General features: G+C 63.2%; 44 protein-coding genes and 1 pseudogene. 19 read left to right on the top strand and 26 right to left on the bottom strand.

Annotated elements, in window-relative coordinates:
• The 4 genes from ACLL97_RS13270 to ACLL97_RS13255 all read right to left on the bottom strand — a co-directional run.
• Window positions 1-669, bottom strand: a 669-nt coding sequence (locus ACLL97_RS13270) for a Gfo/Idh/MocA family protein (protein ID WP_411280952.1), incomplete at its 3' end; no start/stop codon positions are given.
• A gap of 46 nt (window positions 670-715) precedes the next feature.
• Window positions 716-1,330: a hypothetical protein gene (locus ACLL97_RS13265; RefSeq protein ID WP_411280951.1), complete on the bottom strand. Its 615-nt coding sequence runs from the start codon at window positions 1,328-1,330 to the stop codon at window positions 716-718.
• Window positions 1,331-1,461: 131 nt separating this feature from the next.
• The gene (locus ACLL97_RS13260; protein WP_411280950.1) at window positions 1,462-2,880 is read right to left on the bottom strand and encodes a M16 family metallopeptidase; all 1,419 of its coding nucleotides are present in this window, start codon (window positions 2,878-2,880) and stop codon (window positions 1,462-1,464) included.
• On the bottom strand, window positions 2,877-4,313 hold the full coding sequence (locus ACLL97_RS13255; RefSeq protein WP_411280949.1) for a M16 family metallopeptidase: 1,437 nt from the start codon (window positions 4,311-4,313) through the stop codon (window positions 2,877-2,879). Before ACLL97_RS13255 ends, ACLL97_RS13260 begins: the two co-directional genes overlap by 4 nt.
• A gap of 132 nt (window positions 4,314-4,445) precedes the next feature.
• Here ACLL97_RS13255 and murB point away from each other — a divergent pair, with 132 nt between their 5' ends.
• The 3 genes from murB (at window position 4,446) to ACLL97_RS13240 (ending at window position 10,745) form a co-directional block, all read left to right on the top strand.
• Window positions 4,446-5,405, top strand: coding sequence for a UDP-N-acetylmuramate dehydrogenase (gene murB / locus ACLL97_RS13250; protein ID WP_411280948.1), 960 nt, complete (start codon window positions 4,446-4,448; stop codon window positions 5,403-5,405).
• Between the two features lie 209 nt (window positions 5,406-5,614).
• Window positions 5,615-9,373, top strand: a complete 3,759-nt coding sequence (locus tag ACLL97_RS13245; RefSeq protein WP_411280947.1) for a carboxypeptidase regulatory-like domain-containing protein — start codon at window positions 5,615-5,617, stop codon at window positions 9,371-9,373.
• Between the two features lie 28 nt (window positions 9,374-9,401).
• Window positions 9,402-10,745: a hypothetical protein gene (locus ACLL97_RS13240; RefSeq protein ID WP_411280946.1), complete on the top strand. Its 1,344-nt coding sequence runs from the start codon at window positions 9,402-9,404 to the stop codon at window positions 10,743-10,745.
• Window positions 10,746-11,239: 494 nt separating this feature from the next.
• Here ACLL97_RS13240 and ACLL97_RS13235 read toward each other — a convergent pair whose 3' ends face one another.
• Together ACLL97_RS13235 and ACLL97_RS13230 are read right to left on the bottom strand one after the other, a co-directional pair.
• Window positions 11,240-11,719 (bottom strand): hypothetical protein, encoded by a 480-nt coding sequence (locus tag ACLL97_RS13235; protein WP_411280945.1) that lies wholly within the window; start codon window positions 11,717-11,719, stop codon window positions 11,240-11,242.
• Window positions 11,720-11,738: 19 nt separating this feature from the next.
• Window positions 11,739-12,719, bottom strand: a complete 981-nt coding sequence (locus ACLL97_RS13230) for a creatininase family protein (RefSeq protein ID WP_411280944.1) — start codon at window positions 12,717-12,719, stop codon at window positions 11,739-11,741.
• A 174-nt stretch (window positions 12,720-12,893) separates the two neighbouring features.
• Here ACLL97_RS13230 and ACLL97_RS13225 point away from each other — a divergent pair, with 174 nt between their 5' ends.
• Window positions 12,894-13,925 carry a hypothetical protein gene (locus ACLL97_RS13225; RefSeq protein ID WP_411280943.1) on the top strand — a complete coding sequence of 344 codons (1,032 nt, stop codon included), beginning with the start codon at window positions 12,894-12,896 and terminating at the stop codon, window positions 13,923-13,925.
• A gap of 16 nt (window positions 13,926-13,941) precedes the next feature.
• On the opposite strand, the gene ACLL97_RS13220 is transcribed toward ACLL97_RS13225, so the two are convergent.
• The 8 genes from ACLL97_RS13220 to argG all read right to left on the bottom strand — a co-directional run bounded on the left by ACLL97_RS13220 (window position 13,942) and on the right by argG (window position 24,576).
• Window positions 13,942-16,104 (bottom strand): ankyrin repeat domain-containing protein, encoded by a 2,163-nt coding sequence (locus ACLL97_RS13220; protein ID WP_411280942.1) that lies wholly within the window; start codon window positions 16,102-16,104, stop codon window positions 13,942-13,944.
• A gap of 8 nt (window positions 16,105-16,112) precedes the next feature.
• A complete protein-coding gene (locus ACLL97_RS13215) occupies window positions 16,113-17,513 on the bottom strand; it encodes a DUF1552 domain-containing protein (protein ID WP_411280941.1) in 1,401 nt (466 codons plus the stop codon).
• 25 nt (window positions 17,514-17,538) lie between these two features.
• Complete coding sequence (locus ACLL97_RS13210) at window positions 17,539-20,124, bottom strand: DUF1592 domain-containing protein (protein WP_411280940.1); 2,586 nt, start codon at window positions 20,122-20,124, stop codon at window positions 17,539-17,541.
• 273 nt (window positions 20,125-20,397) lie between these two features.
• On the bottom strand, window positions 20,398-21,375 hold the full coding sequence (locus ACLL97_RS13205) for a 2-dehydropantoate 2-reductase (protein ID WP_411280939.1): 978 nt from the start codon (window positions 21,373-21,375) through the stop codon (window positions 20,398-20,400).
• On the bottom strand, window positions 21,372-22,073 hold the full coding sequence (locus ACLL97_RS13200; protein WP_411280938.1) for a hypothetical protein: 702 nt from the start codon (window positions 22,071-22,073) through the stop codon (window positions 21,372-21,374). Before ACLL97_RS13200 ends, ACLL97_RS13205 begins: the two co-directional genes overlap by 4 nt.
• 435 nt (window positions 22,074-22,508) lie before the next feature.
• Entirely contained in the window at window positions 22,509-22,640 is a 132-nt protein-coding gene (locus tag ACLL97_RS13195; RefSeq protein WP_411280937.1) for a hypothetical protein, read from the bottom strand.
• Window positions 22,641-22,747: 107 nt separating this feature from the next.
• Entirely contained in the window at window positions 22,748-23,149 is a 402-nt protein-coding gene (locus ACLL97_RS13190; RefSeq protein WP_411280936.1) for a GxxExxY protein, read from the bottom strand.
• A gap of 89 nt (window positions 23,150-23,238) precedes the next feature.
• Complete coding sequence (gene argG / locus ACLL97_RS13185) at window positions 23,239-24,576, bottom strand: argininosuccinate synthase (protein WP_411280935.1); 1,338 nt, start codon at window positions 24,574-24,576, stop codon at window positions 23,239-23,241.
• A gap of 120 nt (window positions 24,577-24,696) precedes the next feature.
• Between argG and ACLL97_RS13180 the strand changes: the two genes are divergently transcribed.
• From ACLL97_RS13180 to ACLL97_RS13140, 9 genes and pseudogenes are all read left to right on the top strand, one after another.
• Entirely contained in the window at window positions 24,697-25,197 is a 501-nt protein-coding gene (locus ACLL97_RS13180) for a hypothetical protein (protein ID WP_411280934.1), read from the top strand.
• Window positions 25,198-25,205: 8 nt separating this feature from the next.
• A complete protein-coding gene (locus ACLL97_RS13175; protein WP_411280933.1) occupies window positions 25,206-26,363 on the top strand; it encodes an asparaginase in 1,158 nt (385 codons plus the stop codon).
• 120 nt (window positions 26,364-26,483) lie between these two features.
• Window positions 26,484-26,684 carry a choice-of-anchor Q domain-containing protein gene (locus ACLL97_RS13170; RefSeq protein WP_411280932.1) on the top strand — a complete coding sequence of 67 codons (201 nt, stop codon included), beginning with the start codon at window positions 26,484-26,486 and terminating at the stop codon, window positions 26,682-26,684.
• Between the two features lie 438 nt (window positions 26,685-27,122).
• Complete coding sequence (locus ACLL97_RS13165; protein WP_411280931.1) at window positions 27,123-28,820, top strand: S8 family peptidase; 1,698 nt, start codon at window positions 27,123-27,125, stop codon at window positions 28,818-28,820.
• A 20-nt stretch (window positions 28,821-28,840) separates the two neighbouring features.
• A complete protein-coding gene (locus tag ACLL97_RS13160) occupies window positions 28,841-30,196 on the top strand; it encodes a hypothetical protein (protein WP_411280930.1) in 1,356 nt (451 codons plus the stop codon).
• An 895-nt stretch (window positions 30,197-31,091) separates the two neighbouring features.
• On the top strand, window positions 31,092-32,549 hold the full coding sequence (locus ACLL97_RS13155; protein WP_411280929.1) for an ATP-binding protein: 1,458 nt from the start codon (window positions 31,092-31,094) through the stop codon (window positions 32,547-32,549).
• Between the two features lie 329 nt (window positions 32,550-32,878).
• Window positions 32,879-33,403: pseudogene (locus tag ACLL97_RS13150) on the top strand (ATP-binding cassette domain-containing protein); the annotation flags it as partial.
• Between the two features lie 427 nt (window positions 33,404-33,830).
• Complete coding sequence (locus ACLL97_RS13145) at window positions 33,831-34,823, top strand: hypothetical protein (RefSeq protein WP_411280928.1); 993 nt, start codon at window positions 33,831-33,833, stop codon at window positions 34,821-34,823.
• A gap of 55 nt (window positions 34,824-34,878) precedes the next feature.
• Window positions 34,879-35,406, top strand: coding sequence for a hypothetical protein (locus ACLL97_RS13140; RefSeq protein ID WP_411280927.1), 528 nt, complete (start codon window positions 34,879-34,881; stop codon window positions 35,404-35,406).
• A gap of 51 nt (window positions 35,407-35,457) precedes the next feature.
• Here ACLL97_RS13140 and ACLL97_RS13135 read toward each other — a convergent pair whose 3' ends face one another.
• The 3 genes from ACLL97_RS13135 to ACLL97_RS13125 form a co-directional block, all read right to left on the bottom strand.
• Complete coding sequence (locus tag ACLL97_RS13135) at window positions 35,458-35,682, bottom strand: hypothetical protein (protein ID WP_411280926.1); 225 nt, start codon at window positions 35,680-35,682, stop codon at window positions 35,458-35,460.
• A gap of 431 nt (window positions 35,683-36,113) precedes the next feature.
• The gene (locus ACLL97_RS13130) at window positions 36,114-38,522 is read right to left on the bottom strand and encodes an ABC transporter permease (RefSeq protein WP_411280925.1); all 2,409 of its coding nucleotides are present in this window, start codon (window positions 38,520-38,522) and stop codon (window positions 36,114-36,116) included.
• Window positions 38,519-39,286, bottom strand: a complete 768-nt coding sequence (locus ACLL97_RS13125; protein ID WP_411280924.1) for an ABC transporter ATP-binding protein — start codon at window positions 39,284-39,286, stop codon at window positions 38,519-38,521. The genes ACLL97_RS13130 and ACLL97_RS13125 overlap by 4 nt, the downstream gene beginning before the upstream one ends.
• A gap of 96 nt (window positions 39,287-39,382) precedes the next feature.
• Between ACLL97_RS13125 and ACLL97_RS13120 the strand changes: the two genes are divergently transcribed.
• Both ACLL97_RS13120 and ACLL97_RS13115 read left to right on the top strand, forming a co-directional pair.
• On the top strand, window positions 39,383-39,952 hold the full coding sequence (locus ACLL97_RS13120; RefSeq protein ID WP_411280923.1) for a TetR/AcrR family transcriptional regulator: 570 nt from the start codon (window positions 39,383-39,385) through the stop codon (window positions 39,950-39,952).
• 136 nt (window positions 39,953-40,088) lie between these two features.
• The gene (locus ACLL97_RS13115; RefSeq protein ID WP_411280922.1) at window positions 40,089-41,189 is read left to right on the top strand and encodes a hypothetical protein; all 1,101 of its coding nucleotides are present in this window, start codon (window positions 40,089-40,091) and stop codon (window positions 41,187-41,189) included.
• A 266-nt stretch (window positions 41,190-41,455) separates the two neighbouring features.
• Here ACLL97_RS13115 and ACLL97_RS13110 read toward each other — a convergent pair whose 3' ends face one another.
• From ACLL97_RS13110 to ACLL97_RS13090, 5 genes are all read right to left on the bottom strand, one after another.
• Window positions 41,456-42,601: a Kelch repeat-containing protein gene (locus ACLL97_RS13110; RefSeq protein ID WP_411280921.1), complete on the bottom strand. Its 1,146-nt coding sequence runs from the start codon at window positions 42,599-42,601 to the stop codon at window positions 41,456-41,458.
• A gap of 75 nt (window positions 42,602-42,676) precedes the next feature.
• On the bottom strand, window positions 42,677-42,883 hold the full coding sequence (locus ACLL97_RS13105) for a dodecin family protein (protein WP_411280920.1): 207 nt from the start codon (window positions 42,881-42,883) through the stop codon (window positions 42,677-42,679).
• A gap of 125 nt (window positions 42,884-43,008) precedes the next feature.
• On the bottom strand, window positions 43,009-43,407 hold the full coding sequence (locus ACLL97_RS13100; RefSeq protein WP_411280919.1) for a hypothetical protein: 399 nt from the start codon (window positions 43,405-43,407) through the stop codon (window positions 43,009-43,011).
• The gene (locus ACLL97_RS13095; RefSeq protein ID WP_411280918.1) at window positions 43,404-43,787 is read right to left on the bottom strand and encodes a hypothetical protein; all 384 of its coding nucleotides are present in this window, start codon (window positions 43,785-43,787) and stop codon (window positions 43,404-43,406) included. Before ACLL97_RS13095 ends, ACLL97_RS13100 begins: the two co-directional genes overlap by 4 nt.
• Window positions 43,788-45,512 carry an amidase gene (locus ACLL97_RS13090; RefSeq protein ID WP_411280917.1) on the bottom strand — a complete coding sequence of 575 codons (1,725 nt, stop codon included), beginning with the start codon at window positions 45,510-45,512 and terminating at the stop codon, window positions 43,788-43,790.
• Window positions 45,513-45,850: 338 nt separating this feature from the next.
• On the opposite strand from ACLL97_RS13090, the gene ACLL97_RS13085 reads away from it, so the two are divergent.
• On the top strand, window positions 45,851-47,530 hold the full coding sequence (locus ACLL97_RS13085) for a M28 family peptidase (protein ID WP_411280916.1): 1,680 nt from the start codon (window positions 45,851-45,853) through the stop codon (window positions 47,528-47,530).
• 28 nt (window positions 47,531-47,558) lie between these two features.
• Here the strand turns inward: ACLL97_RS13085 and ACLL97_RS13080 are convergent, their stop codons facing one another.
• Window positions 47,559-47,879, bottom strand: coding sequence for a hypothetical protein (locus ACLL97_RS13080; protein ID WP_411280915.1), 321 nt, complete (start codon window positions 47,877-47,879; stop codon window positions 47,559-47,561).
• 193 nt (window positions 47,880-48,072) lie between these two features.
• Between ACLL97_RS13080 and ACLL97_RS13075 the strand changes: the two genes are divergently transcribed.
• Window positions 48,073-48,441 (top strand): GIY-YIG nuclease family protein, encoded by a 369-nt coding sequence (locus ACLL97_RS13075; RefSeq protein ID WP_411280914.1) that lies wholly within the window; start codon window positions 48,073-48,075, stop codon window positions 48,439-48,441.
• On the top strand, window positions 48,438-49,058 hold the full coding sequence (locus ACLL97_RS13070) for a DUF2239 family protein (protein ID WP_411280913.1): 621 nt from the start codon (window positions 48,438-48,440) through the stop codon (window positions 49,056-49,058). Before ACLL97_RS13075 ends, ACLL97_RS13070 begins: the two co-directional genes overlap by 4 nt.
• A gap of 370 nt (window positions 49,059-49,428) precedes the next feature.
• On the opposite strand, the gene ACLL97_RS13065 is transcribed toward ACLL97_RS13070, so the two are convergent.
• The 3 genes from ACLL97_RS13065 to ACLL97_RS13055 form a co-directional block, all read right to left on the bottom strand.
• Window positions 49,429-50,571 carry an ATP-binding protein gene (locus tag ACLL97_RS13065; RefSeq protein WP_411280912.1) on the bottom strand — a complete coding sequence of 381 codons (1,143 nt, stop codon included), beginning with the start codon at window positions 50,569-50,571 and terminating at the stop codon, window positions 49,429-49,431.
• Between the two features lie 199 nt (window positions 50,572-50,770).
• Window positions 50,771-51,280, bottom strand: a complete 510-nt coding sequence (locus ACLL97_RS13060) for a GAF domain-containing protein (RefSeq protein ID WP_411280911.1) — start codon at window positions 51,278-51,280, stop codon at window positions 50,771-50,773.
• A complete protein-coding gene (locus ACLL97_RS13055; RefSeq protein ID WP_411280910.1) occupies window positions 51,277-51,558 on the bottom strand; it encodes a hypothetical protein in 282 nt (93 codons plus the stop codon). The genes ACLL97_RS13060 and ACLL97_RS13055 overlap by 4 nt, the downstream gene beginning before the upstream one ends.
• 332 nt (window positions 51,559-51,890) lie before the next feature.
• Between ACLL97_RS13055 and bla the strand changes: the two genes are divergently transcribed.
• Window positions 51,891-52,775, top strand: a complete 885-nt coding sequence (gene bla / locus ACLL97_RS13050) for a subclass B3 metallo-beta-lactamase (RefSeq protein WP_411280909.1) — start codon at window positions 51,891-51,893, stop codon at window positions 52,773-52,775.
• The last annotated feature ends 32 nt before the right edge of the window (window positions 52,776-52,807 follow it).

The following is a 52,807-nucleotide window of genomic DNA, read 5'->3' as shown; positions in this document are numbered from 1 at the left end:
GCGCGGACGCGGAATACCCTGCGCCCTATAGCGCACCGGGCGATCGGTCCACACGTGCACTTCACGGATCTTGCCGAGCACGCCCGAGGCGATGATCTCGTTGATGCGGTGCGAGCCCTCCATCGAGTGACCCTGATTCCCCATCTGCGTGGCCAGCTTTGGATTGGCCGCGGCCGCCTTCTGCAGCAATCGCACCTCGTGTACGGAGTACGCGAGTGGCTTCTGTACGTACACATGCTTGCCCAAGGACATCGCGGCCAGCGCGATGGTGGCATGCAGGTGATCGGGCGTCGCGATCAGCACGGCGTCGATGTCCTTCTGCTTGTCGAGCATCTCACGGAAGTCCGTGTACTGCTTGGCGTTCTTGTACGCTTCACCCAGCTGCACGTTCAGCGGCGTCGGCTCCCCCGTGCGTGGCTTGAGTCGTCCCTCCAGTGAACGCTCGACATACGCGAAGTCCACGTCGCAGACCGCCACGATGTTCTCCGTGAGCATCTGCGACATGTTGCTCATGCCCATGCCACCGATACCAACGCAGGCGATGTTGAGCTTGGCGCTGGGCGCACGATAGCCGGGGCCACCGAGCACCGCACGCGGCACGATCATCGCGCCGAAGGCGAGCGTGGCGCTGTCGGACACGAAGTCACGACGGGAGTATGGATTCGACATAGGAGGCGGCGGGAAGTCGTACGAAGGGGAGATGCACCGAGATCGATCAGGTCGTGACAGCTGGAATCATGATATATCCCTCGCGCCAGCTTCCGTCGAGGCGGATCGGCGGGGCACCCGCCAATTGCACACGGTCAGTGCGACCGGCGGCCCACCAGGCACCGGCGATTCCACCTACGACGGCCTGCAACTGATCGTGCGTGCGCACCTGCTCGAGGGAGATTCCGGTGCGTACCTGCAGCCGCGCTCCGGCGTCCTGCACGTCAGCGACCGAGGCACGCCCCTTGGCCATCAGCGGTGACAGGCCCAGCGCGCGCCACCCGGCCGTGGGAAAGCATTCAGTGAGCACGCGGGCGGGCGATGGCGCGGCGGGATCACCGGGTAGCGCCCAGTCAGCGGACTCCAGAAACGCCGCGAACAGGGCGATCGAAAAGGTCGTGAACCCCAGATACGTGCGTGGCTTTACGCCATCGGGGGGGAGACCGGTCTTGCCGGGGGCGCGCACAGTACGTTCACTGAGTCGGCAGTGCGGCGAATCGGTGTTGGGCGATCGCCAGCCCAATGGGCCATCGATGCAGAGACAGCGAACGTCGTGGGCCTCGACCATTTCCCGCAGCCAGGCGGTCAGCGGTGCGACCGAGGGGCGCCCGCTGAGCGGCACTTCGAACGCTCGCGCCGACAGCGATTCCTGCGCGCCGGCGCGGTCGTAGGTGACCAGCGCAACCCCGATATCGCGGTAGTCGACGTACGCGAGATCGACCGAGAGCGCGACCCCGCGACAGGGTGTGTCGTTCAGAAGCGCAGCATCCGCGCCGGCGTCACCTTGGACGGGTCACCGACGTAGGCCCATCGCACCTTGCCCATGTAGGTGCGAGCCGCTTGCTGAATCTGCTCGGGCGTGACGGCGCGCAGTTCTTCCACAAACTGCGCGGCGAGACGGAAATCGCCCTGATACAACTCGGCACGCGCCAGCATGTTCGCTTGGTCGGCGTTCGTTTCGTTGTCGAGGAAATATGTCACGATGAACTGCTGCACCAGCCGCTCGAGTCCGTCGTTGGTGATCGTGCCCTCGCGCAACGATGTGATCTGCTCTTGCATGATATTGAGCACTTCATCGGGCTGCGTCGTGGTGACATACAGGCCGCCGAGCGAGAAGGCGCGTTCTACGAACGGCGCATTCACGGAGTAGGTGAGATTGCGACGACCGCGTACTTCCGCGAACAATCGGCCACTCAGCACGGCGCAGGCCAGCCGCAGCGCCGGATAGTCCTTGCTCGTGGCCTTGGGACCGTGGAAGTATCCCTGCAAATAATTCGTAGGCAGCGTGCGCTTCTCCAACACATACGCACTCGGCAACTCCGCTGGCGGATCGGGCAGCGTCCACGCGTAATTACCCTTCGGCATGCGGCCCAGCGTCTCGCGCACCAGCTTCTCCACCCTGGTGCGCGACACGTTGCCTACCACGACCAGCATCATGCGCGACGTCACGAACTGCGACGCGTGATACGCCTTGAGGTCGGCGGTCGTGATCGACGGCAACGACTGTTCGGTACCGGTGGGCTCGAGGGCGTATGGATGGCCCGAGAACGCGATGCTGTCGGCGAGGTAGTCGAGCAACGCATCGGGGCTATCCTTGCGTTGACGTGTGGCGGTCACGAATTGCTCGCGTACCAATTCCACTTCCGCCGGATCGAGACGTGGCGCCATGACACGATCGGCGAGAATCGACCATGTGCTGTCGAGGCCCGTGGTGGTAGCACGCAGACTGATCGTGGTCCAGTCGGCATTCGCACCGACCCCGATCGCGCTCCCCAATCGCGCCATCTTCGCGCGCAGTACGTCGCGCGGATACTTCGCGGTTCCGCGTTCACTCGCCTCGAGCAGCAGTGCTTCGATGCCTTGGTTCGTCGCCGTGAGCTGACGCGTACCACCCAACAGATACAGGTTGGCCGCCACCACGTTGTTCGCACTCACGCGACGCAAAATGACCGGGATGCCCGCCACTTCGAACTTCGACGTGAGCGTGTCGGTAGGCGACGTAACCGCCGGCGAGAGTTCCACGGGTTTCGCCGTCGCCGCCTTGGTTGCAGTCTTTGCCACGGTCTTCTTCGCGGTTGCCTGCCCCGACAACGACGTCGCCGCCACTACTACGAATCCCACCACCCACAGCACCCCATACCCCATACTCCCGACTCCATACTGTCTGTTCATGGCCTCACCACCGGACGCGACGCAGGCGTCAGCAATTCTTTCTCCGTGAGCCCGATCGAGCGGCGCGCCTCACTGGAAAGCAGCACACTCGTGACGCGCGGCTTTCCGGCGATGTACGTGCTGGTGTACCGCAGGAGATCGGTGATGCGTTGCTGGGCCATGGTATCCGTGTAGCCGATGAAGTAATCGAGGTTGGAGACGCTCCACCAGAAGCCGATGGTGTGCGCGATCTCCGAGGCCTTCTCGATCCCGAAGGCGCTCGAGACGGTGCGCTGCGCCTTCACCGCTTCGAGTTCGCGCGTGGTCACGTACGTGGGATCGGTGAAGCGCGCGATCTCACGCTCCAACGCCGCCATCGCGGCGCGGTACTTGTCGGGGGTGGTTTGTCCGCTAATCGAGATCGGGCCGGTCTGATTCAGCGTGTAGTAATTCACGCCGACACCCTGCCACAATCCGGTGTCCACCAGATTCTTCTGAAACGTCGAACCGGGCGTGTTGAGCACGTCACTGAACACGTCGGCGGCAAACGTCGCGCCCGGATCCTTGCCGACGCTCGGGCCCTGCCACTGTATCAGCACCGCCACCGCATTGATCGGCTCTTCGCTGATGTGCGACTTGTTGCCGTCGAGTGCGGGAATGGGTGGAATAGGATCCGCCTTGAACGGATCCTCCCCACGCGGCCAGGCACCGAACACTTGCGCCGCCAGCGCGAACACCTTCTCCGGATTCACGTCACCGGTCACGATCAGTGCGCTGTTGTTCGGCACGTAGTATTTGCGCTGAATCTCTCGCATCTGCGCCGGCGTCACGTTGGCGATCACGGTGCGATCACCGATCGTATTCTTGCGACTGAACTGCCCAGGATACAGCAGCTCCGTGGCCTTCTGCTGAAACGCAAAGCCCGGCTGCGCTTCATTGCGATCGTATTCTCCGAGCACGACTTCTTTCTCGCGCTTCAACTCATCGTCGCGGAACGTCGGATTGATCAGCGCACTGGCCAGAAAGCGCAGTCCGCCGGCCACCGAATCGGCCGGCAACGTGAGGAAGTAATTCACACGCTCTTCCTGCGTCGTCCCGTTGAACACCGCGCCCAACTCGGCCGCGCGATCGTTGAACGACTCGGCGTCTGGCAGATCCTTGTTGGCCTTGAAGAACATGTGTTCATACATGTGCGCCAAACCGGCGTACTCGGGACTCTGTGTGAACGCGCCGTTCCGCACATCGATTTCGAGGGTCGCGATCGGCACCCCGTGATTCTCCACGACAATCACCTCCATGCCGTTCGCGAGCACCGTCCGGCGCACCACCTTGGCCAGCTCGACGCGGGACTGCGCCGGCAGCTGCTGCGGCGTGGCCGCGGGAAGGGCCACCGCGAGCAGGGCGGCCGTGAAAAAGTGCCCGAGGAACGGCCGGGCGCCGAAAGGTGCGGGCATGCGACGTGAGCAAAGGGAGGGACTCGCCGAATCGAACGGCTCCGTACCCCGCGCCGAATGGCCGAGGTCCCGGAAGGCGAGCGGTATCACCGGAACGATGGCGTACGACCCCGCTGCGGGGAATCTTTCGGTATGACTCCCGCCCAGATCGCCGACGCACTCGCAGCGGCCGCCGCGTCCTCACTGCCGCTGGAACGCCGTCGCCTGTTGCTCAGCGCACCACTCGCGCCGTTCACGACGTTTCGGATCGGCGGACCGGCCGACGTGCTCTTCGAGGCGCACACGGCCGATGAACTGGCCACGGCGATCACGGCCGCGAAACAGGCGGGGATCCCGTGGTTTGTGTTAGGACTGGGCGCGAATGTCCTGATCGGCGATCGCGGCATGCGCGGCCTCGTGATCCGGAACGCGGCCTCCGGTCACACGATGTCGCCAAGCGGGATGCTGTGGACTGAAAGCGGCGCCATCATGCAGGACGTGGTCCTCGACACCGTGCGTGCCGGCTGGTCGGGACTCGAGCACTACATCGGCATCCCGAGCACCGTGGGCGGAGCGCTGTGGCAGAACCTGCATTTTCTCTCGCCCGCCCCAGAGCGTGAGCGGACGATGTTCATCGCCGAAGTGTTCGAACAGTGCGAGATCCTGACCGAGGAGGGCGAGCGACGCGTGGTTGACGCCGATTACATCCAGTTTGGTTACGACGACACGGTCTTTCACCATCGCCGGGACGTGGTGCTGAGCGCCACGTTTCGGCTCACCAAGGCCGATCCCGCGCGCCTCCACCAGATCCTGCAGGAGAATCTCGCCTGGCGCGGGTCGCGACACCCGTGGCTGCAGGTGCATCCCAGCGCTGGCTCCATCTTCAAGAAGATCGAAGGGGTCGGCGCTGGTCGATTGATCGACCAGTGCGGCCTCAAGGGTTTCCGGGTAGGTGACGCGCAGATCTCTCACATTCACGCCAATATTCTGGTCAACCTGGGTCATGCCACGGCGGCCGATGTGAGGACACTAGTGGCGCACGCGCAGGCGGCGGTCAAGGAACGATTCGGTTACGAACTACACCCAGAAGTCGGCTTTATCGGGGAGTTCTAGGCCGGTTTCGTAGCATTGCACTGTGCGTTGTCTGCTCCTCTGCCTCCTCCGCCTGATCAGTTCTGAGGAGGCCGTCGAGAACCGATCAGGCAGAGGACGCAGAGTGCGCAGAGGAAACGAATGTCGGGTGTCCTGTGTCGAAACGGAGATGCGATGCGATCCGTAGCGTTAGCACCCGCCCTGCTCGTTTCCTCCGATCCCTTCCCGACGTGCTCCGTCGTTTCGTCCTGCTCGCCGCCCTGCTGTGTTCGGCGTTATCCGCGTCTCCGCGGTCCGCTGCCGCTCAACTGGTGGATGTCATCCGTGGCCGGATCACCGGCACCGAGAATGAACCGCTCGACAATGTGGTCGTGGTGGTCACCTCGATCTCCGGCAACGTCAATCGCACCGCCCGCACCGATCGAGCCGGCCGCTTCACGGTCACCTTTCCGGGCGGCGACGGCGACTACATGGTTACCGTAAACGCGCTTGGCTACAGCGTGAAGCGCTTCGAAGTAAAGCGGGGCGCCGACGAAGACATTCTGATTGCGGACGCCAAGCTGACGAGGGTAGGTGCGGTCCTCGATGCGGTCAAAGTCACGGCCGCGCGCCAGAAGGTGTCACGCAACGAGGTGCAACAAGACGTCGGCGGTACGGAGCGTGTCATTCAGAACACCAGCGCGTTGCCGCCGGACCAGATGGGCGATCTCGCTGCGATGGCGGCAACGCTACCCGGCGTGCAGCTGGTACCGGGGCAAGACGGCGGCGCGAATGGCTTCTCCGTGCTCGGACTCGGCGCCGATCAGAATACCACGACGCTGAACGGCATGATGTTCGGCGGCGCGGGACTTCCGCGCGATGCGAGTGTGCTGAGCGCCCTCACCACGTCACCGTATGACGTCTCGCGTGGTGGCTTTTCGGGTGGGCAGTTCAGTCTGCGTACGCGGCCCGGCTCGAACTTTATGAGTCGAGGACTGAGTTTCGTGGGTGATGCTCCCTCGCTGCAGTGGACCGATGCGGCGGCGCGCGCAAATGGGCAGGAGTACACCAACGGCTCACTGGGCGGCACGGTGTCGGGCCCACTCATTGTCGACAAGACATTTTACAACGTGTCGTTCCAGCTTGGCCGTCGCAGTAACGACTTGCAGACACTGCTGAACACCTCGAGTACTGGCCTGCAGGCATCGGGTGTCGCCGCCGATTCCGTGCAGCGTCTCGTAGGCATTCTACAGAACGCGCGTGTACCCATCGATTACAGCGGACTTCCGTCCACTCGTCTGGGCGATCAGGGCTCCGTATTCGGTGCGATCGACTTCACACCGCCGTCGAGCACCAGCGGCTCGGCGTACAACCTCACGTTCAACGGCAACTGGAACACGCAGAATCCAGCGTCGCCGTTGACCACGGGACTGCCCACCACGAGCGGTGAGCGAACGTCGGTGGGTGGTGGCATTCAAGGACGGCACAGCGGCTACTTCACGCTGCGCGGTATCGGCATGCTCACCGAGACATCTGGCGGTATGAGCGCCTCGAGCAACGACGGCTCGCCGTATATGAATCTGCCCGGTGGACGCGTGCGCGTGAACTCGAATTTCGTCGACGGCACGAACGGCGTGCAGAATCTGGCGTTCGGCGGCAATCAGTTCCTCGGTACGTCACAGACGTCGAACAGCATGTCGGCGATGAACACGTTGTCGTGGTTCAGCGCCAACAACAAGCATCGCCTCAAGCTGGCCACTGAAGTGCGGAGCGATGGCTCGTCGCAGGATCAAACGGTGAACCGGCTTGGCACGTTTGCCTACAACTCGCTCGCCGATCTGCAGGCCGGCATTCCCATTTCATTCACGCGCACCCTCGCACCGCGTGAACGCAATTCCCGCATGATGGTGGGTGCGATCTCCCTCGGCGATTCGTATCGCCGCACCAATCGGCTGCAGTTTCAATATGGCGTGCGCGTGGATGCCAACCAGTATCTCGATGCACCGGCGCGCAACACCGAGGTGGAACGACTGCTTGGTGTTCGCAACGATCTTGTGCCCGACGGCGTGTTCGTGAGCCCGCGGGTGGGCTTCTCCTGGCAGTACGGCACAGGTCCGCAGATTGGCGCCTTCGATGGTGCGTTCCGTGGTCCGCGCGCGGTAGTGCGCGGCGGCATCGGCGTGTTTCAGAACACGCCCCAGTCCACTTTAGTGGGTTCGGCAATCGACAATACTGGCCTAGCCAGTGCCATTCAGCAACTCGCCTGCGTTGGACCGGCCACACCGATGCCAGACTGGAATACCTACGGCAATCCGGCGCTCATTCCCACGCGCTGCGCTGACGGCAGCACCGGCACGGTCTTCTCGAACCGCGCACCCAACGTGACTCTCTTCGCGAAGGACTACGCCGCCCCCAGCAGTCTGCGCTCGAACCTGAGCTGGTCGGGGCCGATTCTCCGGACCCGCTTCAATGCCAGCTTCGACGCCACCTACTCGCTGAACACGCGGCAGTCGAGCTTCGTCGATCGTAACTTTGCCGGCGTACAGCGCTTTGCCGTCGACAACGAAGACGGTCGACCGGTGTATGTCCTGCCCACCAGTATCATTCCACTCACCGGAGCGATCGCGGCGGGCGATGGCCGCGTGGCCACGGCGTTTCAGCGCGTCACCGAGCAGCGCAGCGATCTCACATCGCGCAGCGCGCAAGGCAGCGTGCGACTCTCGCCGACGAACTTCAGCACGAACTTCAGCTGGAGTATGAGCTACACCTACTCGAGCGTACGCGAGCAGTTCCGCGGATTCACCAGCACGGCCGGCGATCCGCTGGCGGTAAACTGGTCGCGCGCGTCGTTCGATTCGCGGCACCAGATCACGTACAACCTGAGCTACAACGCGTTCGACTTGATTCGCCTTGGTTGGTTCGGGCAGTTCCGGTCGGGTACACCCTTCACGCCCACGATCGGCGGCGACGTGAACGGCGACGGTCTCGGCAACGATCGCGCCTTCGTGTTCAATCCGTCCTTGAGCAATACATCGAGCGATGCGGCCACTGCGGCCGACATGCGGGCGCTGTTGACCACCGGGTCCCGGGTCGCCCGCGAGTGCCTGTCGTCGCAGCTCGGGAACCTGGCCGCCCGCAATAGCTGTCAGGGCCCGTGGGTGAGCTCGGCCAACCTGTCGATCTCATTCAACCCCATCAAGCTGCACTTACCGCAGCGCGCCAATTTGTCATTTAATGTCTCGAATCCGCTCGGTGCCGCCGACTTGATTCTGCACGGTGAGCACAATTTGCGCGGGTGGGGACAGCAGCCGTTCCTGGATCAGGCATTGCTGTACGTGCGCGGTTTCGACGCCGCGACCAAGCGCTACCGGTACGAGGTGAACCAGCGCTTCGGGGCCACCAACCCGCAGTTCAACAGCTTGCGCGTTCCGGTAACCATCACCGCTCAGTTGCGCTACGACATCGGCCCCACGCGTGAGCGGCAGGTGCTCTCTCAGTCGCTCGACCGCGGTCGTCGCACGAAGGGCACGAAGGCGGGCGAAGCGATGATCAAGGCGCAGTTCGGCAACGGTGGTGTGCCGAACCCACTGGCTACGATCCTGCGCGATCAGGATACGCTCAAGCTGTCGTCGGATCAGGCCGACAGTCTGGCCACCATGAACCGCCGCTATACGGTGCGGCTCGATTCGATCTGGGCACCGCTCTCGAAGCGTTTTGCCGATCTCCCCGAGCGCTTCGATCACGATGCCATTTACGCGCAATACGTGAAGGCGCGTGAGGCGAGCATCGACATCCTGCGAACGTACGCGCCAGCAGTGAAGGGATTGCTGACCGACGTCCAGCGTCGCAAGCTGCCGCCGTTCGTGGCCAGCGCGCTCGACGATCGATACCTCAAGTCGATCCGTTCGGCCACCTCCGGTGGCGGTGGTGGCATGATGATTCCCGGCGGTGCGATGGTGATGACCGGCGGCATGGCTGGTGGCGCGCCGACGATTGAAATTCGACGGTAGTGCATTTCTCATCACAACGACTCCAGTCATGACTTTTACGTGTGCGCGACTACTCGCGCTTCCGACCATTCTCGCGACGCTGGCTTCGACCGCAGGCGCGCAGGCGCGTCCCCCGATCCGTCAGCTCGGCGCCGTGCACGCGAGCACCACCGATTCGCTCGGGATGGTGAACAACGTTCGCGCGCTCCCCGGCGGAACACTGCTGATCAACGATGCCGCGAGTCGTCGCGTGCTCCTCGTAGACTCGACGTTCAAACTGATCAGCATCGTGGCCGACTCCACCAGCAGCACGGCCAACGCGTACGGCCCGCGCTCGGGTAGTCTGATCGCGTTCCGTGGTGACTCCACGCTGTTCGTCGACGCGGCGTCGCTCTCGATGTTGGTGATCGACCCTGCGGGCAAGATCGGTCGCGTGATGTCGGTGCCGCGCTCGCAGGACGCGATGCTGTTGGCCGCCGGCGGACTCGGCACCGGCGCGTACTATAGCAACGGCTATCTCGTGTACCGGGGCATGCCGGGGCTTCGCATGCAGATGGGGTCCAGTGGCACTCCGACGATGCCGTTAGTGGCCGACACTATGGCGATCGTGCGCGTCAATCTGCAGTCGCGCGCGGTGGATACGGTGGGCTTCATCAAGATCCCAAAGACGAACACCAACATGTCGCGCAGTGACGACGGCAAGATCAGTATTACAATCGAAGTGAATCCGTTGCCGGTGGTCGACGACTGGGTCGTGACGTCCAGCGGCGATGTGGCATTGATTCGCGGCAAGGACTATCACGTGGACTGGATGTCGCCCGATGGTACGCATCGGTCGTCGCCCAAGATGGCCTTCGACTGGAAGCGCCTGAGCGACGAACAAAAGGTTGCGCTCATCGATTCAGTCAAGGCGATTCGTGATCGCGCGGCCGCCGCGAATCCGGGGCAGGGCAACGCGATGGCCGCAGCGTTCGGTGCGGCACTCGGCATGGGCGGCGCCGCCGGTGGTGCTGCCCCGCAAATGGTGATGAGCTTCGACATGCGCGGCGGCCCCGGCGGTCCCGGCGGCCCTCCGCGCAGCGGCGGGGCCCCGCAGATCATGGCGCCACAAATCAATTACGTGTCGCCCACCGAGTTACCCGACTACCAGCCGGCGTTTTTCGCCACGAGCGCGAAGGCTGATGACGACGGCAACATCTGGGTCCGCACGATCCCCACCAAGCCCGCGCCCGGTGGCGCGGTATACGACGTGATCAACGGCAAGGGCGAGGTTGTGGAGCGCGTGCAGATCCCCGAAAACCGCACGATTGTAGGCTTCGGTCAGGGTGGCGTGGTGATTCTCGCGCTGCGCGAAGGATCCACAACCAGGCTTGAGCGGGCGCGAGTCAGGTAAAGGGTTGGCTGCTGCGAACGGTAAACAGCATTCGCAACGACAACTACAACTGCAACCGCTGGAACACGGAATCAACGGATTTTGCAGAACCGCACAGATCAGCCGAGAACGTCAGTTGCTTATCTGTGCGGTTCGGTGTCATCCGTTGGTTCCGTGTTCCGGTTGTTCCAGCTGTTCCAGCTGTTTCAGCTGTTTCAAGCGATCGATTGTGTATCATTCGCGCGCAGCCCACGCCCGGTGCTGCCCACTACGGCGTGATCAATGCCAAGGGTGCGGTCGGGGTTCGCGCAAGGAACCCACCACCAAGTTGGAGCGGACTCGGATAAGGACAGCACTCGCGATGACCGGCATTCGCAACCGCAACCGCAACCGCTGGAACACGGAATGAACGGATTTTGCAGAACCGCACAGATCAGCCGAGAACGTCAGTTGCTTATCTGTGCGGTTCGGTGTCATCCGTTGGTTCCGTGTTCCAGTTGTTCCGCAGTTTCGAACTATCGATTCTCAAGCAGTACGTCTCGTGTCGCGCTGCGACAGAGTCGTTCATCACTCCGACAGAAGCTCGTACGCAGCGAGCCGCGAATCGGCAATGCCGACCGCGCCACCGTGATCGATGCACGCTCAACGAAGTAGGCGCTGTCGTCGGTCACGGTGGGCGCGAGGAGAAGAAAGCGACGCCCGTCGGTTCCTTCAATGACTGGGGGCAACAACGCATTGACGCGCGCCCCCGGCTCCACCGAAATCATCACGCGCACAGAATCGGCGCCGAACGCGAGCTCCAGGTCGGGGGGCACCACTGGGCGCAGGTCGGGCGCGAGCTGGGGCAACTGCGGCAACGCGGTCACGATCGGCGCACCGGCGAGCGGCTCGGGTACGGGAGCGCGATCACCGGCGCAGGCGCCGACTGCAAGGCCCGTGAGGGCAAAGACAGCAGCGGGGAGCGCGGCGCTTCGGATGGAGCGGAGAATCAACATGGCCGGAAGGTAGTGGACTTCAGTTTCCGCCCGTGCGGCGCGGTGGCGCTGGCAAGGTGCCTTTGTTGGCCATCGCCTTCTCGATCGCTTCGACCGTGACTTTCGTACGGAACTCGACGATCTGCTTTGCCCACGCGGTCGCCTTCTTGCGGTCAGCAAGCGATACCCCGTTGATGGTGAGCACCTTCGCCTTGGCGCGTTCATCATAACGAATGGACTTCGGATCATCGATGAACATGTTGAGCGCGATTTCAGGATCGTCGTGCAACCCTTCGGCCACCGTCTGATGGATGCCGAACTGCTCCATGTGCTTCGCGACGCTGGCGTAGTCGTAGTACTCCTGGATGTGCGCCACGATCGGCGCACCCTGCCAGATCTTGGTGACCGAGTCGGCCACCCACCGCTGTCCCGCCTGATTTCCGCCGCTGTCGCCGATCAGAATGATCTTGGTGAAGCCGTGCGCCTTGAGGCTGGCCACGAGATCCGTGAGCAACATGCGGAACGTTTCTTCACGCATGCTGATGGTGCCGGGCGACACCATGTGTCCGCTGGCCGGACTGATGTTGCCCTCGGGTACGAACTTCACGATTGGTGCGCACAGGGCATTGCCCAGCTTCCGCGCAATCGCCTCGCAGTTTGTGTGCAGTACGTAGTTGTGCTTGCCCGTTACAAGCCACGGACCGTTCGGTTCCATGCCACCGGTGGCGATGATCGCCGTAGTCTTGCCGGCCTTCATGGCATCGCGCACGTCCATCCACGTCATCTCTTCCATCCACACCGTATTCGGCGCGGGCAGCGGATTCACTGCGTCGATGCAGTTGTACGGATTGGCCGAGCAGTTGCCGCCGCCCATGTTGCGCGGATCACGAGCGGCGGCTGGCGGAGCGCCACCCTGAGCGCTGGCGGCGCTGCTGAGCGCAACGGACGCCATGGCGCTGGCCAACGCGGCGCCCAGAATCACGACACGATGTGGGGCGCGCGCGAGTATGCCTCGGATCATTGCAGTGCCTCGGAACGGTTGAACGGTGGGAGGACTCGGGGGTGGTACACGAGAGAATGCGAGAGGATGCCGCTGAAATCGTCACGGCGCCAGAGCGGACTGGGGGTCGAATGCGTATAGTGTCGACGGGCGCGTGAACGACGCGCCCCTATCGACTCTCACCTTCGGGACACCATGGCCTTCCCTGAACGCCCGTCTGCCGTTCTCGCGCTGACCGCCTCGGCGGCCCTCGTCGTGGCGACGGCGCTCGCTGCGCCACTCGCCGGTCAGAGCGCCCCCGTGTCGGCGCCCACCCTCACGCTCGCTGAAGTGCGGGCGCTGGTGGAAGCGCATCTGGTCGTCTCCGCGATTCACGATTCGAGCGACAACAAGGCGGCACAGCAGAAGAACAAGACGAAAGAGGCGCAGCTCGATCTGCAGCAGAGGAAGCGCGAGATGATCACCGAAGCGCTCGCCAAAAAGGGGATGGCCGACTCCGTGTTCTCGAAGCGTCGCTTTTTGGTGAGCAGTAATGCGACACTGCGCGCGCAGTTCGACAGCATCCTTTCAGTGGTGACGGGCGCACCCCTGCCGGGCGTACTGGTCGCCGCACCGTTGGCACCGGGTGCCGTGGCCGCGTCGTCGTTGCCGCCGGGGCTCGTGGGCACGCACCTCGGCCACGTGGTGTCGAGCTTCATGGACACACCCGACAAATCGGGCTTCCTGCCGATGGCGCTCGCGGAAGCGAAGATCGCAGCGCAGCATGCCGCGTTTGCCGCGCGCACGCCGGACAATCTCCAGTCCATGCAGACGCACGCGGGACACGTGATTCATGCAATCGACCCCGCACAGGCCCCCAGCGGCCCCGGCAAGGGCTTCGGTATGAAGCGCGCGGCCGGTGGTATTGCCCATCACGCGGAGCTTGCGGCCAAGGAACCCACGGCATCCGCGAATGTGAAAACGCACGTCATCCATATCGCGACGGCCGCGCGGAACGCGATGGCACGCGGTGATCAGGCGATCGCCATCGCCAAACAGATTCAGGGCGCAACGACGGCGGCGGCCGCCGCCGCACTGGTGTCGCAGCTCGTGTCGATCTGCGATCAGCTCATTGCGGGATCCGACAACAACGCCGACGGTCGTGTGGGCTGGGGAGACGGCGAAGGCGCGCTGCAGCAGGCGCAGGATCACCTAGGGCTTCTCCTCGCCGGCGAGAAGAAGCCCTAGCCAAAGACGTGGACGATTAGCAGGCCACGCAGCGATGACTGTTCTTCGCGCCGAGCTTTTCGAGTAGCTGGATCGTCTCGGGGAACGGACGCAGACGCTGCACGGGGCCGTTGGCCATATCAACGGTGGTCATGCCGTTGCGAGCCACGGCCTTCGGATCGGCACCCTTGCTCACGAGATACGTGATCATGTCGTTGTCACCGCGCGCCGCGGCGTGGTGCAGCGGCGTATAGCCGTTCACGTCACGCTGATTCACGTCGGCGTGCAGCACTTCCACGAGGTACTTCAAGGCCGGCATCCAACCGTCGGCGGCATGACGATGCGAGTTGCCGGCAAAGCCGTTGCCGTATCCAACGCCCGCTGCCGCATGCACGGGATAAATGCCGATACCGGCAGGCGTGGCCTTTGATGCGGAATCGATGTCCGGCGGCATCACGTACGACGCCGGGCCATCGCCCGGACCACCCGGGCCACCCGCCAGTCGCGCCCGGTTGGCACGGTTGGCCGCGACCGGGCGAACTGACGGCAGCGTGTCGATCGCCCCTCGTGCCTTCAGCAGCTTCATCGCATCGACGTCAACCGCGTACGCGGCGCGCCAGAACGGCGTCGTGCCATCGAGTGCCTCGAGTCCGCAGTTGGCGTTGCCGCAGTTGTTGTAGGCAAAGAACCAAAGGTTCTTCCTGAGACGGACATTGGGATCCGCGCCCGCCTTCAGCATCGCGTCCATCAGTTCGAGGTGCGTGACTTTCTGCGTCTGGACCGATTGCGGCTGCGGATACCGCGAGCGCGGCGCCCACATTGTGTTCAGCGCAGCGTACAGCGGCGTGAGGCCGGCACTGCTACCGATCTTCACGTTCGCGCCCCGTTTGACCAGCTCCATGGCCAGATCAAACTGACCGTTGATCGCTGCCATCAGCAGCGCCGTGGTGCTGTCGCTGGTTGTCACTTCATCGATCTTCGCGCCGCCATCGAGAATTGCCAGCGCCGCATCGATGTTGCCTTGACGCGCCGCGTGATGTAACGCCGTCATGCCGCCCATGCTCCCAACAGTTGCCTCGTAGCCCGACACCTGTCCTTCAAACAGCTCGGCGGATTCGGTGCTCTTGGCCACCGGCCCGCTCGAGAAGAGCGCACGACCAGCTTCAATCGCCTGCTGAATCTGCGCCGGCGTGAGATCGGTGGTCGGCGGAGCCGCCACACCGATCTTGTAACCACGCAGCGCGGGATCGGCCTTGGGCGCCGGTGCCGCCGCAATCGTTGGCGGCGCTACCGGCGCCGGCGCTGCGGCCTTCGCCGGCGTCGATGCAGCGGGCGTCGATGCAGCGGGCGTCGATGCCGCCGGAGTTGTCATGCCCGACGAGGCGGCGGCACGATTGCGTGCAGCGGCCGCCTCGGCCATCAACTTTTCCGCCGCCTTGGCCGAGGCGTCGATGATCGAATCGCGCGTTTTCTGGGGCAGATAAGCGAAGAGCACTTCATTTCGCTTCTTCGCCGCCGCCTGCTGTCGCGCCAACTCTTCTGTGAGATCAACCGTCTTCGTGCGAATCGACGCATCGGCGCCGCCCGCCAACAGCGCGCGCGCCGCGTCACCACGATTCTCAGCCGCCGCAAACATCAGCGGTGTCTGTCCCCAGGCCAACTCACGCGCGTTGGGATCGGCCTTCTTCGCCAGCAGCGCCTTCACCGATACCGCATCACCGGCCGTGGCCGCGAGGTGCATCGCGGTTGCACCCGTTGCCGTAAGCGTCTTGGCGTCGGCACCAGCGGCCAGCAAGGCCTGCACCACCGCACCATGGCCGGCGCGCGCCGCGACATGCAGCGGTGTGTAGCCACCGTTCTTCGTGGCGCCCGTAAGCTTGGCCCCGGCGCGCAGCAGCAGCGCCGTCATGGCGACATCACCGCGATCGGCCGCCCAATGCAACGCGGTCATACCGTCGCCCTGCGCCACATTCACATCGCTCTGCCGCGCGAGCAAAACGCGCACCTTCGCGAGGTCTCCCTGCATGGCCGCCTCGGCAACGGCCGGCGCCACGCGCGCCGCCGGCTTCGCCTCGGGCGTGGCCACGGTAGCCACGCGGACGACCGGCTTCGCATCCTGTGCCGCGATCGGTGACAGCGCGCCCGACAACAGCACGAACGCACTTACAACACCGACCCGGATTCCGTTTCGATCGATCATGATTTGCCTCACGCGTAGAGCGCGAACGGCGACAGGCTGTCACCGAAGCTCGGCACGTCGATGTTGTACTTGTGCAGCAGCGAGAGCATCACGTCGGCCATCGGCGTTCCATCGGGCGCGCGCAGGTGTGTGCCGCCCGGCACGAGATGGGCGTCGCCACCCATCAGCAGCAGTGGGCAACGGCGATGGTTGTGGATGTTGGCATCGGCCATCGGCGAGCCGTAGAGAATCGTTGTGTGGTCGAGCATCGTGCCGTCACCTTCCTTCGTGTCCTGCAGGCGCTGCAGGAAGTACGGCAGCATCGACATGTGATAGCGATTGATCTGATTGAACTCGAGAATCGCCGACTCCCGTCCACCGTGGTGCGACGCCGGATGAAAGCCCTTGTTCGAGCCGGAGTCCGGGAACGTACGACTCGACGCATCACGACCGGTCTTGAACGAGAATACGCGCGTCATGTCCGACTGGAACGCCAATACCTGAATGTCGAACATGAGCTTCACATGCTCTTCGAACGAGTCCGGCACGCCGGCCGGCGCTTCCGGCAGCAATCGCTCGTCGCCGTTCGCGTTCTTCGCTTCAACCATCTGGATGCGACGCTCGAGCTCACGCACGTTCTCGAGATACTGATCCACGCGACGACGGTCGGTGGCGCCAAGTTCACGCTTGAGTGACGACATTTCGCCGACGACCCAGTCGAGAATACTACCATTGTCCTTGCGACGGGCCGAGCGGTCGGCGTTGCTCGATCCGGCACCGAACAGCAGGTCGAACGCCGCGCGCGGGTTGCGAATCATCGGCAGCGGCTCGGTCGGTGACGCCCAGCTGATCGTGTCCGTGTACGCGCAGGCGTAGTTGTAGTAGCAGCCACCGGCCTGATCGAGATTCTCGATGCACAGCTGCATCGAGGGAATCGGCGTGTCCTGGCCGATCTTGCGCGCCACGATCTGATCGAACGAGGTGCCGACGTACAAATCAGAACCCTGCGTCTGCTTGGGGTGCGACTGCGTGAGAAACACGGCGCTCGAACGAAAGTGGTCACCGCCGATTTCTGGCGCGTCAAACGCTTCGGCCATGCGCACGTCGGTGTTGCTGATGATCGACATCTTGTGCTTCCACGCTTCCATCGGCGCGAGCGCGCCTTCCGGGTTCAGCGTGAAGTCGCGTCCCACACCCTGCGGCGCCCATAGATGCTTCGAGGCACCCCAGGTGTTCGAACCGGCCGCACCGTGCACCGATTCGATGGTGACGAGGCGCTTGTGACCGGTGAGCGGTGCACCGACACCGCCAACCTTGGCGAGGAAACGGCCGGCGGGTTCCATCGCATCGAGATACGGGAGTGCGATGACGGCACTCATGTTCCGGAGGAAGGTGCGGCGAGGGAGGGCTTTCTGCGTCATGAACGACATGGGTCACGCTCCGTAGGTAGTCGGATCAGTTATGAGACGCATCAGCCGACACCGGCTCGGCGCGCTTGCTATGAAAGGCTTTGCTGTTCACCACACCCATCACGAATGACGAGAACTTGTACTTGTTGCGTTCGGCATCACGCGTGATTGTCCGCACCGTGGTCTGATCAAAGTCTTCCACGCGCCGGCCCAACGCATACGCCATCAGATTCTCGGTGAAGTTCCGCATCAGTGGCACCGGCCGCTTCAACAGGGCCTTGCTGAGATCGATCGGCGTGGTCAGCGCGGTGCCGTCGTACAGCTGACCGCGCGTATCGAGGAGTGCGCCGTTTTCACGGTACCGCAGCTTGCCGGTGACGTCGAAGTTGTCGAGCGCGAGGCCGATCGGATCCATGAAATTGTGGCACGAACGGCAAGTCGGATTTGCACGGTGCTGTTCCATGCGCTCACGCGTGGTGAGCTGCTTGCCATCCTTCGAACCAGCCGTCTGTTCGAGGTCGGGCACATTGGGCGGCGGCGGCGGTGGTGGCGTACCCAGCAGCACTTCCATCACCCACTTTCCACGCAGCACCGGCGACGTGCGATTGCCAAGCGACGTCTGCACCAGCACACTGCCGTGACCAAGCACGCCACGACGCTGATCGTCGGCGTAGGCCACTTTGCGGAAGCCTTCCCCGGTCACGTTCGGGATGCCGTAGTGTCGCGCCAGCCGCTCGTTCACGAACGTCGAATCCGCGCTGAACATCGTGAGCACGCTCCGGTCGTTGCGCACCACGTCTTCGAAAAACAGCTCGGTTTCGCGCTGCATCGACTGCGCAAGCTTGAGATCGAAGTCGGGGAAGAGGAACGCGTCGGGGTGCACCTTTTCGAGATCCTGCAAACGCAGCCACTGCGCGGCGAAGCGCGTGGCCAGTGCGTCGGCACGGGGATCAACGAGCATGCGCTTCACCTGCGCTTGAAACATCGCCGGCGTGTGCAGCGTCTTGGCGCGCGCCGCCGTCAGTAGGCGATCGTCGGGGATCGTACTCCACAGGAAGAACGACAGCCGCGTGGCGAGTTCGAGATCGTCGATCTTGTAGTCGGTGCCGGCGGCTGTGGTGGTGGGCTCCTTCTCGAAGCGGAACACGAAGTACGGGCTGGCCAACATCGCCTGCAACCCGAGTCGTACGCCTTCTTCGAACGCGTTGTCACCGCCGGCCTTGGCGCCCTGATCGTAGAACTTCAGGAGGCTCGCCTTGTCGTTCGCGGTAAGCGGACGTCGATAGGCGCGCGTGCCGAGGCGCGTGAAGATCTGTTCAGCGCAGACACGCTGCTGAACGGCGGCCTTGGGTGCGCAGCTGAAGACTCGCTTGCGGCTTGGCGAGTCGGACACGCCCGTCACGCGATACGGACCGGCGACAAACACTTCCATGAGCGGCGGCGGCTCGGTGGTGCCAGCGGCGCCAGTGCCGCTCGACGCGCGCGACCATTCATGCGGCTTGATCAGGTCTTCGTACGGACCTTCCGCCGACTTCGCGAACGCGACGGAGACCTTGCGCTGTCCCGCTTTTACGTTGATCGGCTCACTGCGGATATAGTCGGCACCGAGCGGCGCGTCGGCCGATTCCCCGTTGCGCGCGACACCGCGATCGTAGCGCAGCAGCGCCACGCGCTCGCCATCGATGGAGACGTCGAGATCTTCCACCGGGCGACCAACGCCACCACCGACGTTGAGCCGGAATTCGTATTCGCCATCGGCCGGGAAGGTGTGCAGCATGACCAAACCGCCACGCGTGCCGTACGGCGTGCCGTCCACGTGATCCCATGGATGTTGCGACGCAAACGGCGACGTCTTGTACGTGGCTTGACCAACTGGGGCCTTGCGATCACCGATCGCCATGCGGCTCACGGCGGCAGCGGCGTTCAGGTAGCCCTCCAGCAGCGTGGGCGACAGCGACTGCACATCAGAGATGTTGTCGAAGTTCGCACTCTTGGTATCGAGCGGCAGCCAATCGCCGGAGGTCACCTCGAGACCAAGCAGATCGCGGATCACGCGCTCGTACTCCGGCCGGTTCAAGCGCTGGAAGGTGCGTGTGCCGGGATTCACCGGCGCTGCCCCATCGACCACGCGTTCGAGCGTTTCGACCAGCGCCTCGAGAGTGTCGCCGGTGGGACGCTTCGATCCCGGCGGCGGCATCATCTGCGCTCGCAGCTTGCGGATCATCTTCTCCGAGGTCGGCAAGGCGGCGTTGGCCGACATGACCGAGTAGCTCTTGAGATCGAGATTGCCGCGCCGCTGGGTAGGGTTGTGACAGCCCGCGCAATAGCGCTGCACCACATCATCGAGCGCACCCATCGTGATGCCGCGCGCCCCGGCGGATGCACGCGTAAACGCGCGACCCGTGGTGTTGGTCGCGCGCAGTGAACGTAGCACGGCATGCGTAGCGGGCCGTGTGCCGTTCGGCCGTGTGCCGTTCGGCCGTGTGCCGTTCGTCGTGGGAACCGAGGTCGCGGCAGTACTCCGCGATGACGGTGTGGTGGATTTTGCCGTGAACGGATCGGTGAGCGGCGGCGATGAAGCAACCATCGTCACCGACGTGATCATTCCGGACAACGCGAGCAGAAGCTTCATCCCGGCTACTCCTGAAGACTGCGACACACGATGGCGTCGCCCAGCCAACTCGTTCGATGATCCGGCAGGAAAGGGGGCCAGATATCCTTGAAAATTACGTGGGAATTGTCAAAGTCGCTGAGAATCGTTGCAACGCCCGTGCCTGGACGCTGCAGAATGGCGGCCGACGATGACCACGATGTGAATCGCGCGGTGATCATCCAATGGACGATCACCGCGCACACCAAAGGTTCACATTCGGGTGACGACACGCCGTTGCGCGATGCGTGCGGATCAGTGCAGCGCGCGTTGCGCGGTTGGCAGGAGCACCGCATACAGCACGTCATGCACCGGCGTCGGCACGCCATACGCACGTCCGATGCGCACCACGGCACCGGTCTGCGCTTCGAATTCCGACGGTCTTTCCGCCATGAGGTCGCGCTGCAATGAGGTCGAACCGTCCGCTGGCAGACTATCATAGCGCGCCCAAACGCGGTCGATGGCGTCGGCTGGCCACTCCACGCCAACGGCCCGACCCACATTTCGCACTTCATATAGCGCTGCGTCGATCATCGCCCGCGATTCCGGCACTGATCGTACGATACCGAACGGTACGCGCGCTGCCGCGCCGACGGCGCCGATGGGCTCGATGAACAGGAATTTCTCCCACTGCGCCACGCCCATGTCATCGGGCAATACGGCGACCAATCCGGCCCCGCGAAGGGCGGCCGCGAATCGCGAGATCTGCGCGTAGGCCGCTGAATGCACCGGCGCCCCGGCCCGGCGGCCGAACTCGATGATTGGGGTGACTGCCGTATGGCGGATGTGTCCGGGTCCGGCCTGTTCGACGAGCACCCGGCCCAGCCCCTCGAGCACGTTGCCGTCTCCCAGCACGGCCGCCAGGAGTTCGCTGGCTTCCACCCCGTTCTGCACCGGAATCACTGCCGTGTCCGGTCCAACCAGAGGGCGCAGCGACGGTGCGAGGCCGGCGACCTGGGTGGCCTTCACGCACACGAGCACGACATCGACGACGCCCACGGTGCTTGGATCCTCGGTCGCCTGCACCGATGGCAACGTGAGATTACCGTCGACGCTTTCCAAGATCAGACCTCGTGTCTGCAACACGGCGAGCGTGGCACCGCGCGCAATGAACACGACGTCGTGGCCGGCCTGCTGCAAGCGGGCACCGAGCACGCCGCCGATGGCACCTGCCCCGACGACGGCGACACGCAACCGGTCCAACTGGCGCGTCGCCGTGTCGGTCTTACTCACGGCTTGCCGATCGAGAAGCCGGCAATGTGCGCATCGGTGTTGTGACCCATGCGGAAGCCGACCACGCCATCCGTGCTCTTGAGCTTTCCAGCCGCGACCAGTTCGGCCTTGCTGTAGCTCGCCACTTCGGTGCCGTTGATGATGCACGACACCTTGTCGCCCTTCACCTGCAACGCAATCTCCTGCGTCACCGGCTTTCCCTTCGCTTCAGCCTTGTGCACCGCGTCGCTCATGCCGCCACGCGCTCCGTTCATCTGGAACGGCGCCGGACCCATGCCGCGCACAATGAAGTTGCCATTGCCGTAGGCCGCGCAATACAGATAGGACTCGCCGTCCGTACCCATGTCATTGCCGGCCATGACAATGCCGTACGGGTGCGGATGGCTGTTGAGTCCCATGTACTCACGCTCGGAGAACGTGGCCTTCACGACGTAGTCGCCCTTGCCCTTCATCTCGGGGTTCCAGTATGTGATCGCGGGGCCGGTCGTCACGTGCATGCCCGGTCCCATCGCTACAAACTTGGCACTGTCGACGGTTAGTCCGGCCTTGGCTTCCTTGCCGTCGACCTTGCCCATCCAACCCTTCATCTGAATTCCGCCCTTCACGGCGGTGGACTTTTCCATCTCCTGCGCCTGCATGAACTGTGGCACAAGGGCGAGTGCGGCAGTCGCGAGCGCGACCTGCATCGTACGCTTCATCGGTATGCTCCTCATGTGATTCGGTGGGACCGACCGCGAATGGCGGCGAGCCGGCAGATCTGAATGTTTGCGCCGAAATCCGATTGGCGATAGGGTATGGCGCAATCAGAGACCGGGTTGTGTCACAATCCCTGGGTGTTCGATTGCCAGGAGTCGCCGGCCTTTTCTCTCGGCGGAGCAACATACCCCTTCTAGAGGCTATGGTTCTCGGCGGATTCGCGTGACGCCGCGAATGCCCTCCGGCGCAAATATCCATCCCAGTCCCTTCTGAACCACAGTCAGCTCGGCCGCAATCAATCTGCGCTTCATCCGCCATAGCTAGCACACGGACCGGTGAATCGCATCGAACGGCACACGCGGATCGGATGATCAACGCCTCCGTTTGGGCATATCCGTGCGGTTCCGCCAGATCGGTCAGGTTCCGTGTTCCTGCTGTTATCGATCCTGCGGCACGAGACGCCCGTCGGTCCATCGGCTCCGCAACAGCAGGAACAGCAGGAACAGCAGGAACAGCAGGAACAGCAGGAACAGCAGGAACAGCAGGAACACAGAAACGGCGGATGGCACAGAACGGCACAGATAACACAACGGCGTTGATGACGAGATGATCAACGCCTCCGTTTGGGCATATCCGTGCGGTTCCGCCAGATCGGTCAGGTTCCGTGTTCCTGCTGTTATCGATCTTTTAGCACACGAAGATCGTCGGTCCAGATAATGCGACGGAGCTCTGGCTTCGGGCCGAAATTGAAGAGCAAGCCGAGATTGTACGTCGATGCTTTGAGATAGCTGATCAGCTGCCCTTCATGTGCTCCAGTGAGTCGGTCGCATGCTTTGAGCTCCACGATGACTTTGCCGGCAACTACAAGGTCGGCACGGAACTCGCCCAGCAGAACGCCCTCGAGCGTAACGCGAAGCGGGACCTCGCGTTCAAACCGCAGACCGCGCTTCGCCAGGAAGATCGGCATGGCATTCGCATAAATGCTCTCTGGGTAGCCCCCGCCAAGGGCATTGTAGCTGTCGTAGAAGGCGCCGATGATTTCGTGGGTGATCTCGGCGTGCAACAGGGTTTCACTCATGGCCGTTGGACATAATAGAAACGGGCCGATCACCAGGTGGTGATTGGCCCGTTCACTGTGCAGCAACGCCGTCAGCGGAGCGTCAGTCTTTACGACTTCTCGCCGCTCGGGAGCTGTGGGACGCCGGTGGCGCCGCTCGACTGCAGCAGGCCGACGCCGGTGTACACGACCAGCTTTTCGCGCGTGTCCATGATGTCGAGGTTACGCATCGTGAGCTGACCAATGCGATCCAGCGGAGTGAAGAAGGCTTCGCCCCGCTCCATTGTCAGACGTTCGGGCTTGTACGTGAGATTCGGACTATTCGTGTCCATGATCGAGTAGTCATTGCCACGACGCAGTTCGATCGTCACGTCACCCGTGACCGCCTTCGCCACCCATCGCTGCGCCGATTCGCGCAGCATGAGCGACTGCGGATCGAGCCAGCGGCCCTGATAAAGCAGGCGGCCGAGCTTCTTGCCGTTCATGCGGTACTGCTCGATCGTGTCTTCGTTGTGAATGCCCGTGACCAGTCGCTCGTAGGCGATATACAGCAGCGCGAGACCCGGCGCTTCATAAATACCGCGGCTCTTCGCCTCGATGATACGGTTCTCGATCTGGTCGGACATACCAAGTCCATGACGGCCGCCGATCACATTCGCTCTCACGAACAGCTCGAGCGCACTGCCGAATTCCTGGCCATTGATCGCGACCGGATACCCTTCCACAAACTTGATCGTCACCGTCTCGCGCTTCACGTCCACGTCGTCGCGCCAGTGCGCCACGCCCATGATGGGCTGCACAATGTGCAGGCCTTTGTTCAGGAACTCCAAATCCTTCGCCTCGTGCGTGGCGCCGAGGATGTTCGAGTCGGTAGAGTAGGCTTTCTCGGTGCTCATCTTGTAGTCGAAGCCGCTCTTGATGAGGTACTCCGACATTTCCGTGCGTCCACCGAGTTCATCGATGAATTGCTGATCGAGCCACGGCTTGTACACCTTGAGCGACGGGTTCGTGAGCAGACCGTAGCGGTAGAACCGCTCGATATCGTTGCCCTTGAACGTGCTGCCGTCGCCCCAGATGTTGACGTCGTCTTCACGCATCGCAGCCACGAGCATCGTGCCCGTAACGGCACGACCCAGCGGCGTCGTGTTGAAGTACGTTGCGCCGGCGGTCGTGATGTGGAAAGCGCCACACTGCAGCGCCGCCAGCCCCTCGGCCACCAGATGAGCGCGACACTCGATCAGCCGGGCCTTCTCGGCACCGTACGCCATCGCCTTGCGCGGAATCTCGTCATAGTCCGTTTCATCGGGCTGTCCCAGATTCGCGGTGTACGCGTACGGCACGGCCCCCTTCTCCCGCATCCAATGCAGGGCGGCGCTGGTATCGAGACCACCGGAGAAGGCGATGCCGACTTTCTCGCCGACGGGAAGACGCTGCAGGATGTTGGCCACGGAGAGCTCTGGCTGAACGGTCAGGGGAGCGGAACAGACTGGCAAAATACACCGACCGGCCGTCTCCACGAAGACGGCGATCCCGCCTGCTCCTTGTTGGGAGCGGCGACAGGCTGCAGAATGACCGCAACCCTCTTCGTGAGTATGTCGATGCCGCAGTCGTGGAAACCGCTTTTGCTCGCCGTCCTGCTCGTCTCCAGCACGCGAAGCGTGGACGCCCAAGCGGCCAACCCACGCTTTGGACGCTGGCTGCTCAAGTCGGAGGCGCCTGCCCCGGCCAGCAACATCATGACCTACGAGCCCCTGGGCCCGACGGGCATGAAGGTCAGCATTCAGGCAGTAAACGCGCGTGGCGATACCACGCGCTGGTCGTACAGCACCGAGTTTGACGGACGCGACATGCCCGTGATCGGTAACGCCAATCAAACGCACGCGGCCGTGCGCTCGGTCAGTTCACTGGTGAATGAGATTACGAACACCAACAACGGACGGGTGACACAACGGCTCACCAATGTACTCTCACCCGATCACCAAACGATCGCCGTGATCTATATGCGAGAAGACGCCGTCGGCAAGACCACCGCAGTCACGTTTGCGACGTACACTCGCATGCCCCTCTGATACGGTCTATGACATTCGCTCTGTTTCGCACACCACTGCGACTGGTCGCGCTGCTACTCGTTTCGACGGTCGCGCTCTCGGCGCAGCCGTCCGGTCCCGCCAAGACAAACCCGCGTCTGCCCAAGGTGCTCCTGATCGCCACCGGCGGTACCATCGCCGGCGTGCAGGACGCCCCCGGCTCACTCGGCAGCTATCGCGCCGGCACACTTACCGCCGAGCAAATCATCGCGTCGGTGCCGGAGCTCACACGCTTCGCCCAGCTCGAGACGGAGCAGTTCTCGAATGTGCCCAGTACGTCGATTACACCGGCACAGTGGCTGGCGCTGTCGAAGCGAGTGGAGAAGGTGCTCAAGGATCGCGATGATCTGGCCGGCGTGATCGTCACCCACGGCACCGACCGATTGGAAGAGACGGCGTTCTTTCTCTATCTCACGGTGCGTTCCGATAAGCCGGTGATCGTGGTCGGCGCGCAGCGACCGGCAACCGGCATCAGCCCCGATGGCCCGATCAATCTGCTCGCCGCGGTACGCGTGGCGGTGGCACCGCAGGCCGTGGGCAAAGGCGTGATGGTGGTGATGGACGACCGCATCATCTCGGCGCGCGAGGTGCGCAAGATCTATCAGCGCACCGGTGGATTCAGCGGCGGCGAGATGGGGATGCTCGGCGTGGTAGGCGGCAACGGTCCCGACTTTCTCTTTGCGCCCACGCGACGGCATGGCGAAGACAGTGAGTTCGACCTGCGGAAGGTGGATTCACTGCCGCGAGTAGCGCTCGAATATTCGTATCCCGGCGGCACAGGTCCGCGTTATGACTCGCCTCCGGCCGGCATCGCGGTGGCGAGCAATGGCATGACGCGCGCCGAGTCGGAGGTGTACACAGCGCTGCGACGAGCGGGTGTGGTGGTGGTCACGGTGTTCGCGTACGGCGACAACATGAGCGCGTCACGCGATCCTGACGCGCCGAGGCCCGAGCCCAGAACCGATCCGCGACCGGTGACCCCCGATTCCATGCGAGCCGACAGCACGCGAGTGCCGCCGCAACCGCCGGCCCCGTCGATGGTGTCAGCGCAGCATCTCACGCCGGCGAAGGCGCGCATTTTGTTGATGCTGGCGCTGACGCGAACGAAGGACCCGCTTGAAATTCAGCGGTATTTTTTGAGGTACTAAGCGAGTAGTGGGTAGGGAGTACGGAGTAGGGAACGTCCGGCGCGCGTCGCTCGGCGCCGGACGGGTTGGGGGAGCCGTGTGAGGACATTCGATATATCGGAAGAGTGAATGCAATAGCCAATGACGAGTGTTTCGGCGCTCATTGCCGACGCCAAGCTGGCGCCGCTCGCGGTTGACGGTCTCACCGCGATACACCACCTGTTATCGGGCAATGCAGCGATCAACGCCGCGCCATCGTGCCTCGTGACGGTCGACCAGCGTGGCGCCCCACGTGTTCGGGGACCCGCCTGTGAACTCGGCCCCGTCGAAGAAGCCGAGTGAACCGCTACAAGCCGAGCTCGTGGTGCCGGCTGCCGGCCTCGCACGCGTACGCTGGGTCAGTCCCGCCGGTCAGCGCATAGACAGCGTCAACGATGCGTTCCGGGCGCTGATCACGCTCGACGACAGCGCCATGCGAATCGGCAACCGCACTGAGCCGCTGCTGCCGGGGATGAGTGGGGTGGCTCGCGTGATAGTCGATCGGCGCCCACCAATGAGTCACATCCTCTTTCCGCTGCGAGGTCTGCATCAGTCGCTGCAAAGTACGGTGGGAGGAGTACGGAGCAGAGCGTGCATAGCGCGAGGTCGGTCACACTTTCTCGATCGCGTCGGGCGCTGATCGCTCTTGACAGCACATGGCGAAAGACGTTCGTATTGGTCGCGAGTGTTCGCGAGGCACACCGCGAATGTCCTTCACCATGGTGAATTGAGGATGTCGGTATGACGGACGACGCGTACGAGCGCGCGCGGATGGCAATGCGGAAGGATATGATGCGGTCAATCGTGACCGAGCCGCTGCTGTCCAGGATTCAGGGCCGTTCGCGCGAGCAGTTCGACGTCATCATCGAACTCAACGAGTTCTATCGCGACGGTCTTGGCGGTGCACTGGCGGAGGTCGAGAAGCAGGCGAAGCAATGGAGGGTTCGGTTCAGCTCGGTATCGAATTACGTCTTCGCGCGCCTCTCGGCCGATCGCATCAGGCGACTCGCGGCGGCGTCTCAGGAACTCAACTCGGCGAATCGTCGAAATGACGCCGTGGTATATCGGATCTGGGAGGACAGCGATATCGCCGTGACGCTCACGCGTTCGCTCACCACCATCAAGGCCGATGCCGCGCAGCGCTCGTTTCACGCGCTCGGCCAAGGCATCGTGTGGGCCGTGCTGGATTCCGGCATCGATGGCGGTCACGTGCACTTCGCGGAGAAGCAGAGTGTGCACGGCAAGATCGATACGCTGGCCATCCGTGGCCCCGTGGAGCATCGCGACTACACGCCCGATGGAGGGGCGTCAGCAGTCACCGCCACCGAGCCGTCGGGTCCGCTGCGAGGGGGCGCACCCAGCGCCCTGGTTGATCGGCTGGGTCACGGGTCGCACGTGGCCGGCATCATCGCCGGTCACTGGAACACGGAGGTACCCGATGGTCTTTCAGTGGTCGGCACCGAAGTGCGCGATGTCAGCACCAGTGATCGCGACGAGGAGAAGCCGATCGTCGCTCGCGAAGCGTTGACGTCGATCAGCGGTGTCGCGCCGTTAGCCAAGTTGGTGAGCCTGAAAGTCATTGCGGATGTCACGCGCACGGATGGCCACAAGCAGACGCGCGGGCAGGGCAAAGTCAGCTGGGTGCTGCGCGCCCTCGAGGATATTCAGTGCTGGAATCAGTACGGCCGACGCCTGCTCGTGCACGGCGTGAACATGAGCATCGGCTATGATTTTGATCCGCGGTGGTTCGCCTGCGGTCAGAGTCCCATTTGCTCCGAAGTGAATCGCCTCGTGAAGTCGGGCGTCTGCGTGGTGGTGTCGGCCGGAAACAGCGGGTATTCGTCGTACATCACGGGTGCCGGCGTGGAGCAGAGCAGCTATCGCAATCTCAGCATCACCGATCCGGGAAACGCCGAGCTGGCGATTACCGTGGGCTCGACCCACCGCGATATGCCGCACACTTATGGTGTGTCGTACTTCTCATCGCGAGGTCCCACCGGAGACGGGCGACGCAAGCCGGATCTGCTGGCGCCTGGCGAACGCATTCGCTCCTGTGCGGCCGGTCGCGAGCGGGAGCGCTTCGGTCGGGACACGAGCGCTCCGGTATCCGTATCCGATGCGGCAGCCGGTGCGGTCGCCACCGCGCCCGGTATGACGGCGCATGCACCAGAAGGCACCACACTCTCCGCACCCTCCGAGTCGGCCGAACGCGCCCTGGAGCGCGGCATGGTGTTGTACTGCGAGCAAACGGGCACCAGTATGGCGGCGCCTCACGTATCCGGCGCCGCCGCCGCGTTTCTGTCGGTACGGACAGAATTCATTGGCCAGCCAGAGCGAGTTAAGGCGCTTTTCCTGACGAATGCCATCGATCTCGGTCGGGAGCCCGCGTTTCAGGGTCACGGGCTGCTCGATCTTATGAAAACGTTGCAGGCTGTCTGATTCTTTCGAGGAACATCCACATGGAAACACTCGGCGGTTTTCCGTTCATGGCGCTCGAGTATAGCACGAGCGGTGTGCTCACGTCGGCGACGCTCGATGCGCTGCAGGCGCACGTGCAGTCGGCGGGCACCTCCGATCTGCTGGTGATCGCTCATGGCTTTCGCAATAACGCGGGCGAGGCGCGCCGCCTGTACGAGCGATTCTTGCAGAACTTCGGCGCGCATATCACGCGAGCGGAGCTCGCCCCGGCACTCGCATCGCGCACATACGCTGCCGCCGGCATTTTCTGGCCGTCCAAGGCGTTCTCTGAAGGGCCGAGCAAAAGCGATGGCGAAACACAGCATCTTGACGAGCGAGAGGCTGCGGCGCTCGACGACGCGCGCGCTGAACTGACGGTGCTGCGCAACGACATCGTAGCGGCCGAACAGCGCGGCACGGTCGACCGCGCGCTGGCGTTACTTGATCAGCTCGAAGCGAGCACAGACAAGCAGGACGAGTTCGTGGCGCTCCTGCTCTCTCTTGCGCGCGATGGTGACAGTGCTGCCGACGCCGACGCCACTGAGGGATTCGAGGAAGTCGCGGCCCAACGTGGCTCCGATCTATTCGCGAAACTTGCAGCGCCGATCATCCTCCCCACAGTGCGCCGAGATGGCGACGGTGGCGTGATGGCGCTGGACAGTAGCGGCGGCGACGGCGGTGGCGCCCCGCTGTTCATCGGCGGCGCCCTGAAATCGATTGCCGGTCGCATTGGACAGGTCCTCAACCTCACCACGTGGTACATGATGAAGAACCGTTCGGGCACCGTGGGCGCGAATGGTGTAGCGGCGGCGGTCCGTGCACTCAAGGTGCGCCACCCAGCGCTGCGCGTGCACCTGATCGGGCACAGTCTTGGCGGCCGATGCATGGCCGCGTGCGCGAAGGCGCTGTGCGCCGATCCCGTGGTGCAGCCCGACTCATTGTCGCTGTTGGAGGCCGCCTTCTCGCACTACGGTCTGAGTCAGGACAACGGACACGGTGATCGCGGCTTCTTCCGCGAGGTGATCGAGCACCACATCGTGAAGGGACCGTTTATTTCGACGTACTCGTATCAAGACACGGTCGTTGGCACAGCGTATGCGATTTCGTCGCGACTGGCCGGCGACAATGTGAAGGCGGTCGGCGACAAGCACGATCAATACGGCGGCATCGGTCGCAATGGCACGCAACGCACCAGCGAATCCACGACGCAGTTGCTGGGCAGTGTTGGGACGCGGTACAGCTATGTGCCGCGCGTGGTGAACAACCTCGATGGTAGTGGTGGCCGCATCAAGGATCACGGTGATGTGACCAACCCTGAGGTCACGTATGCGGTGGCATGTGCAGTGGCCGAAACGTGAACCACGGGATGCTGGGATGGGCGCGGTCCGTGTACTCTAGTAATGGAATGGTGATCCGCACCAGCCTAGTGGACCGCGGTCGACGTTGCGCTCGCCTGGGATCCGAAATGCTGTAACCGCGAGCGATTCCGTCGTCGAGGCGAGCCCCGCCGACTCATTCTCCTTCGCGGCCGTTTTGTCACCGTCGTGCAGGATCTTCGCGGATCGCTCACTCGTCGAGCAAGATGGACTGCGTGCCGAGTTGATTGCCCTCAACGACCGTAATAGTCTGCCGGTGGCGAGCGAATGCGGCGAATGAATCCGTACCAATTTCAAATATCGTCTCCAAGATCTCGAATGGGCCGGGTCCCTGCCCTCGTCGTTCCATGGCAAAGACCTGTTTGTCGGCATTATCAAGGCTCTCTTCCGTAATTGCGTGGGCAGGCGGTGGTGATCGGCCGGATTCTCACGACCCTGGCGTCCGTGCAGACTTCTTTGAAGACCCGAGAACGACGGTTTGATCACGGGGACGTCTGCCCGCGGTGCTTGAGCGCCCGCGTGCGGCGCTGGGCACCGCGAACGGACCGGCACCCAACGGGATCGGTGCATCGGGTGTCGGCGCACGTTCAACGACCTGCGCTGGCGCCTCAAGGTGATGGCGTTCTCAACGCCAACGGCAACGCCAGCACGAACGCGAGGGCGCGGGTGCGCCCAGATGAGCGGGCGACGGGGACGGCCGCCCGGCGTCTCCCCCCGTTCTCACGTCTCCTGACGACGCCGTTGACGGCAGTCTCCCGAAGTGGGTAAATTTCTTTTGGTTGCAGTGATACAACTTGCAGCATTGCAAGTTGCAGCGCTACAACTTGTAGTACTACTACCTGTGTAATAGTACCGGAAGCGCTTTTAAAGGAACTCGATGCGACCTCGTCCTTCTTCCCCGAGCGCCCCCGCCGCGCCCAAGCCGGCAGAGGTCATCAACCGGGACGCCATCTGGAGCGAATTGGCCACGGTCTGGGCGCGACCAGAACCGGCACTACTCATCGGACTTGGTCGGCGTCGTGCGGGCAAGAGTTGGGTGCTGGCGCGTTTTGCCCGAGCCGTCGACGGCATCTACTACCAGGCCACCAAACGCACAGAAACCGAACAACTGGCAGCGCTGAGCCGGATCGTCGGCCAGCGCTACAAAGATGCGGCACTGGCCCGCGGAACAGGATTCGGGAAGTGGGAGGACCTCTTGGCGTACCTCACGGACCGCGCCGCCGGCGCACCGCTCCTGTTGATCCTGGACGAGTTTCCTTACCTGGCCGAGGCTGCTCCGGCGCTTCCATCGATCTTGCAGGGCGTGTGGGATCATCACTGGGTGGGTTCCCAGATGAAAGTCGTTCTCGCCGGCTCGCACATCACAGCGATGAAGCGGCTGGAGGAAGTCAACCAACCGCTCTACGGCCGCCGCACGGGACGCCTCCACTTCCCGCCGTTCCACCTCGAGTACGTCCGGGCCTTTGTTCCCGACTACGACGCCAGGGACGTGCTCCTGGCGCATGGCATCTTTGGCGGACTCCCCGGCCACTTGGCACTCCTTCGGAGGGACGAGGATCTGGCCACCAACGTCGCGCGGCTCATCCTTGATCCGAGCGGCCGGCTTGCCGACGACGCAGAGCGCATGTTGGACGCGTTCCTTGGCGAGGCCGACGTGCACTACTCGATCATTCAGGCCATTGCCACCGGCGCACACACGTGGAAAGACATCACGCAGCGGGTCGGCAAGCCGGGGGGCTCGCTGTCGCGACCCATGAAGTGGCTCGAGGAAATGCAGGTCGTCGCGCGCATTGTTCCCGTGACGGAGAACCCCCAGACGTCGCGCCGGACGCTATACCGAATCGTCGACCACTACGTCGCGTTCTGGCACCGCTTTGTCGCACCGCTGCTCGCCGGCGGCGAAACCAGCCTCACTCCAGCCGACGCGCTGTGGGCAGGGCGAGTCGTCCCGGGGCTCGACGACTACATGGGGCACGCGTTCGAGGAGATGTGTCGTGCCTGGGTCGGCCGCACCAGTCGGCTGCCCTTCCGTCCGAGCCGCGTCGGCGCTTGGTGGGACAACGCATCGCAGAACGAGGTCGACATCGTCGCGCTTGGTGCCCAGCGCGAGCTCTTGGTCGGTGAGTGCAAATGGGGATCGTTCGACGACGACGACCTCACCAAACTGCGGACCCGCGCCGCGCTCCTACACGCTGATCTGCCCAAGGCTGCGCAAGGTGGCCCCCTCATCCTCGCGTGCTTCTCTGCGCGCGGCGACTGGAGCCCGAGTGTCGCGCGAGCGATGCAGGCCGGAACCGTGCTCGGCTTCACCGCCGATGACTTGCTGACGGTCTGACACCACGGCTCGGCGATCGACAAACGCGAGCTCACCATCACGCGTAATCGCCGCGGACGTCAGGTCGGACTCAAACGAAATACCGTCATCCTCGCGAAGGACTGTTCCGTTCTCGATGCGTTGCCGTTGCCTCTCTGAAGAGGACTCGGAGGCCGCATGCTCCTTCGTGCATGCGGCAGCTAACACAGTGCAGAGGGCGGTCATTGTTCGACTTTTCATGCGTCGACTCGAAGTGCATCAGACGAATCAGGATAGCTGGCGGGAAACTCTGCGCTTCCAGCGCCGTGGTGGACAGAGTCGCGCCCTGCCTTCCGCCGCCGCCCCGTCCAATGCTCACGCTGTCCAACGTTTCGAAGACTTATGCCAACAACGTGCACGCCCGGCGCGGCATTTCGCTACAGAGAGACCGCGGGCTGTTCGGATTGCTGGGGCCGAACGGCGCCGGCAAGTCCACGCTGATGCGCACGATGGCCACACTGCAGGAGCCGGACAGCGGGTCGATAACCTTCGGCGGCGCGTCGATCTTCGCCGACCCCACGGCGCATCGCCGTCAGCTCGGCTATCTGCCGCAGGACTTCGGCGTGTATCCGGGAATCTCCGCGCTCGATCTGCTCGATCATCTCGCCGTGCTGAAAGGCCTCACCGATCGCCACACGCGACGCACGCAAGTGGAGGCGCTGCTGGCGAAGATGAACTTGTGAGACCATCGCCGACGCGCGGTGAGCGGTTTTTCGGGCGGGATGCGACAGCGCTTCGGTATCGCGCAGGCGTTGCTGGGCGATCCGCAGCTGCTCATTGTACACGAACCGACGGCGGGTCTCGACCCGGCCGAACGCAGCCGCTTCTACAATGTGCGCGGGCAGGCGTTGCCGTTCGCGGCACGTGTGAAGAAACTCCCGACACGGCTGTCCACCAGCCTATCGACGCACGGCCGTCGAGCACTGCTTATCACGGCCGGTACGTTCATGGTAGCCTACGCGATGATGGTCCGTGAGACCGTCTTCGTAGCACGGTGGGAGAGCAGCGATGACGGCCTCGCCTGGCGTGCTGACTACGAGCAGCGCTATCGGCGTCTACAATCGGTTGCGCAACCGGAGATCGTAGACGTAACCCTCGATGTCGAGCTCGATCCCACGCATCGGCGCGCAACGGTAGGCGGTGACATCGTCGTAGAGAATCGTTCCTTGCGATCGATCGATACGGTGTGGATCCCCATCCCGCGCGACGCCGAGCGTGCGCGTGTCCGCATCGCAGGATGCCTCCAGCGATGTGACTCCCACTATGGCCGATGCCCGCTTTGGCGTGCATGCCGTCGCGCGGCGTGAGCCGTTGGTGAGTGGTGGTCAGCTCACGCTGTCGAATGCGCTTACGCTCGACCGCACCGGTGTGCGTGCCGACGGCTTCAACGAAGACGTGGCGGCGAATGGCACGTTCATCCGTTCGAGCACCCTCATGCCCGTAATCGGCTATCAGGGCCGCTTCGAGATCGGTGCCGATGCTGAGCGCGCGAAGCGTGGTCTCGGTGCGGTCACGCCGATGCTAACGCCAGTGGAGTCGCTGCCAGCGCTCGCTGCGCGGGCGCGAGACCGTGGCCTCACACCGGCTTGGTTCACGGTGCGCACCACGATCAGCACGAGTCTCGATCAGACGGCGCTCGGCCCCGGCGACCTCGTGAACGAGTGGACCGTCAACAAGCGCCGGCACTTTTCGTATCGTCTCGATCAGCCGTCTACGCCGATGTTCCCGATCAGCGCCGGACGGTATGCCGTCGAGCGACGCGTCGTGGGTGGCGTTGCCGTGGAGCTGTGGTATCACGCGGCGCATGGCGCGCATGCGGCGCGGATCGTCGAGATTGCATCGCGCTCACTGACCGTGTTACAGCAACAGTTCGGCGCTTTTCCACACAAGACGCTGCGACTCGTCGAGGTGCCGGCCGGCTGGGGTTTCGGTGCCTATGCGCAAACCGGATCGCGCGACCTCACGGAGTCGCGCGGCATGCTCTCCGACGCGCGCAAAGGAGACGTGGATCTGCTGGTACGGCGCATCGGTCACGAAGTGGCGCACGAGTGGTGGGGACACACGGTCGATCCGCTCTGGGGCGAGGGTCGTCTCACCATCGTGGAAACGCTGGCCAAGTATTCCGAGCAGCTTCGCCTCGGCGCGCAACAGGGCGATGCCGTGCTGGCGCGGATGATGTCGTTCGATCACGACCGCTATCTCAGCGGCCGCGCCAACACCATGGGGCTCGAGCCTACGCTACTGACCACCGCTTGACGAATCGCACATAAACTATGGCAAGGGCGCGCTGGCCTTTCACGCACTGCATCCCATGCTGGGTGATTCGGCGATCAATGCAGCACTACACGCGCTGCTGGCGCGAGAGCGCGGACCGCGCGGTGCTGCGTCGGTGACTGAGCTGTACACGCTGTTGCGCAAGGCCGCCCGCGGTGACGACGCACGTGCGGTAGTGAACGAGTGGTTTGCCGAACGCGTGATCTACGATCTCGTAGCCGACTCGGCGACTATAGAGCAGCGAGATGACCGTGCACGAGTGGTCGCGCGATTCCGCGTACAGCGCGTGCGCTCGGACAGCACCGGCGAACACGAGTCGAGTGCGAACAGCGCCCTCGTAACCGTGGGGATCTACGGTGGCACGACAGAAGCCCCGCAGTTGCTGAACACGGTGCGGCAACGCGTCACCAACGGGGCAATCGTGGTCGACCTCTCCATCGCCAGTACCACGCCAGTACAAACGCCGACCTTCGTGGAGATCGACCCGGAGATCCGCCTGATCAACCGGGAACGCTCCAACCACAGGGTGAGGTTGAGCGCACCGGTGCCCCGTCGGTTGCGTTGACAGATCGATCATCAAGGGGTCCTGCAAGATGGTGCGCCTCGATCGTCGGATTCAGCTGTCCGGGTTCACGATCGCCACATCGTTGATGATCAGTCGTGGTAGCCGCGATGGGGCGATCGGCACCGGCGGCGTGGCCAGGGCCAGCAGGTTCACCAGCGCGAACACGACGGCCGCCGCGCTCAGGCACGACAGCACGATGATCCGTACCCCCCGCACAAATATCCGAAACCGTCCGGCGCTTCGCAGCCCGCCGGCGGCACGTGCGACGCGAGTCATGAGTGGACGGAAAACGCTTGCTCAGCGCCTTCGAAGAACGGTGACGGCCAAACCACACCTGCAGATCGGGCGCTTGATCGAAACACGACCATACTGATGTATCGACTGAGTGTGCCGCTCCCGCAGGAGCACGAGAGCGTGCACCAGCGACGCGCTTCCGCAGGTACTGCAGGTCATGTAAGCGATACGTTCAGTCACGTGGAGACGATTGGTCTATCCGTATCACATGATCCGCGACCTAGAGAGCATGCGCGTTGGCGACTCACCGTAACTGCCCGTCCCCTCGCTTGGCAGAACAGCAATCCCGTGGAGTCGTTTGATGGTGCTCATGAGGTCGAATCGCCGTACCGCTAAGATGGCACACACAAGGATGACGATGGTCAGAAGGAACACGCCGGTTCGCTGTTTCGAGGTCATAGCTTCGTCCTGTATCAAGTGAAGTTCAGGGCGTCACGCACGTGGATTCGTGTCGCTCGACGCGCCGGCAGCACGCTGACGAGCACAGCTCCACCGACGACGAGCAGAAACCAGAGTGTCACGGCCATTGGTGACAGAATCAGCTCGAGCTCTTGTGCAGATATCGAAGCCAGCACGCGGCCGACCGCGGCTGTCAGCGGCACGCCGAGCAGCACGGCCATGCCCCAGCTGGCAACGGCGATGCAGGCACCTTCAGCGAGCACCATGCGGATGATCGCACCGTGCGTAGCCCCAACGGCGCGCATCACGCCGATCTCCTTGGTGCGCTCGAGCACCGAGACGCCGAGTGAGGAAGAGAGCCCGAGCATTCCCACCAGCGACATGATCGCCGCAATTACTCCGAGGGCCACCACCAGGATGCGCACATGACCGCCCTGCGCGGACGCCAGACGCCCCTCGCTGACGATCCCGGTCACGACGATTCCGGCACGCGCGAGCGCCGCGCGAATAGCGCCGCTCGCCTCTTCGGCACGCTCCGGTGAGCGCAGGCCGATGCGGAAGGCATTCGAGGTGCCGGTGTCCGATGCGACGCGGACGTAGGTGCGCGGCGAGATGTATGCCGCTCCGGGAGTCAGTAGCTCACGGCTGATTCCCACCAGTCGAAGCTTCAACGGTGTATCCCCGATCGTAATGGGAATGGTGTCTCCGACTTGCGCGGTCGGGTACGCGAGGCGGAGCGCCAGCCCGTTCAGCACAACCGCGTCCGAGTCGTTGGACACGAGCCAGCGTCCGCTGCTGATCTCATGGGCAATGAGTTGGGTTGCCACTGGTGCCACGCGGGCTTGAATGCCACCGTGCGCGCCGTCGGGATAGACTCTGGTGATCAGGATGCCACCGCTCTCGATCGCGGCGGCGTGGTCGGAACGCCACGCCTCGACTCGCGCCACTTCAGGCAGCAGCTCGAGCACTTCCCGAACTTGCGCGTTCGAGGTGCCTTCAGGGACACCGATTTCGAGTTGGTAGCCACGCGCGCTTGCCGCGTCGGATACACTCGTGATCCACGCCGCCCGGAGATCGAGACTTGCCAGGAACATCGCACCGGCGAACGACATCAGCAGGGCCGTGAAGAACAGCTGCTTCCGACGTCGGATGACGTTCCGCAGCGCGAGGTCTATCCACGCCACGCCGATCCGGACACGGGACGCGAGGCGAAGGAGTGCCAAAGAACGGCCCCCGTTTGCTGGGCCACCGGTATCGTCCAGTGCGTCACGGACCGATCGTCGCGCCGCTGCTTGAATGGGCGCCAACGCCAACAACACGGGAAGCGCAATCGCGATGATGACGGTCCCCACATACAGCGACCACGGGAGTGAGAGCGACGTGAGCTCCAAATTCAGGAGCTGCGCGATAGCCCGCATGAGGGCACGGCCGCCGATGAGGCCGACGGGCAGGCCGATAGCAAGGGCGCCGACACCGATCAGGGCAACGAATACGAGGTAGCCACTACGGATCTGGCTGGTCCGTGCGCCAATGGCCTTCATGATGGCGATGGATCGCACCTGTTGCGCAAGCAGGGCGCTGACGACCGTTGATGACAGCATCGCCGCGAGCAGCAGCGCCAGCAGACTGAAAATCAACAGCATCTTGATCACGGCGGTCATCTGCGCTTGGTGCGGGTGCTGCTCTGGTGGCGGGATACGAATCTCGTCGACCACGATGCCAAAACGTCCAACGGCTTTGGCGACGTCCAGACCGGTGCGCTCGATGACATTCGCGTCAGTCTGTCCGTCACGAACCCGGATGCTGAGCCGTGTCAGCGGTGGTGTTCCGCCCATCGCTTGGATCGTGGCGAGCGAGACATACGCATAGACCGTTTGCTCCTGCCATGCCGGCGCGACCCCAGGGTCGTGCACCACGCCGGACACCCGAAGCGAGTCGACGCCGTGGCCTTCGCGTTCGACCAGGATCCAATCACCGATACTGTGCTTACTGAGCGCCAGCGCACTCCGTTCGAACACCACCTCACGTTTGCCTGGGTAGCGACCGCCGGGCTGAAGCGCCACCGTGCCGATCTTCGCGGTGGCAGGATCGGGCTGTACAAACATGAGGATGCCGATCCACTCGCCCGGACCGGTTTGCATCCGGCCGCGCACGCGCGCCGTCACGGTGATCGCCTGTACGTTGGGAAGGGACTCCAGCACGCGGAACGCCTCGGCCGGCAGCGCACGGTCAAGCTGCAGTTCCGCCGAGGCGGGATGGCTACGGCGATAGTTGGCCGGCACCTCACGCGTCAGCACGGTGTATGTGCTGAGCATGACCACCACGCCGGCGATCCCGGCGGACAGCGCGGCGATCATCAGCAGCAGACGCCCGCGTGCTTGCTGCGCATCGCGTAACACTTTTCGCCATCGTGGTGCTATCACTGCGACGCTCCCGTCTGATCGCTGCCGACCGGTACGACGCGTTCATCGGATACGATTCGCCCGTCGTGGAGGGCGATGCTTCGCGTGAAGTATCGACTGAACTCCCGCTCGTGGGTCACCGTGATCACCGTCTTTCCATCTGCCGCCAGACTGGACAGCATCGACATGACGGCGTGCGAGGTCGCGGAATCCAGGTTGCCGGTCGGCTCATCGGCGACGATCAGGGGGGGATCATTCGCCAGCGCGCGTGCAATGGCGGCGCGCTGCTGTTGACCACCGGACAGATCGGCTGGCAGCTTGTCCGCCTGATCGGCGATACCGAGCCGATCGAGGAGATCGAGTGCGATGCGGCGGCGCTGCCCCGACTGGTGCACGGCACAGAAGTCCATCGGCAGGATGACATTCTCCGCGACAGTGAGCGTCGGAAGCAACTGGAAGAACTGAAAAACGATGCCGACGTGACGCCCGCGCCAAACGGACAGCGCCTGCTCGGACAGTCGATGCACGCTGGTCGTACCGACCACGAGTTCGCCGTCACTCGGCACATCGATCCCGGTGAGGAGATTGATCAGCGTGGTCTTCCCGCTTCCGGATTTCCCGATGACGGCGACGCATTCACCCGCGTGGATTGAAAGTGACACATCGGTCAGTGCGGCAAACGATCCGGATGGCACCGTATAGCGTTTGGCGACAGCACGCAGTGCGATGAAGGGCGTAGCCAAGGACGCGGCCGTGGGGATATCGCGTAGTGTTGTGGGTTGCATTCGGAGAACGTAGTGTTCGCTGGATCACGGGCTGGAACAGCCATGCATCTGCTGTTCGATACCGAACATGATTTTCGTTCTTGTTCAGGATCGCAAATGCCGACAGAGCAGAAACCGACCGACCGACGCGTCACGCGATCGAAGCAGCTGCTACTCGATGCCCTTCGGTGGCGGCTTATGGAGGTCGGCTACGAAAAGGTGACGATTCAGTCGATCCTCGACCGGGCCGGCGTGGGTCGCGCCACTTTCTATGCGCATTTCGAGAGCAAGGATGATCTGCTGTCGTCGAGCATCAGCCGACTACATGAAGGATTGAAAACAGCTGGGAAGCAGTCTGGTCGCGCACGATTCGGATTCAGTTTGCCGTTCTTCACCCATCTGGCGAGTCATCGTGCGATTTACGCTACGTCGATGTGCCAAGAAGATGAAATCACAGTCGAACGAATGATCCGCCGGATGCTTCGCGATCTGGTGCGCGACGAGGTCTCTACGCGCGCGAAGCCGACGGACGCCGAAGGGCTCACGATCGAGTTCATCGTGGGCGCACTCTGGTCCACCATTGTCTGGTGGATGAACTCCGGATCGAGCATGTCACCGATCGAAATCGATGCCCACTTCCGCCAGCTCATTCTGGCGGCACTGGACGCTCGGTCGGAGCGACCGTGACGCCTAAAAACGCGGCCCGCTGCACGAGACAGTCCCTTTTGCTCGCGATCGCCCCAACATGGGCGTGATGCTGAGTTCGCTACTGCCGGGGTAAGCGCATGCTCGCGCTTCGCCGCTACGCGCTCTAGAATCGAGCATGACCGCTCCCAAGACGTCGCGCGAGAACGCGTTTTTCAACCAGCCGGGCGAGAACACCAACATTGCCCCAGTCGTATTCAAGTCCGACCCGGCCAACTCCAGTACCGGGTGGAACAAGGCGACGTTTTTCCAGCAACTCGGCGATCCGCGTCACACCGTGGCGTCGATCGAGCGCAATATGGAGCAGGAGTATTTGCTGCAGGGCATGGTAAAGGGAGCCATGACCGCCGCCGCGCAAATCGCGACCAAGTACAAGATCGGCATTTCCGTGCGTCCTACCGGCGTGCTCGCGCATATGGGCATCGAGTCCGGAAATCCGACCAAGGCGCAGGAGTTCAAGAACAAGACGTCGAAGGAGCTCGATCTATTTTTGTGCGACGAGATCAAGTGGGAAGACATCGGCGCCGTGGTGCACTACAACCCGCGCGTGGGGTGGAGTTCCGGCAATCGACCGACCGGTGCCACGGTGGTTTCGCAGTCTGCTCAGGTGACCGATCAGGATTGGGCGCGCAAGCGACAATACATCGAGAGCGTACGACTGCCCACGCTACAACGGCGAAAGCTTGACGAGAAGTTGCGTTTCTGGCCGAAGTCGGAACAGGACTGGGGCAAGCTTCGCGATCTGTTCAAGGACCGCGCGAAGGAGTTTGCCGAGGAGGATCACGAGTATCGCTTTGGACACTACAAGGAGCACGCGGCGATTGAAGGTCCGTACATCCGGTTGAAGGCACGACCCGATGTGAACATGGTCGGCGATCACGACCTGTTCGGCTTCACCAAGGACGACAGTGGCATGCTGATTCACGACGCTACATATCCACACGTGCAGAAGGCGCTACAGGAATCGCTCGAGTTTCAGGCGCAGCATGGTGGCATCTGGAACTGGCGTCCCAGCGAGCCGTTCCATCAGGACATCAAGCGAAAGATCATGGGCGCCCACTCGCCGCCGAATGGTGATCCGCTACTGCACTTCATGCCGAGTGGCGTCTTGCGCGCCGCGTTCTACATCCCGGCAACGGAACGCCTCGATTCAGTGTGGGAGCACCCCGGTGCGTCTACGTGGCGTTCGCAGACGTTTAGCGGAAAACCCAAGACCTAGGCGTGTTGCGCGGGTACCGCATCTTTAACGCGAGCGCGCTGCGACTCTTCGGTCGCCGGTGCAGCGGCTCTCATTTACGAAATCGGGCACCCGTCGACGTCGAGTTTGTGGCGGCCGTGAGCCCGATGCAATGGCAAAGCGTGGAAGTGCATCCCCTCACTGCAGTTTTTAGCGGTCTGCCAATGGTCTCCGGTACCTGCGGCGCGATCATAATCACCATGATGTAGTACGCACCACGGTAGTAACTACACGTGCATGTCGCCGCGCTACGGTCGATACAGCCACGCATTCGTGCGTGGACCGCGTCCGCCACCGTATCCACCGGTAATCAGGACGCCACCACCGGAAAGCGGGGCGACCGCCGAAAACTGTCCGGCCATCTCGCTGTTCCCTGACACGAGCGCGAAGGTTTGGGTGCGCGGATCAAATGTTTCCGCCTGCGTGGCGCCACCGGCAATCAGGACGGTGCCGTCAGCCAAGAGTACGGCGCTGCCGTTGTGTTTATAGCGTGCGCGCGCCATCACGGGCCCTGGTGTGAACGTGCCCGATGCGGGATCGAACAGTTCGGTGCTGTTGTACACACCGTTCATGTCGCGTTCATCGGTTCCACCAGTGATCAGCACACGCCCGTCGCGCAGCACGACGGCATCGTGCTTGTGTCGGCGTACACGCATGTCCCCAATTTTCCGGAACGTGCCACTGGCCACGTCGTAACGCTCAGCCGACGTGTATAGGGTGATTTCCGCGCGACGGCCGCGATGCCCGCCCACCACGAGAACGCCCCCATCGCGCAGCGGCACGGCGGCATGACTCTCACGCGCGACGGCCATCTGGCCAGTCGGCGTGAAGCGGCCGGTCGCGGGATCATACAGCTCGGCGCTCGACAAAAAACTCCACCCGGCGCCGACACCGCCGGCGATCAACACCTTTCCGTTCGTCAACGCCACGGCCGTGTGCCCCGCTCGCGCCGCGCGCAGGGCGCCCGTTGGCGCAAAGCGTCGCGTGATCGGATCGAACAGTTCGGCCGAGGTGAGCACCGCCGACCCCGCCGTGTAGCCGCCAACGATAAGCACCTTCCCGTTCGGGAGCAGCGTCGCGGTGTGGCTGTGACGTAGCGTACTCATGCGAGACAGCGGTGTGAACCGTCCACTGGCGGGATCGTAGAGCTCAGCGCCGCTCACTGCGTGCTCCTCGCCGGTGAATCCCCCGGCCACCAACACCCGGCCGTCAGGTAGGGTGGTTGCCGTGTGAGCCGCGCGCGCCGCACGCATGGCGGCAGTTGTAACCAGCGTGCCCATCAGCGCCCCGCGGGTAGGCAATGCCCTCGGCGACGGCGCTGGCGGCCGATGGAAAGCGGTCAGCGCAAACGTGGCGAGCACAGCGGCGAAGCGACGGCGAACATTGCGAGGCATCGGCAGTGTGCTCTTATGGGGTACCGAGCGGGGGTGTCGCGGACTCCAATACGACACCCCCGACGTCAGAAACGTTCAGTCACCTTTGAGCACGAACGTGAGCTTGAGCGTGACCTTGTACATCGTCGCCTTGCCGTCGGCGACCTCGACACTCTGATCCTGAATCCAGGCGCCCTTGATGCCGGTGATGGTTTCCGAGGCCTTCGCAATGCCCTGCGTAACGGCGTCGTCGAAGCTGGTGGTGCTCGACGAGATGATCTCGATGACTTTGGCGACTGACATGGTAGCGTCTCAGCGTGATGGGAGTACCGATCCTGCTGGATCGCGGACCGGCACCATGACGTTGAGCAGAAGGCGTGCCAGCTGGAAAACCACGGCCGCCGTGCTCCGGACGACCCGTTAGCCGCTCATTGCACGATGAGCGTACGGGTCAGCAATCGCCCGTTGGGCTGCTTCACGGACACCGTGAAAGTCGCCGCGTTGGGTACGGGCAGCTGTACGGCGTAGCCGTTGAGATAGATCGGCATTTGTGTGCAGTTGCCATTCTTATAGCGAGCTCGGACCTCCACGGTCGTGGTGGCGGCCTGCGGCACCACCTTCACCTCACTCACACTGGCACAGCCGTTCGCGCCCACGAGACCGTAGAGTTTCTGCTCAACGATGCTCCCACGCGTGGCCACCAATGGCCCCGTGATGGAATCGATCGGCACCCCGTATTCGCGCGAATTCGGCTCAACGATCCCGCAGGCGCTGGCCGAGAGGGCGCTGACGCACACCAGCGCAAGGAAAGGCAGACTGAATTTCACAACGTCTCCTGAGGTGCTTCGGGGATTCTGGCCATCACCGATGTCGGTCGCTTGACCAGTTGGAACCACACGATGATCAACGGCACACCAAGCACTACCAGCCAGAACCCCTGCACCGCAGGGTGCACATCGGTGAAGATCATTGACGTGGAACCGATTAGTACACAGATCAAACCCAGAACGGCTCCCGATCGCTTGCCCTGCTCAAGCAGTCGCGCGGCGCGGCGCAGGAGTAGCACGGCTATCTGCAGGAGCAACATACCAAGCCAGTTGTCTTTCCACGGATAGCCTTGGCGTACGCTGGCGTAGATCAAATACAGCAGTACGAATGTGCACAATACGGCTAGAGCCTTGAGACCTCGACTGACGAAGGTGATCACCTACTTACCCGCTCGCGCCTTCAGCACGGGCAACAACCCCGTCTCCACCAGTGTCGGCGACCTACGCCGCGGCGTCGCCTGCTCCCATGCCACCGCGATACCGAGCAGCTCACGATCGGTCCATGGACGCGCCGACAGCTCGAGTCCAAAGGGTAATCCGCTTGCGTAGTGGCCCGCAAACACCACCACGGCCGGCACGCCGATCATGTTCACCCAACTCGTCGCCGAGTGCGGCCCTTCACTAACGCGCCCATCCTGCGGCATCGATTCATCCGGCGGCGGCATCTGAATGGCCGGATACACGAATCCGTCCAGCTTCATGCGGTCGAGTGTGGCCACATACTCGGCCAGCATCGCGCGACGTGGTGCGTGATAATTGCGTTCGGCGTCCTCGTCGGTGCTCAACACACGCTGCTCGAGTTGCACGCCGGGCAGCCGGCGAAAGTTATCCTCGACGCCGATCGATGATCCAAACAGCGGAGCACCCACCACCTGCTCATACTCGGCGGCCGAATGATAGGTGGCTGGTCCGAACAGCGCGAGAAAACGATCGGTACCATCACGCATGTATGCATAGGTCGCCACGCGGCTCGCCATCTTGGCGAATTGCAGCGGCAGGATACTATCGCTGACAACGACCTCGGCCCCGGCCGCACGAAGCGATTCCACCGCTTTCATGAACAGCGCGCGCGTGTCGTCGCGGAGCGACATGTTCGCGGCGGCGCGAATCGAGTCGACGGCTGATTCCGGTATGTCCGCCGGAATACCGTGAAACGGGATCCCGCTGCCGGCCAAGATGAAGGCCGGCACGCCGAAACGTTTGCCTTTGAGTGATGCAGTAGCAAGGCCTTCCGTGGCGCGGCGGAGCGAGTCCGGCGCCAACAGCGTTTGCGGGTCGAGCGAATCCTTGCCCGCCATCACGTCCAACGCGATCGCGGCATCGCCAACGGTGCGGGCGATCGGCCCGGTATTGTCGAGCAGCCAGTCGAGCGGCGCGACCCCCGCGATACTCACCAGCCCGCGCGTGGGATACACACCCACCAGCGCGCTGGTGGCCGCCGGCATGCGAATGGAATTACCCGTATCGGTTCCATTGCCCAGCACCGCCATATTCGCCGCCACCGCGGTCACCACACCACCACTCGACCCACCAGGCGAAAAGCGCACGTCATACGCATTGCCGGTACGACCAAACGAACTGCTGCGATTGGTATCGCTGTTGGCGAGATCCGGCATGTTGGCCAGTCCCACGATGATTGCCCCCGCAGCACGCAATCTGGCCACGACCGTAGCATCCTTGGGCGCCACGAGCTCGTGTCCGGGGCGCGTGAATCCCTCCCAGCCCGCGGTGGTGATCTGCCCCTGCACGCTGGTGTTAGCCTTGATCACGATCGGCACGCCCCACAACGGACCGCGCACCGTGCCCTTGGTCGCCTCGGCGTCAAGACGCGCCGCCTCGGCCAGCGCACTCTCTCGCAGCACCGTCTCGATGGCGCCGTACACGCCGTTGTAGCGATCGATGCGATCGAGGTGCCACTGCACCACCTGTGTCACCGTATAGCGTTTGTCGGCGTACAACTGCTCCAACTTCGGCACGGTCACATCGAGCAGATCACGATCGGCGGTGTTGACGACCACCGGCACGGCGGGCGTCGTGCAGCCCAGCGCGATGACCGCCAACGTCACCGCCAACGAGCGCAACGACGACAACATGAATCGGTTCATGGGTGGTAGTGTCGAGGGATTTGCAGAGATGGCCGACACGCGCGTGGGCGGAACGAACGGTCCTGCCTTCGGAGACGATTGTAAAGCTGCCCCCATGGCGCTGCCACGCGCAATTCTGCCGTCTTCGCGGTATTCGTGGCAACTACGATGCTTTCGGTTGTTTCGGAGCTCTCGGACAGCCAGACGACTGACGCAACGCTCGCCGAGCACGCGAAGCATCACGACGCAACGCGAAGAACCGCAATGACGAAATGATTGGGAACGCCATCGCGCGGGTGGACCGCCGCGCCGGGCGCCTGAAAGTTGAAAGCAGGCCGATCGCATGGTACCGTTTCCGCATGCTAAACATGCAAACACTTCGCTACCTGACGCTGGCCGTACTGTGTTGGTGTAGTGTGCCGCGCACCGCGACCGCGCAACCGTCGACCGATGCTCGCGTGCGCCGCACGCAGGCCGCCGCGCAGCGCATTCGCGCGGACGACATTCTCCGCGACGTCAGCTATCTCGCGTCCGATGCGAACATGGGGCGACGCACGCCGTTCCCTGGGCTCGACTCACCGGGTTACGACTCGGCGGCGCACTACGTTGCGAGATTCTTGAAATCCATGCGCGTCAAGCCCATGGGCGACGACGGCACCTACTTCCAGCACTACACGGTCACCCGGAGCACACTCGATACCACCAAGGTGGCGGGCGCTATTGGCACAGAACAGATCGTGTGGGGCAAAGACTTTCTGATCAATAGCTTTCTGGTACCTGGTGTGCGTGAAGCGAACGTCGTCTACGTTGGCAACGGGATTCAATTGCTGAAGCGCAACGTCGACCCGTACGCTGGGCTCGATATTCGAGGCAAGTGGCTGCTGCTGAGTGGCGCCCCACCGCAAACGGGACGCGGTGCCGTTCGCGCTGGAATGCCCAGCGGGAAGGTTGGAGTGGATTACCTCACCGTCACAGAAGTCGCGCGCTTTGGCGGCGCGTTGGGCATCATCACGGTAGTGAGCGATTCGGCGCTCGCCACCTCGACGCGTCGGGCCGTGACTGGGCAGGATCTCAATCCATCCGTGGGAGTGGCGTACGCGCAGTTTCAGGTGCCGAGCATTTCGATGTCCGCTGGGGCGTTAGCGAAACTGCTGGCGGGTACGTCGCTGTTGCCGGAGACCGTGCTCTCACGCGATACAACGCTCGACCGGAAGTCGATTGACCTTGGCGCAAACAATCGACTGCGCATCGACTTTGCGGCGACCACGCTCGACGCGCGGCCGTACAACGTGGTGGGCATGCTCGAGGGCTCGGACCCGGTGCTCAAGCAGGAGTGGGTGTCGCTCGCGGCGCACTTGGACGGTGCCGTGCCGGCGAATGGGAGTGTACGGGGGAACGCGCTTCCCGATCAGTACAATGCCGCTGATGACAATGCGAGCGGCAGCGCGGGTAACATGGCAGTGGTGCGCGCGCTGGTCGCTGCGCCGCGTGCGAAGCGCTCGATCCTGCTGATCTGGGACTCGGGCGAAGAAGTTGGACTGTGGGGGACACGCGCGATCGCGTACGGCGCGTGGTCCGACAAGCTGGTGCTGCACGTCAGTAACGACATGATCGGGCGGAGTCGCCCCAACAACAGTCCGAAAGAACAGACGCTGTCGTCGGCCGATTCCATTTACGTCACGGGTCCGTTGTTGCTCAGTACGCGCATTGAAGCCGCCTTGCAGCGTGCTGCGAGGGAGTTTCCGTTTATCGCCTTGGACCGTCGCTACGAGGACGTGAGTGCATCCTACTACTACCCGCGCACCGACGCCGGTCCGTACTTGGAGCGAGGGATTCCTATCATGCAGTTCTTCAATGGCGAGCACGCCGACTATCATCGACCAAGCGATGACGTGTCAAAGCTCGATATTCAGAAGATCACGAACGTGTCCAAGCTGTCGTTCGGTGCGCTCTGGTTGGCCGCCGATGACGCGCAGAAGCTGACATGGGACGGGATTGTGCCGGAAACGTTGTGGTGGGTGACACCGCGGCGCCACTAGGGATTGCGCCACACGCGAAGATCGCGGTTCACGATGACGTGACGGGTGGGGACGCGTTTGCGTGAGCGCGTACGCCACCCACAGGACCCAGCTGGACTGCGCCAGTACGACTGCGCCGAAGCCGCGCTCGTTCATCGGGAGCTTGCTGCTCCCGATGCCAACGAGCGGCGCCACGCCGACCACGATGCCGAGCCCGGATAGCGCGCGCGGCGCCGCTCAGCGTGGGTATCGAGTCGGCCAGCGATGTGGCCATGAACCCGCTCATGGCGGCGGCAATCAAGCCCGCCAGCATGCCCGCCAGCATGCCCGCCAGCAACAGCGGTATCGCGGCGAGGGCGAGTGCATGCACCGCATCAAGATGTGTGCTGTCAACACGATCCGGCGAGCGTGACAGGCACCGAGTCAATCCGAGGGCGTTCGCGAAAGCCTCGACCGAGGCGGCAGTGACGAGCGCGCCTGAACCGCTCTATATGTACCCGGGTATATTGACATATTAGTTTTATCCGGATACAATTAGAATCTCCACTCATTCGGACTGCCAAATGAACCGCAAAGCCCTCGCCCGCGCCTACAAGGAATCGCGCCGCCCCATGGGCGTGTTTTGCGTGCGCAACCTCGAAACGGGTGAGGCGCTGATCGGGCGTTCCGTCGATCTGCCGTCCATCCTGAATCGCGAACGGCTGACGCTGCGCATGGGCGGGCACCCCAACCGGCGGCTCCAGCAAGATTGGAACGCTCTCGGCGCCGACGCCTTCGTGATCGAAGTGCTCGATACCCTGGCCTGGCCCGAGAACACGCCCGACTTCAATCCCTCCGACGACCTGGTACTACTGGAAGCGATGTGGCGAGAACGCATGCAGCCCAACGGCCAAGGCAGCTACGCCACGCGCGCCATCACGGCGCGTGCATGACATCACCGTTGAACATGCCATTGGTCACCGCATTCTGCGGACACGAGCTATTGGCCGTGGGCCCACTACGCGATGTCGCGGGCGCGGTGTGGCGGGCCATCAAAGCAGCCGATCCGCAACAGGGCGCCGTGCTGGTGTTCGACGACGCGACCGGTCGCGTGATCGATCTCGAAATGCGTGGCGACGAGCGCCGCCTGCTGGCGCACCTCGATGCCACATGGCGTGCACATGAAGCCGTGCACAATCCTGACGCGATCGTTGAAGCTGCGCCGCGCCCGCGTGGACGTCCAAAGCTCGGCGTCGTCGCGCGAGAGATTACGCTGTTGCCCCGACATTGGGAATGGCTCGCCACGCAACCTGGTGGTGCGTCGGTGGCATTACGAAAGCTCGTCGACGCCGCGCGTCGCACGCATGCCGATGATGATCGCGTGAACGCGGCCCGCGACGCGGCGTACCGCTTCATGCACGCGACGGCGGGCGATCTGAGTCAGTTCGAAGAAGTGATTCGCGCGTTGTATCGCGGAGATGAGGCGCGCTGTCGCGAGCTCGTTGCGGTGTGGCCGGAAGACATTCGTGCGTACGCCACGCGGCTGGCGTTTCCGGCAGCGGCTGACTAAGCCGATACGCCGCTCCGCGCGGGCTTGATGATCCAGCGGTGAATGACACTCTCGACTATCTCGCCGACATCGTTCGGTGCTTCACACACTGACAGCATTACAAACAACAACGGCAACGGCAACAGCCGGAACACGGAGATAGCGGATCAACGGAAACGACACAGGATAAACTGAACAGCGCTGTTTCGCTTATCTCGTGCTGTTTCCGTTGATCCGCTATCTCCGTGTTCCTGTTGTTGTTGCTGCTGTTGCTGCTATGCTTCAGTCACTTGCGTATCATTACCGAGCCGAGAACCAAGTGAGCGCGTGCCGTGCACACTGATGGATGCGGAAATGACGGCGACGGACGGAGTGCGGCGAACCATCGCCCCTACGAGGAACGCGAACCATCGTCCAGCGACTCCGGCAGCAACGGGAGGCGCACTACAAACTCACTCCCGCTGCCAAGTCCCTCGCTGAACGCGGTCACGGTTCCCCCGTGCAACTCAACCAGTTTTCGTACGAGCGACAACCCGATTCCGAGCCCGCCCGACCGGTCGTCCACGTCGCCTTTGATCTGGGTGAATAGTTCGAAGACCCGGGACAGCATCTCATGGGGAATACCCGACCCGTTGTCGCGAACTCGGATGACGGCCGCCCCATCCGCTCGCGCCGCCGTAAGGCTGATGTGCCCTCCGTTCGGCGTGTATTTAGCGGCGTTCGAAAGCAGATTAGTGACCACCTGTGTTAGCCGGGTGCGGTCGCCGCTCACCCACAGCGGCTCGGCCAACGGTGCAACCTCGAGTTCGTGCTTTCGCGCCTTGATGAGTGAATGGCCGACTTCGACCGCTGACGTCACGACCGACCGGAGGTCAATCGACTCCCGGTGGAGCGTGACGTTGCCGCGGCGCACACGCGCCAAGTCGAGCAGGTCTTCGACCAAGCGGGCCATGTGCGCGGTTTGACGCTCGATAACGCCGGCGGCTCGTTGACTGGCGGCGGCATCGTCCTGAGCAGATCGCAGAAGCGCGGACGCGTTCGCCAGCGCACTCAAGGGACTGCGTAGCTCGTGCGCGACTGCTGCCAGAAAGTCATCTTTCTGCCGGTCAGCCTCTTCCAACTCCCGCGACCGCGCGCGCAGTTCCTCCTCCAACCGCCAGTGATCGGTCATGTCGCGGATGGCGCTGGCGAACAGCCCACCCGACTCCGGCGGCAGAGGACTGATCGATACATCGATCGGGAACTCAGTGCCGTCTTTCCGCTCGCCGAACAGGTCGATACCACGACCCATAGACCGCGAGCGTGGATCGACCACGTACGACCCGCGATGCGCCACGTGCGCGCCGCGGAATCGCTCCGGCATGAGCATTTCGAGGGGCTGGCCGATGAGCTCCACGCGACCGTAGCGGAACAGTTTCTCCGCCTGGCTGTTCACATGGACGATCATCCCGCCCCCGTCGATGATGACCACCGCGTCAGGGGCGGCTTCGAGAAAGCCGTAAAAGAGCCGCTCGAGCTGACTGGTTGTGGGCATCGGTCCCAATGGTGGGTGCGGCATGTCGGTGACAATGCGACTCGCATTCCCATTGGTCGACGAATTGCGCCGTGGCCCGTGGCCGTCGACACCAACAAGCATGTTGCCCAAAGCGACGGAGGGCAAGCAGCAACTTGGACCTACGGTCTAGACTCGTGGCCAGCAGCCGCGGTTCGGGCCGGTGGCGGCGACGTCGGACCTACGGCGTCACGACACGCCGCTGTTCGATGCGCGCGACTGCCTGGGCCGCCATATCGGTCAGGTACGTCATCTCCACTTCAGTGAACGCGCGTGGCTCCATCCCCACCACGCAGAGGTTGCCGAGCACGAACCCGCGGGACGAGATCAGCGGCACACCGGCGTAGCAGCGCACGCCATCATTCATGACGAGGGGGTTGGTGGCGTGCGTCGTATCGACGGCCGCGTTCTCCACCACGTATGGCGCGCGGGTGTGCACCGAGGTCGCACAAAACGACCACTCCACCGGATGACCTTTGGTCTCATCAAGCCAGAGTCCGGTGAGACCGTGTGATCCGGCCACATGCAGCGCTTCGTCGAGTACCACGCTCACCAGCGACACGGGAAGTCCAAGATGTATCGCGCTCTGCTCGGCCACGCTCTGCAGAATCGGATCGACGTCACCCGAGAGCAGATCGAGGTCGGCGATCTCCTGAAGGCGCGCCTCGGCGCACAATGGATTCGCGCTCATGGCGTCACGCTCACGGTGGAAGTATTCGCGATGTATCGACTGAACGTATGCAGGCGGATTTCAATGGAGCGCGCCACGCTGGCGGTGGCCCCACCCTGACGGGCAAGTTCCGCGGCAACTCGCCCAAGCTGGGCGGTGGTCTGTACATGACCGGGTACGAGGCGCGCATCGCGACACGCGTGCGTCCATTTCTCCTGCGCGGACACGGCGCCGAATACACGCTGCAGTGCCGCACAGGCATCGCGCTCGGACGGTTGAGCCAGATGGAAAGTAGACATGGTGCCTACCAGACGATGGGCCGTGGCTCGTCGTCACGATGCGTCCACTGGCTGGCGCGAGCCAGCGCGAAGCCGGCCGCATATTCGGGTGGCCTGATCAGCGGTGTGATGCGTGACGGCGAACAGGCGGGCAATGCGACGTGCGCCGTATCGCCGTGTGACCGATGGAATTTTGTAATGCGACAGCGACCAGTGATCCCCTCGGTCAGACGGCCGTTCCGTCCTCAAGGCAGCGAAGCGACCAGCCCACCGAAGACGCGCCCTCGCGCTACAATCCTACTCTCCAAGACGGTACCGCTGTTTCACCACTGATGTTCTGCAAGGGAAGGCCCATGCTCATCCGCATCCTCACGCTAGCCGGCGTACTGTGTGCCGCGCCACTCTCGGCCCAAGGCTACAGCACGAAACAGTGCTCCAGCTGCGCGGAGTGGAACAGGCCGCATGCGCCAGTCAAACTGTTCGCCAACAGCTATTACGTTGGCACAGACGGATTGAGTGCGATTCTGATTACCTCGCCGACCGGGCACGTGCTGATCGACGGTGGGCTGCCGGAATCGGCGCCAGTGATTCTCAAGAGCATCGTCGCGCTCGGCTTTCGCGTGCAGGATGTAAAGCTGATTCTCAACTCGCACGATCACTACGATCACGCTGGTGGCATCGCCGAGTTGGCGCGTGCTACGGGCGCAGTGGTGGCGGCGAGCGCAGCAAGCGCGGAGACGATGCGCGCCGGTATCTCTGGCCCTGGTGATCCACAGTTTGCGATCGTGCTGCCGTTTCCCAAGGTGTCGCGCGTGCGGGAGATCGCTGACGGCGATACGCTGCGTGTAGGGGAGCTCGCGGTGGTGGCGCACTTCACGCCGGGGCACACCGCCGGCGGCACCACGTGGAGTTGGCGTTCGTGTGAAGCGGCGCGCTGTCTGGATATGGTGTATGCGGACAGCCAGTCGGCGATTTCAGACAATACGTTTCGATATTCCGGCGACCCGCGCTACCCTGCCGCGGCGGCGGATTTTGCGCATGGACAGGCTGTACTCGAACGACTGCACTGCGATGTGCTGATCACGCCGCATCCGGGTGGGTCGGCGTTGTGGGAACGGTTGGCCGCGACGGGCACCGCGCCGGGTCTGGTCGATGCCGAGGCGTGCAAACGGTATGCGGCGACGGCGCGGGCGGCCTTGGAGAAGCGATTAGCCACCGAGCGTGGCACTCGGTACTGAGCCGCCGAACTGACTGCGGTGACACTCGTCGA

Origin of the sequence: Gemmatimonas sp., from assembly GCF_046594945.1 — a bacterium.
Classification (GTDB): Bacteria; Gemmatimonadota; Gemmatimonadetes; order Gemmatimonadales; family Gemmatimonadaceae; genus Gemmatimonas.
The sequence above is the reverse complement of the archived record's forward strand: the minus strand, read 5'-3'. Positions and strand labels throughout refer to the sequence as shown.

What these genes read in the sequence shown, in the direction of transcription:
- ACLL97_RS13260 (WP_411280950.1), bottom strand. Translation starts at nt 2,880, where the DNA reads ATGAACAGACAGTATGGAGTCGGGAGTATGGGGTATGGGGTGCTGTGG.
- ACLL97_RS13255 (WP_411280949.1), bottom strand. Translation starts at nt 4,313, where the DNA reads ATGCCCGCACCTTTCGGCGCCCGGCCGTTCCTCGGGCACTTTTTCACG.
- murB (WP_411280948.1), top strand. Translation starts at nt 4,446, where the DNA reads ATGACTCCCGCCCAGATCGCCGACGCACTCGCAGCGGCCGCCGCGTCC.
- ACLL97_RS13240 (WP_411280946.1), top strand. Translation starts at nt 9,402, where the DNA reads ATGACTTTTACGTGTGCGCGACTACTCGCGCTTCCGACCATTCTCGCG.
- ACLL97_RS13235 (WP_411280945.1), bottom strand. Translation starts at nt 11,719, where the DNA reads ATGTTGATTCTCCGCTCCATCCGAAGCGCCGCGCTCCCCGCTGCTGTC.
- ACLL97_RS13230 (WP_411280944.1), bottom strand. Translation starts at nt 12,719, where the DNA reads ATGATCCGAGGCATACTCGCGCGCGCCCCACATCGTGTCGTGATTCTG.
- ACLL97_RS13225 (WP_411280943.1), top strand. Translation starts at nt 12,894, where the DNA reads ATGGCCTTCCCTGAACGCCCGTCTGCCGTTCTCGCGCTGACCGCCTCG.
- ACLL97_RS13220 (WP_411280942.1), bottom strand. Translation starts at nt 16,104, where the DNA reads ATGATCGATCGAAACGGAATCCGGGTCGGTGTTGTAAGTGCGTTCGTG.
- ACLL97_RS13215 (WP_411280941.1), bottom strand. Translation starts at nt 17,513, where the DNA reads ATGTCGTTCATGACGCAGAAAGCCCTCCCTCGCCGCACCTTCCTCCGG.
- ACLL97_RS13210 (WP_411280940.1), bottom strand. Translation starts at nt 20,124, where the DNA reads ATGAAGCTTCTGCTCGCGTTGTCCGGAATGATCACGTCGGTGACGATG.
- ACLL97_RS13200 (WP_411280938.1), bottom strand. Translation starts at nt 22,073, where the DNA reads ATGAAGCGTACGATGCAGGTCGCGCTCGCGACTGCCGCACTCGCCCTT.
- ACLL97_RS13190 (WP_411280936.1), bottom strand. Translation starts at nt 23,149, where the DNA reads ATGAGTGAAACCCTGTTGCACGCCGAGATCACCCACGAAATCATCGGC.
- ACLL97_RS13180 (WP_411280934.1), top strand. Translation starts at nt 24,697, where the DNA reads ATGACCGCAACCCTCTTCGTGAGTATGTCGATGCCGCAGTCGTGGAAA.
- ACLL97_RS13175 (WP_411280933.1), top strand. Translation starts at nt 25,206, where the DNA reads ATGACATTCGCTCTGTTTCGCACACCACTGCGACTGGTCGCGCTGCTA.
- ACLL97_RS13170 (WP_411280932.1), top strand. Translation starts at nt 26,484, where the DNA reads ATGACGAGTGTTTCGGCGCTCATTGCCGACGCCAAGCTGGCGCCGCTC.
- ACLL97_RS13165 (WP_411280931.1), top strand. Translation starts at nt 27,123, where the DNA reads ATGACGGACGACGCGTACGAGCGCGCGCGGATGGCAATGCGGAAGGAT.
- ACLL97_RS13160 (WP_411280930.1), top strand. Translation starts at nt 28,841, where the DNA reads ATGGAAACACTCGGCGGTTTTCCGTTCATGGCGCTCGAGTATAGCACG.
- ACLL97_RS13155 (WP_411280929.1), top strand. Translation starts at nt 31,092, where the DNA reads ATGCGACCTCGTCCTTCTTCCCCGAGCGCCCCCGCCGCGCCCAAGCCG.
- ACLL97_RS13145 (WP_411280928.1), top strand. Translation starts at nt 33,831, where the DNA reads ATGGCCGATGCCCGCTTTGGCGTGCATGCCGTCGCGCGGCGTGAGCCG.
- ACLL97_RS13140 (WP_411280927.1), top strand. Translation starts at nt 34,879, where the DNA reads ATGCTGGGTGATTCGGCGATCAATGCAGCACTACACGCGCTGCTGGCG.
- ACLL97_RS13135 (WP_411280926.1), bottom strand. Translation starts at nt 35,682, where the DNA reads ATGACTCGCGTCGCACGTGCCGCCGGCGGGCTGCGAAGCGCCGGACGG.
- ACLL97_RS13125 (WP_411280924.1), bottom strand. Translation starts at nt 39,286, where the DNA reads ATGCAACCCACAACACTACGCGATATCCCCACGGCCGCGTCCTTGGCT.
- ACLL97_RS13120 (WP_411280923.1), top strand. Translation starts at nt 39,383, where the DNA reads ATGCCGACAGAGCAGAAACCGACCGACCGACGCGTCACGCGATCGAAG.
- ACLL97_RS13115 (WP_411280922.1), top strand. Translation starts at nt 40,089, where the DNA reads ATGACCGCTCCCAAGACGTCGCGCGAGAACGCGTTTTTCAACCAGCCG.
- ACLL97_RS13110 (WP_411280921.1), bottom strand. Translation starts at nt 42,601, where the DNA reads ATGCCTCGCAATGTTCGCCGTCGCTTCGCCGCTGTGCTCGCCACGTTT.
- ACLL97_RS13105 (WP_411280920.1), bottom strand. Translation starts at nt 42,883, where the DNA reads ATGTCAGTCGCCAAAGTCATCGAGATCATCTCGTCGAGCACCACCAGC.
- ACLL97_RS13090 (WP_411280917.1), bottom strand. Translation starts at nt 45,512, where the DNA reads ATGAACCGATTCATGTTGTCGTCGTTGCGCTCGTTGGCGGTGACGTTG.
- ACLL97_RS13085 (WP_411280916.1), top strand. Translation starts at nt 45,851, where the DNA reads ATGCTAAACATGCAAACACTTCGCTACCTGACGCTGGCCGTACTGTGT.
- ACLL97_RS13075 (WP_411280914.1), top strand. Translation starts at nt 48,073, where the DNA reads ATGAACCGCAAAGCCCTCGCCCGCGCCTACAAGGAATCGCGCCGCCCC.
- ACLL97_RS13070 (WP_411280913.1), top strand. Translation starts at nt 48,438, where the DNA reads ATGACATCACCGTTGAACATGCCATTGGTCACCGCATTCTGCGGACAC.
- ACLL97_RS13065 (WP_411280912.1), bottom strand. Translation starts at nt 50,571, where the DNA reads ATGCCCACAACCAGTCAGCTCGAGCGGCTCTTTTACGGCTTTCTCGAA.
- ACLL97_RS13060 (WP_411280911.1), bottom strand. Translation starts at nt 51,280, where the DNA reads ATGAGCGCGAATCCATTGTGCGCCGAGGCGCGCCTTCAGGAGATCGCC.
- ACLL97_RS13055 (WP_411280910.1), bottom strand. Translation starts at nt 51,558, where the DNA reads ATGTCTACTTTCCATCTGGCTCAACCGTCCGAGCGCGATGCCTGTGCG.
- bla (WP_411280909.1), top strand. Translation starts at nt 51,891, where the DNA reads ATGCTCATCCGCATCCTCACGCTAGCCGGCGTACTGTGTGCCGCGCCA.